The 57,671-nt window shown below is 42.7% G+C and carries 31 protein-coding genes (2 of these 31 only partly in view); 1 reads left to right on the top strand and 30 read right to left on the bottom strand.

Features of this window, described 5'->3' with window-relative positions; genetic code table 11:
* The 14 genes from ACLOAU_RS23205 to ACLOAU_RS23140 form a co-directional block, all read right to left on the bottom strand.
* On the bottom strand, nucleotides 1-1,235 hold the 5' portion of the coding sequence (locus ACLOAU_RS23205) for a DUF5000 domain-containing lipoprotein (RefSeq protein WP_427864297.1). It extends 22 nt beyond the left edge of the window; only the first 1,235 of its 1,257 coding nucleotides appear in the window; it begins with the start codon at nucleotides 1,233-1,235; the stop codon falls past the left edge of the window.
* Between the two features lie 91 nt (nucleotides 1,236-1,326).
* Nucleotides 1,327-3,261 (bottom strand): RagB/SusD family nutrient uptake outer membrane protein, encoded by a 1,935-nt coding sequence (locus tag ACLOAU_RS23200; protein WP_427864296.1) that lies wholly within the window; start codon nucleotides 3,259-3,261, stop codon nucleotides 1,327-1,329.
* 5 nt (nucleotides 3,262-3,266) lie between these two features.
* Complete coding sequence (locus ACLOAU_RS23195; protein ID WP_427864295.1) at nucleotides 3,267-6,746, bottom strand: SusC/RagA family TonB-linked outer membrane protein; 3,480 nt, start codon at nucleotides 6,744-6,746, stop codon at nucleotides 3,267-3,269.
* Between the two features lie 330 nt (nucleotides 6,747-7,076).
* Nucleotides 7,077-8,099 (bottom strand): GntR family transcriptional regulator, encoded by a 1,023-nt coding sequence (locus ACLOAU_RS23190; RefSeq protein WP_427864294.1) that lies wholly within the window; start codon nucleotides 8,097-8,099, stop codon nucleotides 7,077-7,079.
* 256 nt (nucleotides 8,100-8,355) lie between these two features.
* On the bottom strand, nucleotides 8,356-9,354 hold the full coding sequence (locus ACLOAU_RS23185) for a GRP family sugar transporter (protein WP_427864293.1): 999 nt from the start codon (nucleotides 9,352-9,354) through the stop codon (nucleotides 8,356-8,358).
* A gap of 43 nt (nucleotides 9,355-9,397) precedes the next feature.
* The gene (gene rbsK, locus ACLOAU_RS23180; RefSeq protein WP_427864292.1) at nucleotides 9,398-10,300 is read right to left on the bottom strand and encodes a ribokinase; all 903 of its coding nucleotides are present in this window, start codon (nucleotides 10,298-10,300) and stop codon (nucleotides 9,398-9,400) included.
* Between the two features lie 178 nt (nucleotides 10,301-10,478).
* Complete coding sequence (locus tag ACLOAU_RS23175; RefSeq protein WP_427864291.1) at nucleotides 10,479-11,525, bottom strand: LacI family DNA-binding transcriptional regulator; 1,047 nt, start codon at nucleotides 11,523-11,525, stop codon at nucleotides 10,479-10,481.
* Nucleotides 11,526-11,824: 299 nt separating this feature from the next.
* The gene (locus ACLOAU_RS23170; protein ID WP_427864290.1) at nucleotides 11,825-13,243 is read right to left on the bottom strand and encodes an FGGY-family carbohydrate kinase; all 1,419 of its coding nucleotides are present in this window, start codon (nucleotides 13,241-13,243) and stop codon (nucleotides 11,825-11,827) included.
* Between the two features lie 25 nt (nucleotides 13,244-13,268).
* On the bottom strand, nucleotides 13,269-14,327 hold the full coding sequence (gene rhaT / locus ACLOAU_RS23165) for an L-rhamnose/proton symporter RhaT (protein WP_427864289.1): 1,059 nt from the start codon (nucleotides 14,325-14,327) through the stop codon (nucleotides 13,269-13,271).
* Nucleotides 14,328-14,349: 22 nt separating this feature from the next.
* Entirely contained in the window at nucleotides 14,350-17,145 is a 2,796-nt protein-coding gene (locus ACLOAU_RS23160) for an alpha-L-rhamnosidase (protein ID WP_427864288.1), read from the bottom strand.
* Between the two features lie 242 nt (nucleotides 17,146-17,387).
* Entirely contained in the window at nucleotides 17,388-19,178 is a 1,791-nt protein-coding gene (locus tag ACLOAU_RS23155) for a glycoside hydrolase family 71/99 protein (RefSeq protein WP_427864287.1), read from the bottom strand.
* Between the two features lie 4 nt (nucleotides 19,179-19,182).
* A complete protein-coding gene (locus ACLOAU_RS23150) occupies nucleotides 19,183-21,903 on the bottom strand; it encodes an alpha-L-rhamnosidase (RefSeq protein ID WP_427864286.1) in 2,721 nt (906 codons plus the stop codon).
* Nucleotides 21,904-21,928: 25 nt separating this feature from the next.
* Entirely contained in the window at nucleotides 21,929-22,900 is a 972-nt protein-coding gene (locus ACLOAU_RS23145) for a sugar phosphate isomerase/epimerase family protein (protein ID WP_427864285.1), read from the bottom strand.
* A 31-nt stretch (nucleotides 22,901-22,931) separates the two neighbouring features.
* The gene (locus tag ACLOAU_RS23140) at nucleotides 22,932-24,260 is read right to left on the bottom strand and encodes a class II aldolase/adducin family protein (protein WP_427864284.1); all 1,329 of its coding nucleotides are present in this window, start codon (nucleotides 24,258-24,260) and stop codon (nucleotides 22,932-22,934) included.
* Nucleotides 24,261-24,422: 162 nt separating this feature from the next.
* On the opposite strand from ACLOAU_RS23140, the gene ACLOAU_RS23135 reads away from it, so the two are divergent.
* Nucleotides 24,423-25,454, top strand: coding sequence for a GntR family transcriptional regulator (locus ACLOAU_RS23135; protein ID WP_427864283.1), 1,032 nt, complete (start codon nucleotides 24,423-24,425; stop codon nucleotides 25,452-25,454).
* Nucleotides 25,455-25,717: 263 nt separating this feature from the next.
* Here the strand turns inward: ACLOAU_RS23135 and ACLOAU_RS23130 are convergent, their stop codons facing one another.
* The 16 genes from ACLOAU_RS23130 to ACLOAU_RS23055 form a co-directional block, all read right to left on the bottom strand.
* On the bottom strand, nucleotides 25,718-26,680 hold the full coding sequence (locus ACLOAU_RS23130; protein WP_427864282.1) for an alpha/beta hydrolase: 963 nt from the start codon (nucleotides 26,678-26,680) through the stop codon (nucleotides 25,718-25,720).
* A gap of 140 nt (nucleotides 26,681-26,820) precedes the next feature.
* Nucleotides 26,821-29,718: a family 78 glycoside hydrolase catalytic domain gene (locus tag ACLOAU_RS23125; RefSeq protein ID WP_427864281.1), complete on the bottom strand. Its 2,898-nt coding sequence runs from the start codon at nucleotides 29,716-29,718 to the stop codon at nucleotides 26,821-26,823.
* A complete protein-coding gene (locus tag ACLOAU_RS23120; protein ID WP_427864280.1) occupies nucleotides 29,711-31,072 on the bottom strand; it encodes a hypothetical protein in 1,362 nt (453 codons plus the stop codon). Before ACLOAU_RS23120 ends, ACLOAU_RS23125 begins: the two co-directional genes overlap by 8 nt.
* Before the next feature lie 44 nt (nucleotides 31,073-31,116).
* Nucleotides 31,117-32,391, bottom strand: a complete 1,275-nt coding sequence (locus tag ACLOAU_RS23115) for a hypothetical protein (RefSeq protein ID WP_427864279.1) — start codon at nucleotides 32,389-32,391, stop codon at nucleotides 31,117-31,119.
* A 151-nt stretch (nucleotides 32,392-32,542) separates the two neighbouring features.
* Nucleotides 32,543-33,703 carry a DUF4998 domain-containing protein gene (locus ACLOAU_RS23110; RefSeq protein ID WP_427864278.1) on the bottom strand — a complete coding sequence of 387 codons (1,161 nt, stop codon included), beginning with the start codon at nucleotides 33,701-33,703 and terminating at the stop codon, nucleotides 32,543-32,545.
* Between the two features lie 132 nt (nucleotides 33,704-33,835).
* The gene (locus tag ACLOAU_RS23105) at nucleotides 33,836-35,053 is read right to left on the bottom strand and encodes a DUF4959 domain-containing protein (RefSeq protein WP_427864277.1); all 1,218 of its coding nucleotides are present in this window, start codon (nucleotides 35,051-35,053) and stop codon (nucleotides 33,836-33,838) included.
* 73 nt (nucleotides 35,054-35,126) lie between these two features.
* The gene (locus ACLOAU_RS23100) at nucleotides 35,127-37,013 is read right to left on the bottom strand and encodes a RagB/SusD family nutrient uptake outer membrane protein (protein ID WP_427864276.1); all 1,887 of its coding nucleotides are present in this window, start codon (nucleotides 37,011-37,013) and stop codon (nucleotides 35,127-35,129) included.
* A 102-nt stretch (nucleotides 37,014-37,115) separates the two neighbouring features.
* Complete coding sequence (locus ACLOAU_RS23095) at nucleotides 37,116-40,319, bottom strand: SusC/RagA family TonB-linked outer membrane protein (protein WP_427864275.1); 3,204 nt, start codon at nucleotides 40,317-40,319, stop codon at nucleotides 37,116-37,118.
* A gap of 668 nt (nucleotides 40,320-40,987) precedes the next feature.
* Nucleotides 40,988-42,790 carry a glycoside hydrolase family 71/99 protein gene (locus ACLOAU_RS23090; RefSeq protein ID WP_427864274.1) on the bottom strand — a complete coding sequence of 601 codons (1,803 nt, stop codon included), beginning with the start codon at nucleotides 42,788-42,790 and terminating at the stop codon, nucleotides 40,988-40,990.
* Between the two features lie 10 nt (nucleotides 42,791-42,800).
* Complete coding sequence (locus ACLOAU_RS23085) at nucleotides 42,801-44,093, bottom strand: alpha/beta hydrolase (RefSeq protein WP_427864273.1); 1,293 nt, start codon at nucleotides 44,091-44,093, stop codon at nucleotides 42,801-42,803.
* Between the two features lie 267 nt (nucleotides 44,094-44,360).
* Nucleotides 44,361-46,196, bottom strand: a complete 1,836-nt coding sequence (locus tag ACLOAU_RS23080) for a glycoside hydrolase family 71/99 protein (RefSeq protein ID WP_427864272.1) — start codon at nucleotides 46,194-46,196, stop codon at nucleotides 44,361-44,363.
* Nucleotides 46,197-46,352: 156 nt separating this feature from the next.
* Nucleotides 46,353-47,804, bottom strand: a complete 1,452-nt coding sequence (locus ACLOAU_RS23075) for an Ig-like domain-containing protein (RefSeq protein ID WP_427864271.1) — start codon at nucleotides 47,802-47,804, stop codon at nucleotides 46,353-46,355.
* Between the two features lie 40 nt (nucleotides 47,805-47,844).
* Nucleotides 47,845-49,467, bottom strand: a complete 1,623-nt coding sequence (locus ACLOAU_RS23070; protein WP_427864270.1) for a DUF4998 domain-containing protein — start codon at nucleotides 49,465-49,467, stop codon at nucleotides 47,845-47,847.
* A 36-nt stretch (nucleotides 49,468-49,503) separates the two neighbouring features.
* Nucleotides 49,504-51,288, bottom strand: a complete 1,785-nt coding sequence (locus ACLOAU_RS23065) for a RagB/SusD family nutrient uptake outer membrane protein (protein ID WP_427864269.1) — start codon at nucleotides 51,286-51,288, stop codon at nucleotides 49,504-49,506.
* Nucleotides 51,289-51,312: 24 nt separating this feature from the next.
* Nucleotides 51,313-54,336: a SusC/RagA family TonB-linked outer membrane protein gene (locus ACLOAU_RS23060; protein WP_427864268.1), complete on the bottom strand. Its 3,024-nt coding sequence runs from the start codon at nucleotides 54,334-54,336 to the stop codon at nucleotides 51,313-51,315.
* A 386-nt stretch (nucleotides 54,337-54,722) separates the two neighbouring features.
* A protein-coding gene (locus tag ACLOAU_RS23055) for a hybrid sensor histidine kinase/response regulator transcription factor (RefSeq protein WP_427864267.1) crosses the window boundary here: on the bottom strand, nucleotides 54,723-57,671 show its 3' portion. The gene runs 1,134 nt beyond the window's last position; 2,949 of the gene's 4,083 nt are visible here — the last part of the coding sequence; its start codon lies beyond the right edge, outside the window; it ends in the stop codon at nucleotides 54,723-54,725.

The following is a 57,671-nucleotide window of genomic DNA, read 5'->3' as shown; positions in this document are numbered from 1 at the left end:
TCGGCTAAAGTGATGGTAGCGGAATTGGGAATAGGCCGATATAAAGCACCATCCCACATAGCAGTTATTTTTATGCGAAAATACCTATACCTGCCTGCATCCGGCCAATCTATTTCAAAATCTTCACCAGCTTTTGCATACGCAATATCTTCAGCTGTAGGCTCCGCAGGAAATGTGAGCCCGGAAGGACGATTACTATAACCAGTAGTAATATATGTCCAGGAGTCCCAGGATCCATCGGCGGCGGGATTATTGCTGGCATACACTTCAAATTCTTTAATGTGCGTTGCTTTAAATAAATTTTCAGGAGGAGTGGTAATACGAGACCACATTTTTATATTACTCAGCTGAACCGCTTTCCCGGCTCCCAGGTCAAGTGTAAACTGCATAGGCAGCGGCGCATTGAGTCCCCACCATTGTTTTGCTCCAATAGGATTGGCAGCTGTTCCGTCGAAGAATGCTATCTGCATACTTTCCCCGTTAGAAGCGGTACTTCTGACAGTATAATCACCATTTAAATTGGAAGCAGTATCAAAAGCAGCCATAGCAGGAGGCTGCAACACTTTTATACCCGTAAACTCAGTTTCTGCCAAAGGAGTTAATCTTCTTTTTATCGTGTCCGACATATTTTTCCACTGATCTCGCACAACAACCGCATAATCGGTAGTAACAGGCTCCAGACCACGCTGATCTCTTACTCTTATAGTACCCTCCACCGCTTTTGTATATGTTTCATTGATGGTTGCCCAATGATATTGCCCGGTAGTTGAATCTTTTTGCCATTTAAATATCCTGATAACAATATTCTCGGCATCCTCATTTAAATACTTTGCGTTAATACCTCCAAAAGTGGCATAAAAGGCAGCATCACCTTCAAACGATTTTGCAATCGTAATGTAATTAGGCTGACCCGTTGTAATAGTTAGATTCACCGGATCAGAAGATACATCTCCCACACTCACCGCTTTCAGCACCACCTTGTATTGATCAACTTTTGCAAACCCCTGCACCCTTACCTGGTTATCATAAACACTGGCTTTTGATACCATCCTGGTGCCGTTCTCTAATGTATACTCTGCTACCACATATCTAAGATCAGGATCATTGGGCAGGCTATAAGATATGGTTGCACCGCCCGGAATTGATTGAAACTGAAGATTTGTTAGTGGTGATGGTTTAGCTCCAATCCTGGCCGGCTCTATACCTAAATCTTCCTTACATCCAGCATAAAACATAAGCATGAATAAAGAACAGTAAAGAAGCACCAAATTTCGTCTATATATTATTTTCATTTTACAAACTGTTTAATAAAAATTATTAATAAGCTCACCATTCTGCTGCCTGTACCAGGTTCGAGTTCACCCTCCGCTCATTCAGTCCTATTGGCCAGAAATAGTCTCTGTTTATAAAGGACCTGGTATAAAACACTACGGGTCTGTAATAATTGGCATCGGTATATTGATAAATATCCCAACCCCTGATTGGGGCATTTAATTCTTTAATGGCATCCTTCCATCTACGCAGATCGCCAAACCGAATGCCCTCCAATGCAAACTCACAGGTTCTTTCTCTTTTTATTATTTCACGCACCCCTTCTTTTGAAAGCGGCTTCGCCGGGTTATTGGAATAATTTGTCCAGGAACTGAGCATCCCTTCCAAACCGCTGCGAGCTCTCACTTTATCCACATATGCATAAACATCGGCAGTAGGTCCATGTATTTCGTTGAGGGCCTCTGCATAATACAAGTACAGGTTGGCCAACCGAATTATCGGGTAACCATATTGCCGTGCTGAATAGTTATTATCAGTTGCACTGTTTTGATAATTAAAATGCTTTTTTGATGCATACCCTGTAATATTAAAATTGGTAGGGCTTGTTTTACCGGATATGCCTCCGGATCTCATGTCAATATTATATGCATTATCATCCTTTTGATCGGCAACCTGCCTCATATATATTCGCCCGGCATCAAAAGTTAAACTACCATAAAAACGGTTTTCCCTGTCCAAATTCATCCTTGCCGTATTCCTGTTTGCCACTAAATTATACTTATAAACATCTGTATTAGGTACAGTAACCAGGTCATATCTTGTACTATAAGGATAGGTTTTATCCTCCTCTATGGGCACCCCGTTTTTTGAATAGAATTTTTCAACAATATTAAAAGGAACCGACATTTGAGATGAAAGCGTGGTGGTATTTGCAAGTGTTGTGCTACCGGCATATTTACGAAGCATAAATGCACCCTGAATCGCTGTTGTTGCAATGGAACGTGTATCGAGCCATAAAATTTCTGGGTTATTGGACGATTCGTTGAAAGCTTCGCGTATATTCATTTGGTAGATAGTACTCGGCTTTAAATCGGACCGCACAGGCGTCCAGGTATGTAAGCGTTTATTGCGACCTTCCGCAAAATCGATGGCTTCTTTACAAGCAGCTGCTGCACGCTCCCATTTATCTGCCGAATAAGTATGATTAAACAATTCTTTTCCATCTTTATTTTTAACAGATGCCTCTATATCACTATTTCCATTAAATAATGGGCTGGCAGCAAACATTAATATTTTTGCTTTTATTGCTTTTGCAGCCACTTTTGTAACCCGTCCTGTTTCAGTTTGTAAATCCGATACATCATCCATCAGGAAATCCATGTCTTCATTAATCAAACCTACAATGTAAGAGAAACATTCATCGACGGTATTTCTTGCCAGGCGACTTGCAGCCGGATCGCTGGAAACCGGAATATTTTTATCCATAATAGGTACCGGGCCATATTGCTCCACTAAAAGAAAATGATAATAGGCTTTTAAAAATTTAACTTCAGCGGTCCACATTTGCTTTTCGGCTTCATCCATATCAGGCACCTTCATAATATTTTCAAGAAATGTGTTACACTTGCTAATTCCTTCCCAATAACTTTTTCCGCCTCTTGCCCCAATCCAGTTATCTACCAGGGGAGAATCACCGTTTTGACTACCTAATGCTATAAACCAATTATTGTAACCCGAGTACGTGGACGTAGAGCTTAACCAAAATTCATCAGCCGAAAGCCACCCGGAATTTCCCGTTAATGAAAAATTATCAGGCAAACTATTATAACAGGTAGCCAGGTAGCGTTGGGCCATGGTACGCTTGGCAAAAGCCTGGTCTAATACGGGTGTGTTGTCGGGTACTACATCCAAATATTTGTTACAGGACAAAATGATAAAACATAAAGAAAGCCCTATAAAAGATTGATATATTTTTTTATAAATTATCATAACCATTATAAATTAACATTAACACCAATATTAAATACACGTTGTAAAGGATAATTCAATGCATTGCCACCCATTTCCGGATCCCAGGTTTTAAAGGCGCTTATCTTGAACAGATTTGTTGCTGTTGCATATACCCTGAATGTTTTTAACCCTACTCGTCTCAATAAGTTTTTATTTAAAGAATATCCCAGTTCTACTTGCTTTAAACGCATGAAACTGCCATCCCTCATCCAGAAAGTACTTGATACGGTATTATTGGCCAGTGGATTTACACTTAAACGCGGCCACGCAGCATATACATTTTTATCGGTTTCGCTCCAGTAGTCATTAGCCCATGCAGACAACACAGCATTGGGACTTGTTGTACTTCCAAAGGGTGCAACACCTTTACTGGATGATGTATTATCTGAAGTAGGATTTATAAATAATGAAGTTCTTGCTACCCCGCTAAAGAAAAAGGAAAAATCGATTTGCTTATATCGTGTGCTTAGCCCAAAGCCATAGTTAATTTCGGGTGTTGTGGGATAACCAATCGCCATTCGGTCATCGTCATTTATGATGCCGTCCCTGTTTACATCCAGGTACTTGATATCGCCGCCTAAAACAATTGAACCAAATTCCTGTGAAGGATTATTATATACTTCCTTATCATCTATAAATAATCGTTCTGCGACATAACCAAAACGCTGCGCCGCACTGGTTCCTACACGTTTACGGTAATTATTGGCATATTCCGGCTCTTCGTAAAAAACGTACTCGCCGGTGCTGTAAGTAAATGTGCCCCGGCCTTCAAACCAAAGGTTTTTATTTACATTTTTATTGTATGATAATTCACCGTCAAATCCTTTGCTTTTGTAATTACCCACATTCGCATATACGTCTGCTTCAAGTCCCATATTGGATGGAAGTGTTCTTTCCTGTACAATATGATTTCTACGCTGGTCATAAAAATCAGCAACTAAAGTTAAAGCTCCATTAATCATTCCCAGGTCTATACCCAGGTTGGTTTGCTGAGATACTTCCCAACGTATGTCTGCATTTGCATACCTGTTAATAGACACACCGGGCACTGTAAACCTGTTTGATTCGCCAGGCAAGCCAAACGTATAATTATCGCCAGAGCCTAAATTAACATCAGATAAATAAAAGAAGCGCGTATCAAGGATATTGTCATTTCCCAATAGTCCTCTTGTGGCCCTGAATTTCAAATTGCTGACAATTGGTTTCAAGCCTTCAAAAAATTTCTCCTGAGAGACATTCCAGGCAAAACCAAGGGATGGGAAAAATCCCCAACGAAACTTCTCTGAAAATCTTTCAGAACCATTATAACCAAAAGCGAACTTGAGTAAGTACCTGTTATCATAACCATAGTCCACTGAGCCGGAAAAAGAGACATTTCTGTAAGGAAGGGTGTTAATAAGCGAAATAGCATTATCCACGGGGGTACTGATATTGCCGCGAATAGTACTAATCACCATCGCTCCAATATTATGCACATCATTTAATCTACGGTTCCATGATAACTGGTTCTCCATATAAAATACTGCCTGCATGCTGCGCTCGCCAGGCGAAAAACCAAGATACTCGGTACCGCTGGTCGGGTTTATTTCTCTATATACTACCGAGTTGGTTGCACCGTCCCTTCCTATGGGTTCATAGTAGAAAGGATTATAGGTTCTGGCTTGCGCAAAATAGGAGTTGCGGGTAATATTAATTAATCCTCTATACTTTAAACCTTGTGTAAGAATTTTGGAAAAATCCTGATTGAGCTCTAATTGTGCCTGTAAATTGCTGCGTCTTCTCTCCGAATAACCACGCATGATCTGTGCGTATGGGTTGGAGTAATTACCGTCATCAGCATTACCAAACAGGGGGTGTTTTATATAAGACTGAGATGGGCCGGCTTCATACACTGGTAAAAACAACACGGGGTTTGCTCTTAAAGCCAGGTTATAAACTTCTGTGCCGCTTGTTGGCGGACCATTGTAGTTTTGCAGGTTTAAAATTGTCCTGACCATAACCTGGGTACTGGGTGTTAAATTGATCGCAACATTACTTCTTATATTATATACCTTAAAATTCACATTGTTATTGAAGTTATTGAGGCCATTCATTTTCAGCAAACCGTTGTCGTTTGTAAAATTTCCACTTAAATTATATTTAGCCAATTGGCCACCACCAGACACGGATAAATTGTAGTTCTGCGTAGTAGTGGTTGGTTTGGTTAATGTTTTCAACCAATCAACTGATGGGTATTGCAGGGGGTCTGCCCCCTCCTCTGTTTTTTCAATCTTCAGTTGACTATAAGGTTCAATTCCTAATGGATCTCTTGTCAAAACTGCTTCATTATACATTTTCATCCATGTAACAGGATCAGCCAGTTTTACCTTTTGGGTCGGCATGGAAATCCTTTGTTCGGCTCTAAAAGAAATAGATGCAGGCCCCTCCTTTCCAGCTTTGGTTGTAACAAGCACTACACCATTTGCACCGCGCGAACCATACACTGCTGAGGCTGTAGCATCTTTCAGGATAGAAAAGCTCTCAATATCATCTACAGGTATTCTGGCTAAATCATCCGTAGAAACCTCCATATTATCAATCAAAATAAGCGGGCGGTTATTAGTACCGAACGTACCCACACCTCTTACAAAAAAATCGGCATTATCTGCGCCAGGTTCGCCGCTTCTTTGGTAGGAAACAATACCTGCCACCCTGCCCTGAAGTGCAGAGGTTAAATTACTGGAAGGACTTTGCAGGTTCTTAGGATTCACTGAAGTTATAGAACCCACCATATCTATTTTGCGTTGCTTTTGTCCAAACGCAGTAACCACCACTTCATCCATATTTTTTTGTGCAACTGCCATGTGTACATCAAGAATATTTCTACCTGACACAGATATCTCCTGACTTGCATAACCAACCATCGAGAATTCCAAAACAGATAAACTATCCGGCACCGTTAAAACGTACTTCCCATTCATATCTGTTGAAGTTGCCACACCGGATTTATTTTTTACCGCAACTGTAACCCCCGGTAAAGGGGCCTTATTCGGATCAAATACAGCTCCAATAACATTCCAGCCCTCTGATCTGATAGAGGGCTCAGGTCCTTTATCAGAATCGGCGATAAGTTTCTTTTTTGTAATAACCAGATTTTTATTAATAACGGTCCAATCGGCTATTTTCGGGAACAATGTATTAACTACTGTAGCAAAATCGGCTTCTTTAAAATCCGCATCGATTATTTTACCATTTTCGGTGAGCTCGTTATCACAAAGTACACTATAGCCCGTCTGTTTTTTTATAGCATCGAACACAGCCGATTGTGTTACCGATTTTTGAGAAAAGGTAAATACCTGCGCACTACCCTTCAACGAAAAGATAATACTGAGTATGCTAACTAATAAAAACCTAAGCAGTGTTGTTTTTGAAGATGGCATTACACTTTTCCCAACAAGCAATCGCAGAATAAAAGCATTATACATGAGTGAAAAATTATTTTTCTCAAAATTTGGTTGCGCTAAAACAAATAAAAACTGTTTTTCAGACCTGGCAAGCAGCGATATTATCCTATTATTAAACTTTATTGGCCTAAATATATCCCCAGAGTTAAAAACTGTGCATATTTGGAGCAACTTACAGCATTAATTACTCTATGTTCAATAACGTGCTAAATGCCGATATGTATACCGGCATTTAGTTTATAAGAACAAGAAGATAAAGGTTGGTTTTAGTTTAACCAACAACATTAAATGAGGGAAATATTCAAAAGAGACTTATTAGCAAGCCAAAATCTTTTAATACAAGTATAACAGCTACACCGTCTTTCTTTTAATAAAGTCAAATGGCACTTTGGTTCTTTGAGGATGTTTATTTAAAAGACTTGCAGCCGCGGCTTCACCCATTTTATCGAAATTGGTAGTAACAACGGTTACCTGCAATAAGTCCTTTAGAACCGTTTCATTAAAGGATATAATACCTATATCTTTTGACAGCCTGAAACGTAGTTCTTTTGCTTTTTTCATCAGGTATGCCAGATCCGATTCGGAAGTCTCAATGTACAAAGTAGCCGGCTGTAGTTCCAGCTCTTCTGCACCCGAAGCTACCGTGAAGCCTTTTTTGTACTTCCTGCAAAATCGTCTGATCCCTTTTATAATTTCCCTGGGATGAAATTCATCACTACGCAGGATCACCACCAGGTTGTTATATTTTTCTATCAACTCCGATTGTGACACCAGGGCTTCATAGATATCATTTTCAAAATCCTGGTACACTTCAGCAGGATTGTCCAGCCCTGTTATTCTCTTATCAAGAATGGTGAGTTTTCCTGAAGGAATACTTCTCAATAATGCAAGAACCTTCCTGGGATCTGTATCATGTGTAAAATGCGGCATGATCACAAAATGGTCGTATTGACTTATCCTGCTCTCAACAATATCTTTCAGGATATCCAGGCGGTAATGGTGTATCTGGAGATCAACCACAGCCTTATTTCCCAGGGCTTTAACAAAGCTATTATAAACGATCTTTTTGTAGGCGCTAATCTTGTTCATAACCAATAGCACCCTGAGCTTTTTTGCCGGCACTCCCTTTACAAAATATCCGCGTCCCTTTACAGAAACAATATAGCGTTCATCTTTTAGTATCTGGTAAGCTTTCTCAACTGTATCACGGGCAACACTATAAGTTCTGCTAAAATCATTTATAGACGGAAGCTGATCATCTTTCTTCAAACCCCCTTTTACGATTTCTTTCTTAACAGTATCGGCTACCTGCTGTACTTTAGACAAATGCCAATCTTTTGTTAGGCTTAAAGTTTTTTCGGTTCTGGTTCTCATAAATATTTCATTTGCTGACAATCGCTTTGTTAGCGGCAAAATTAATAGTATTGATCGATCCTTAAATGTTTAAGCAGGGAAGATTATCCATCCCTTAACATTAATACAAAAAAACGCTTTCTGAAAATGGATGGCCATATGGTTATTCGAAAAAACCTGGGCACTCAGTTTTAGGTACATGAAAATAATGCAAAGCAATTGCTATTACTTTCATACGAAATATTTTAATGGTGATTATATAAACCCGTAGATGAAACTAGCGCCCGGAAATAATGATACATGCCAGTCCAACAATGAATAGCAGGAACATCCACCTTAGTTTGATACCGACATTTGGGGGACTGTCTTTGAACTCTTTCCAGATAAATACTCCCCAGAATGCAGCAACCATGGTAGCCCCCTGACCCAGGCCATAGGAAACGGCGGCTCCAGCTTTACCGGCGGCTATAAGGTTTAAAGAATTACCCAGCCCCCAGATCAACCCTCCCAATATACCGGTGAAATGGGTAGCTAATCCGCCCCGGAAATAGTCGCGATAACTTACAGGAGCTCCGGTAAAAGGCTTCCGCATGAGCAGGGTATTAAACAGGAAATTACTGATGAATATACCGGTTGAAAAAATAAATACTGCCGTATACGGCGTCATTTTACCGGCCTGTGGCGTGTAAAAATTATCGAGATCCATAGAAGCGGCAATAAACCTGTAAAAGAAAGCCATCAATACACCTGCTATCAACGATATAATAATGCCCCTGGCTGAGCTCTTCTGATTTTTATCTTTTGCTTTATACGCCAGGGCGTTCAATATAATAGCAACCACTACCAGCGCTACGCCCAGGAATAACAATGTTGAATTTCCTTTTTGGGAGGCGGCATAATTAACGATCACTCCCAATACCAGGGCTATACCCACACCCAATGGAAAAGCTACGGACATACCGGCAATGGCAATAGCTGCAGACAGCAAAATATTGGATGCGTTAAAAACAACACCACCGATAAAAGCGCTCATGATGTTTTTGGTATCGGCCTGCAGCAGGTCGGCTACAAAACTACGGCCACCGGTGCCGATGCTTCCTAATGTAAAGGCTGATAAAACAGAGAAGAGCAGGACCCCGATTACATAATCCCAATAAAACAATTCATATCTCCAGGAGCGGCCCGCCAGCTTTTGGGTATTTCCCCAGGAGCCCCAGCAGAGCATGGTAACAAAACATAGCAGCACGGCAAGCGAATAACTATCTACAATAAACATGGCAGTACAATTTTATATGGCAAAAAAATAAAAGCAATACGGGTTAAGAGAGTTCGTTTCGGTAAGGAACCGAGCTTTGTGCACCTCGGCGGGTAACTGATATGGCCGATGCATTGCAGGCAAAAGAGACGGCATCCGCCAGGTCTTTCCCTTCGCTCAATGCCACTACCAGTGCACCGTTGAATACATCGCCTGCAGCGGTGGTATCTATGGCGTCAACCACCGGCGTTGCAATATGCGTAAATAAGGTGCCATCATACAATAAAGCGCCACGACTACCCATTGTAATGATAATGATGGCAACTCCTTTATCAGCCAAAATTTTCGCAGCCCTTCTCGCACTCACTTCATCTTCTACTTCTACCCCGGTAAGCAACGTAGCTTCCTTTTCATTGGGCGTTATAATAGATATCCACTGGTACAGTTCGTCTGGTAAAACCCGCGCCGGGGCCGGGTTTAGTACAATAGGCACTTTATGATCAAAACCCATTTTTGCTGCATGCATAACGGTATCCAGAGGTATCTCCAGTTGCATCAGCAGGTAAGCAGCAGATTGTATCTTTTCCGATGCATCATCTACCTGGGCAATATCCAGAAGCGCATTGGCTCCGGGCGCTACTACTATTGTGTTTTCAGCCGCATCATTTACGGTGATGATCGCAATACCCGAAGGCGCGGCGGGATCGCGGGAAATATAAGTTGTATCAATACCTTCTTTTTGAAAAAGCCCGAGGGCGTTATCACCAAAAAGGTCATTACCAACACGGCATATAAAACTGGCATTGCCTGCAAGCCGTGCTACTGTAACCGCCTGGTTGGCTCCTTTTCCGCCGGCATTCATTAAAAAATCGGCTCCGATAATAGTTTCACCCCTGGCCGGGAAGTAAGGCGCCCTGATCACCATGTCTGTGTTGGAACTACCAATAATAACAATCGTCTTATTCATATTTTAAGCATTTAGAAATCGTTCAGGTTATTTTTGCGATAACGTTAGCGCAAATTATGCATTTTTCCCTATTTATGTGTAACGACTTTGGCCTAAAAGAGATAAATATTTATAAAAAGCTGAATACCAACTGCTTTAAAAGCAAAAGATGATAACAAAGTTTACAGAGATTACATTTTTATGCAAGCTTACCCGGGCGCTCTTTGCCTATTTTCTTAACCGATTTCCGGTAAACGACTGAGGGGCTGATCAGGAGCTTCATCTGTTGCACTTCCTTACCTTTTAAATGAGCTTCTATCTGTTCCAATAAAAGCTTGATCGAAATGTTGGCAATATCGGTTACCGGTTGTGCCACACTGGTGATGGGACAGGCCAGAAAATCAAGATAAGAAGAGTTATCGAATGTTACCACAGACATATCTTCCGGAACGCGCATATCATCCTCTTCCAATGCTTTTAATGCCCCCAGCAGTATGGTATCACTTAACGCGAAAATTGCGGTGGGCCGGTCTTTTTTTTGTAATAGAAGCTTGGTTTCTATGTACCCGCTTTCGCTGGTAAAACTGTTACCTGCAATGCTAAAAAGAGGACAACCCGCAGCTTTCATGGCGTCTGTGTACCCCTTCACCCTTAGATTGTTCGATACTACGGAGTTACTCCCCTGCAGGCATGCAATTCGTTTATGGCCTGCCTGTAACAGGTACTGCGTTATGTCATAAGCCCCCTCATAATGATGGGTGGCCACATACGATACCGGTATATCTTCGTGATAACGGTCAATGCTGATTACCGGTATCTTTCTCTTAAGCAGTGTATCTATATGGGCACTTTCTGACCCTGATGGAATAATGATAACACCTTCTATGTTTTGGGCAGCTAATAACCTTACCGCTTCTACCTCTGATTTCTCATCTTCATCACAGTCCATCAATACCACCGAATAACCTTTGGATCTTAAGGCATGACTAACCATGCTGGCAACATCTGCAAAATAGGGATTAGAAAGCGTGGGTACGACCAGCCCTACCGCAAAGCTTCGATTCAGCCGGAGGCTCACTGCTGCACGGTTAGGTGCATAGTTAAGTTTGGCTGCCGCCTTCAGCACCAGTTTTTGCGTTTCTTCGCTGATCCTGTATTTTTTTGCTGAGCCATTTAATACCCTCGATACCGTGGTAAGCGATAAACTGGTTGCTTCGGCGATCGTTTTAATGGTTGTATTTTTCAAAATTGCGATATCGTTTGTGCAAAAGTACGGGTAAACTCAATAATGCCCTAAATCCCGCCCTGGTGGTGTATTTTCAAAAAAGTATACAATCCTGTGCAGACTGCGACAGGCTTGCGGCTTTATCCTGACCAGGGCACAGGCTCCAACATAAAGGACTGCCCTTTATCGGACAGTCCTTTGTTGAAAGTTCAATGAGTTTACTCTCATACTAAAAATGTAATTGCAGTGCTACATAGACTGTTGTATTTAAAGATATAGGAATGCCTGAATTATACGCTCATCACTTTAGCTCCCTGCTCCTAGCGGGTCACTAAACTGTCCTGGTCTGCAATCCATCTTTTCAGGCTTATCAGGCTTTCAGGCAACTGCCCCTTATTCCAACTATTGTGTATTGCCAGAGCGGCGCCTAAGGCAGTACCCTGCGTCATGGATGTGCCAAATACATTTTTTGTCGAAAAGGCGTTGGCCAGTAATTGCATATAAATTTTGTTCTTACAAAAACCTCCGTCCACATATATATTATCAATTTCACTATTTTGCAGAACCATGTCAGCTGAAGCTTTTTGCTGTATTACCAGGTCGATAAGCAGCTGATGATAGGCCTGCTCCGGAGAATCGAAGGACGATAAATCCCTCGAATGAAACCGGCAGGGCGTTGTTGTCGTTTCCGGGCCCGCTTCTGCAGACTTTAAATCCCGGAGCATCTCCTTATTCCGCAGCTGCTCTATAATTCCGGCGTTATATACCGTCGACTTCAGGTATGCCTCATTAATGGCAAAATACTGCGTTATTCTTTTTACCTGCTGATCATGATCATTTCCTGCAAATAACATAGTGGTTTTAATGGGTGCTCCCTGGTAGGTAAGGTAGCTCAGGCATCCTTTTTCCAGTTCTTTGGAACCAGGTAGTTCGCTGTTAAAAGGATTCATGCAAATAACCCAGGTGCCGGTTGATATGATCATGAAAGGATCTGTAAACCTGATCAAATAGGGATTAACGGCAGCTGAACTATCATGCAAACCGGTTCCTACCCATATCTCCTCTCCTGTAAATTCATTGGAGCATCTAACCACTTCACTACCTTTTGTTACCCTAGCAAGCCGGGTATGTAATCCCTCCTCCTGAAGCCAGCTGTGGTAGTTCATTTTGTAAAAATCCCACATTACTGAATGACAGCCCAGACTGGTTAATTCGGCCCTGCGTTGGCCGGTTATTAAAAAACTCAGGTATTGCGGTAAATGAAGCGCTGTAGCTACATTATTAAATAGTTCAGCTTTGTGGTGCTTTAGCCAGTATAATTGCAGCCCGGCATTTAAGTGTCCCATTACCGGGGAACTGGTATCTTCAGCAAAACGTGCGATTCCTCCTTTGCTTGCCAGAAAACGATCCATCAGCTCCCGCGGGTAGGGCTTTAAATAATTGTATAAGTAACCCACCCTTTCCCCCTTATGATTAACATATACCAGCGAAGCACCATAGGTGGAGAAATTCACTGCCTTTAATTGAAACTTTTCAGAACGCTTTAATTGTTCAAACTCCCAAAGTATCCATGCGGCAAGGGCATCTATATTTTCACAGGCAAAGCCGTCATCATCTGCTATCTCATCAAAACAGGTAACCTCTTCTTTTAGCACATTATAATCTGCATCGAAAACCAGTAATTTTTTGTTCGTTTTACCGATATCAAAAACAGCAATAACAGGAATTCTCTTTTCCATACTTACACTTTTTTATAGCAGGCGATCAATTATTAAGGGAGTTTCCATATCCTACAATAACAACAGACAGAATGATCGCCGCAATGCCGGCTATGATAATATAGTTTGTTTTTTTACTTACTCCTTTCCATTCTTTCAAAGCAAATCCCCATGCATTGGCTACTAATATAATGAAAGCCATATGTAAAATCCATGAACTGGCTCCATTGCCCAGCTTGCTTTCTCCCATCCCGTAAAAGAAATATTGTAAAAACCAGGTGGTGCCTGCAAGGGCTGAAAAGATATAGTTTCCTGCCAGCGGCTTCTTTTTATTGGTATAGTCTGTAAACGTTTTGTTTCTTGCATTCAGAATCATGCACCATATAAAATTGGTAGTAAGCCCGCCCAACATCACCACTACAAAAATTACATTATTCCGGAAAAGCGGGTTAGCCCCTGCAGCTTCCGCTACAACGGCCATATCTTTACCGGCAGTAATGGCAAAACTCATACAGGCACTTAGAATTCCCGAAAAAACAGCCACCAATAATCCTTTCTTAATATCAAATTCCTGAATGGCATCCTGCTTCTGGTCGGTTGATAATTCCTTTTCTTTACGCATACCTGCTTTTCCACAGATAGCAATTCCCAATAAGCACACCACTACTCCCAGCAATACGATTAACCCACCTGTGCTACCCAACATAGCGGAGAAAGAACCGGTTTCTTCAGCCGAAGTCAGATCCAGGTAAATAGGAGGAATCAATGCACCAAAGGCAGAACAGAAACCCAGAGCCACCGACATACCCAATGAAACACCCAGGTAACGCATAGCAAGGCCAAATGTTAATCCACCAATACCCCATAATGCTCCAAGAAAATAGGTCCAGAATAAAGTGGTGCCCGGCGTATTTAAAATAATACTTATAAATCCTGGCACTGTTAGATAAGCAGCGATCAACGGTACTATGAGCCATGAAAACATACCACCGGTAATCCAGTACGACTCCCAGGCCCACCCTTTAACCCTTTTATAAGGAATGTAAAAACTTCCCGAGGCGAAACTACCTAAAAAATGAAATACGACTCCTAAAATTGCTTGCATATCAATACCAGTTAATTTAATTTTATTTGTTTACAACAAACCTATAGGTTCCTGAACCTAATGTAAGAACTGTTTTTCCAGTTGCTACTTCTTTCGCTTTCTCTAACATGGACCCTGATAAAACCTTTCCCGATTCTGTAATAGCTTCTGTATTTCCAGGTAGTGTTATTTCGGCCGTTGTATTTGCAGGAACTGTAATCTTCCACTCCAGGGCACCGGTAGTTTTCCTCCAGTGACTTTTCACTTCGCCATACTTTGTATTCAGGGAGGCGTTTACAAAATCAAGGCCTTCGGGAAACACGGGGTTCATGATAATTTTTTTGAAAGCTATTTCTTTGTCGTCTGCTTTAATACCCGCCAGATATTCATAGTACCATACTATAAGATCCCCCAATAGCATCTGGTGATTACCTGAATTCATCATAGGGTTGGCTGCATCGCCATTCCATAACTCCCAGATGGTTGTAGCCCCTTGCTTTACCATATATCCCCAACTGGGATAAGTGGTATTGGTAGCCAGCTTGTAAGCCAGATCAGCAGCCCCATTGTCACTAAGACCTCTCATGAGCCACATACCTCCAATGATACCGGAATTAATATGATCATTAAAATCTTTAAGACGTGCGCGGATATTGGCGAAGACGGCTGCCTTGTCTTCTTTAGGAACCATTCCAAAACTTAAAGGCAGGAGGTTGGCTGTAACCGTATTATTAGCATAGGATTTGGAACCGGCATTATAAAACTTTTTATTAAAGGCTGTCAACACTCTTTGCGCTATGCTTTCGAAGTTTCGTACATCTGATGTATAACCCAGTCTTTCTGCATACTGCTTCATCAAACCCAGGCAGTGATAGTAATACGCCGAGGCTAGCAGCCCTCCATCTGTAATGCGGCTGGGGTCCTTGGTCCATATCATATCCAATGATTCAGGAGGTACACACCAGTCCCCGTAGTTATCTTTCAAAACAAGATCGTTATCACGATAAGTATCCCACATATATAACATCCATTTTTTCATTGCGGGATATAGTTTCACAAAGCTCTGTTCATCCCCAAACTGTCTTCGCAGCATTTCAGGTATCAATATAAAAGCACTCGGATAAGTGACATTATCTGCGTAGCGGTCCCAGAAACTGGGAGCAATATCGGGGATGCTGCCGGATTCTTTTTGAGCATCCTTTATATCTTCCAGCCATTTGGCATATAAACGGGAGTTGTCGAATATAAAGCTTTCTCCATAAGAACTGATCACCCTGTCACCCAGCCACGCAACCCGTTCATCACGCTGCGGACAATCGGTAGGCATGCCCCTGTAATTACCACGGATGGTCCAGTACGCATTTTTAAAAACAGCATTGATGGTCGCATTAGAGGTTTCAAGGGTTCCGATAGTAGGTATATCATCATATATAACTTTCCCCGAAAAATCTTTTACATCGGGCTGTGTTCGAAGGCCTGATATTTCAACAAAGCGGAAACCATGATAGATAAACCGCGGCTCCCAGCTTTCTATCCCACCGCCTTTTAGTATATAGGTGTCGGTAGCTTTGGCATCCCTTAGATTATCTACATACAGCGAGTCCTCCCCCTTCATCGTTTCGGCAAACCGAAGGCGAACGACATCACCCTTCTCCCCTTTCACATTTATCTCGAGCCAGCCCACCATATTTTGTCCCATATCCAGGATATAGGTTCCTTTCGGCGTTTTGTGTATCGAAACCGGATGTAACACTTCCTTTATCCTTATGTTTTCATTAGGCTGCGCCATTAAACGCACATTCGTACCGGGAGACATTAAATCTGCAGGCTTCCATGCCTGATCGTTATACCCTTGGCTACTCCATTCCGTCAGCTCTTTATTCGCATCATAATCTTCCCCGTCAAATTCATTATTAGCGAGTACCGGCCCGTTGTCGGTAACCTTCCAGCTCTTATCAGAATGCACCCATGCAATAGAGCCATCTTCATACTGAATGCGCATCTGAAGCAGCAGTTGTGGCAATCCATACTGAGACTGGGGTATCTGGGTAAGCGGATTAGGCTTCCCGTGAAAATTACGTACTGCAAAAAAGCGCCCGTTGCCGAGGGTAACACCCAGACAGTTGATTCCCTTTGTTACCAATGGCGTTACATCATAAGTATTGTAAAATATTTTCTTATTGTATTCAGATACCGTGGGAGCTAAAACATCATTACCCACTTTTTTGCCATTCAGAAAAAGCTCATATAAACCCATTCCGCTTATATAAATGGCAGCAGTCTTTATTTTTTTCTCCGACCTAAATTCTTTGCGCAGATAACGTGCAGCCAGCCGGGTTAATGTACTGTCGGGCTGATCATTTTTATTGTAGCTATTCAAGCCAATCCATTGAGCCTGCCAGTCGGTCTGCCGCAATAAACCCATTGTCCAGAATGAAGGCGCGCTGGATATTTCTTCATTATGATTCGTCCACACTTTAACTTTCCAGTATAGCGATTGAAAGGATTGAAGCGGTTTACCTTTATAAACAACATTCAATGATGAGTCCGCTTCTACTTTACCGCTATTCCAGATGTCTGCGTTATCCTTCTCCAGCGCTTCTTTTGAGCTAGCTACTAATAGCTGATACGCCGATTGTTTCACATCCTGTTTACCGGATTGAATTTTCCAGCTAAACCGCGGAGCCAGAACGTCAGCTCCCAGCAAAGTGTCGCGGCCTTCTACCGACAACCTGTTTACCTGCAAGCTTGCCGGCCCTGATGCACATCCGTGGAAAAGCGCAACACAGGCCAGTAATGCCCAGGCAGGAAAAAGTTGAAATAAGTTTCTATTATTCATGTCAACATTAATTTTTAATTATCATTAAGAAAACTTCTATCCTCTATTGTACGCCCTTTTCTACGAAGCCGAGAGCGGACCTATTCACTGTATTTTAATCTTGCCATAATCATTACCTGTCTTTTTGATAATGCCTGGGTACAGTAACCTTATCAGGGTGCTGACTGCGAAATGAGCCGCATGTTGCGCCGGTTTTTTTATAATAGTTAGAGAGACCCGCTGCCTGTACAAATTACTATTGCTTACTGGTTTGGTTTGTATACAAAACTCAATCTTCCCAGTGGCATTACGCTTCCCATAACATAGTATTCCATTATATCGGAAGGTTTTGCCACACCAGCTGCAACCTTGAAGTAGATTTGCGTAAGTTTATTGTTGGTCGCGATTAGCTTCCCTGGAACCTCTATTTGTAATATATTTTGTTGTAACGACCATCTAATATTACCTTCTATTATTTTCTTACGACTTTTATCAAGCCTGCTTAACTGTGCCTTCCCCGTACTCCAGTCTGGTTCGATCACATACTCGTAACCGTTCCAGCCTTTGATAGCCGGCGCATCTGTTCCTATCAACAATTGAAATAATCCGGCGCTGTCCTGCACTTGCACAAAAGGCTTATCAGCCCTGATCAAAAAATAAAAGTTATGAGTATCATGTGCTACCCTTACCTCCTGCAGATTGTTGGCAGGGGCAGGTGCAGCATAAGCTATTTTCTTTGACGCTCCATAATGATCCCTTGCACCCGCTTTTATATTTATATTTCTATAGATAGCTTTAGCTGCTGCCCACTGAGCAGTAGCGCCAAATATATCGATGGTAAAAGGCGCATAGCCAGGATGACTATCTGTTATTCCTTTATAGGCCCTGATATTTTTTATTAATTGTATGTAAAAAGCATCTCCATATCCTCCACGCATTGGCTCTATATCTCTTGAGAACTCTATATCAGCGGCGTCGCAGAGCATATACTCATCGCCATAGGGCTGTTTATAGGCAATCCACTCATTCCATCCTCCCACAAAAATGGTATCGGGGTTTACCTCTAATGCATGGTCCCATTGTTTTTGAAAAAAGCCACCTGTGAGAATATCCTCTTTTATATTTTTTTGAGTACCCGGATCCCAACCACGTCCCCAGTTGATCCAGCCTGATGTTATAGATCGCGACATAGGTACTTTAGGATGGCTGGCCACAGAAACACTCATCGTGTTACCATGTAACGGCTGCGGATATTTCCATTCGATCCATGGAAAGCCATCCTGGTAAATGGAGTCCCCGGGCCATTGCGGCTTTTTAAAATAAAAGAAATCTTTTATCGCCCTCGAATAAGCAACCGGGCGATAGCTGGAATCATTCCGGGACATTGCTTCTGCGATATCATCGGATTCATTGGTGTAGGCAATGATCATGGGTTTTCCGCCTACTCTATACCAGGCTTCGGGATAAAGGTTCGGCTTATACAAATCATTGTATAGCTGCCACGTGGTTTCAAAGGACTTAGAATGGGTGTAAAATACTGCTTTAGGAACTACCCAGCCATCTGACTGTAATTCGGTGATGATACGTAGTACTTTTTCGTATACTGATTTATAGGTAACCCTGTTGGTTAAATCAAAAACAATAAAGTCGACACCTGCTGTAGCAAGCATAGCCATCTGCCGTCGGATTACCCACTCATCGGCCGAATTATAGTACCCCCACAAAGGTTGGCCCCAAAAATGTGCCTGACCGGTGGGGCTAATGGAATCATTTAAATGTTTAAAATCGTACAGGAGTTTAAGCCCGTTGGGCATGGCACTGATAACCGTTGCATCGTATATTCCCGTTGCATAAGGTTGTCCTATCCAGGGCCAGTAAAATATGCCCACCTGTTTGCCCGGCCGGTAGCCTCCAATGGCTGCAAAGCTTCTGCCGAACTGGTCTACTGCCACTACATCGTTTGATGTATGGGGTTGACGGGCAGAGGACGCATGCTGTGCGTGGACAGACGGCACGATCATCAATATCGAAAAGCATATCAGCCAACTTCTCATCGTATTACCATTTTGATCTGAATGCATAGTTACCTGATCCTACTTCATAAACGGCTGAGGCTCCTTCCACCCTAACAAAGCGAATATCTTCTGTTTTGCTTACCGGGCGACCATTCTCTGTTACAGACTTTACATCCTTCGTGGGTATATAAACCGTTGCCACAGCATTAGGCGGTATCGTCACCTGGTATTCGATCGCCCCTTTTGTTTTTTTCCAGGCTGAACTCACTTCGCCTTTTACGGACTGATAGGTTGCCCGGGCGTTCTGCAAATCGTTGGGGATATAAGGGCGTAATACCAATTTGCCAAAGCCGGGTGCCTCTATATTCGGCAGAATACCTGCGATATATTTATACAACCAGGATCCGACGGAGCCCATCATGGGATGATTATGAGAGTTCATGGATCCACCGGTTTCATACTCCCAACGTTCCCATAAAGTGGTAGCACCGTTGGCTAACATATAACCCCAGCTTGGGTAGGTAGTTTGTGTTGCAATTTTGTATGCTGTCTCCAGCTCCCCATGCTCTGTAAGCGCCTCCAGCAAATATTTGGTACATAGATTACCGGTTGTAAGGTGATAGCCTCTTTCTTTTACATCTCTTACGAGATTTGTCACAACACGGGGAAGCCGCTCCTTGGCTGGAGCTCCCAGGAAGATAGCAAAGGAATTGCAGGATTGATTATTCGTCCCGTATCCCCCTTTTGATTCATCCCAGAACTTCGTATTAAAAGCATTCATGGTGTTTGTAGCCAGCTGCTCATACTTATGTTGATCGTCTACATTGCCTAATACTTCCGCCAGTTTCGACATAACCCGTGCACTATAGTAGAGATACCCTGTAGACATTAAATCGCCAGGCGTATTTACAGACAGGGCGCCGTAACTATGGCCTTTGGCTCCAAACTCTGCCGGCGGCGACCAGTCACCATAATAACTGTATTCGAGAATTCCCGCCTTGTTGGTGCGGGTAGTTAAATAATCTACCCAGGCTTTCATGTATGAGTAATTCTTACGAATAATTTCTGTGTTGCCGTAATACTCATAACTCTTCAGGGCCAGTAATAAAAAGCTGACGGAGACAGGGTCGGCAGGTTTTCCCCCAACTTTATAGGGTGCTGTGTCAGTGATCTCACCGTTTTCCGTTTGCGTATCGCAGATATCCTGTATATACTTTGCATAAAAACGATGGAGATTGAAATTGTACATGGCCTGCTCTATCCTTACGGTCAGATCATTCAGCCATCCCATTCTTTCATCGCGTTGGGGGCAATCGGTTGGTATGCTATGCAAATTGGCTGCTTCGGTTCTTTTTACCATCTGGTAAATCCGGTTCAGCAGGTCGTTGCTGCTGCTGAATTGGCCGGCTTCTTCCACATCTGAGCGAACTTTTCTTACTGTCAGATCATCGACAGAAGGCGTACCCGGCCAGCCTTCTATTTGCATATAGCGAAATCCATGATAGGTAAACCGGGGTTCCCATTGTTCTGTTACGCCGCCCTTCAAAATATAGGTATCGGTAGCCCATGCTGTACGCAGGTTTTCCTGGTTTACGGTGCCATCTGGGTACAAAGTTTCGGCAAACTTCAAAGTAATCTTTTGACCTCTTTCGCCTTTTACTTTCAAAGCCACCCAGCCTGCCATATTCTGACCGGCATCCATGATAAATATTCCAGGTTTTATTTCTTTTATTGAAACGGGCTTAAACGATTCTACTACTCTTATTGGCTCCAACTGCTGGGAGGCCATTTTGCCACCCGGCGCCTCTAATACCGGAGCTACGCCCCAGTGTTGGCTGGGCAGCCCTTTAATGATGGTATCAGAAGGCAGATTCCACTCGGGTTTTTCCTGCCGGGCATCGTATACCTCTCCATCTAAAACGCCTGCAGACTGCACCGGGCCCAGGGTTACATTTCTTATAGAGGATGAATTAATTACTTCCATGGTTCCATCTGTAAAATAGAACTCCATTTGCATGCGTAGCTTAGGCATTCCATACCACCCGGGGGCCACAGCAATCACCACTACATTATCTTTTTTTAAGTACTCTTTAATATCATAAGTACTATAGTAGATGGTTTTTGCAAAATCGCTGGTGGCAGGATCCAGCACGTGATCGTTTACCTTTTTACCATTGATCTCCATTTCGCTGTAGCCAATACCCGCCACATAGGCCCTGGCCCTGGCTATTTCTTTTTGAAATGAAAACACACGGCGGAAATAATGTACCCTGCCTATCCAGCCCGATGGAAAGCCTACCCAGTCACCACTCCAGTCAGATTGATGAAGCAAGCCCGTTTCAAAGTACTCCGTGGTGCTTTCGACTTTTGTGTTGTCCAATCCCCACCAGATAACTTTCCAGTAATATCTTTTGCGACTTTCCAAAGTCCTACCCCGATATAGCACGCCTGCCGATTCAGCAGACCGTACCTTTCCGCTATTCCAGATATTTCCGTCGTTGGCTGCCAGCTGCTCCGGACTCTCTGCTACCAATAGCTGATAGGCCGTTTGCTTTACATTACGCCTGGAAGTCTTAAGCTCCCAGCTAAATTGTGGCGTTCTGGAATCCACCCCTATAAAACGAACGGCATTATCCACTTTTAAAGCGGTAAGACTTATTTCATTGGTTGTATTCAGGTTTTTAGCCGTCAGCTGTGATGCAAATGACAACAGGAATAACATAACAAGAAACCATATCCGGTTCCGGAAGATACAATCGTTCATAAAAATATTGTTTAAGGGCCGTGTACTAAGCAAACAGTTTGCGAAGAAACCGGGAGGTTTTTACTGCGTCATTTTGTTGAATCAACGCTTCTATTTCGTCATAATAGCTATCTACGATCTGTTCATATTTTTTCACCCATAAAATGCTTTCTGAAATGGCGTCAATGGCATCTTCTCTGTACGGATACTGATCCATTGATATCCAACCCTGGTAACCGGTTTTTCGTAACCAAAACAGTAACTCCACATAAGTCGTGAAATGCACACTACTTACGATCATATCGTCGTCCCAGGTACCATGATTATCATTAAAGTGCATATGGTATAAAAGATCACCGGCACGCTTGGCAAGCACTACTGCTTCAGACACATTCTCCCCCGCATAAAAGCTATGGCCTGTATCAATTGTAACGCCAACGTTAGCACATCCTGTTTCTTTTGCCGCTAAAATAGTATCCGCCATTCTTGCGTGATAAGAAAAATTACGGGGCTCTTTTGGTTTGTACTCCAAAGCAAAACGGAGTGTAGGAAATTCAGTTGCAACGGCCCTGGTACATTCAGTCAGCCAATCCCGCTCCTGGTTATAATCCGTTGCCAGCAAATAATCATATCCATCTTGTCCCAACCAAAGATTTACAATATCACAATTCATAGCCAGAGCTACTTCGCTCATCTGCCGCAGATAGTCGAGCGCTTGCTGTCTAACCCTGGCATCAATACTGGTAATACTGCCTTTTCCATAAACAGGATTCCCAAAGGTATCAGGAATGATACTGGCGCAGGCTACCCCGGCATCCTCCAACCTCCTGGTCATGTCTCCCACATTATCCGGCCGGATATCCCAGGTACCCACCAATTCTATACCCTGAATATGCGGCATTTTTTCAAGCGCCATTTTCAGCATTTCTTCTGAGCTTGGATTATTTTTATATCCCTGGCAAAAGCGGTCTCTGGTGTTTCCAAGATTACCTAAAATAATTGCGTACTTATTACTCATGGCTACAATTTTGTTATTACGTTAGTATATGCTACATTTTCCATTCATAGTTCTTCCAACGGCTCATTACTTTTCCCAACTCTTCTATCTCGTTATCACTGATGGGAATCATCTCTCCCAAAGATGCTGATAATATTAATGATTTGGCGCTAAACTCAGCAACCTCAAGATAGTCAAAGGCCTGTAATAGTTTATTACCGGTGACTATAGTACATTCATTTCTTAAAATAATTACCGGGGAATCAGTTGATATCATGGATGAAAGGCCCTTTTCATGATCAAACTGACAACCAAAATCGCCTGTTTGCACATCCTGCAGGTATATCCAGGTTTCGGGTATCGTTCTTACATTGAATTTAGCACCGGTTATGGCAAAAGATGTGAGATAAGTGGGCTGTGTGATAATAATGGCATTAATATCCGGATGTTGCTCATAAATAGCCTGGTGCAGGAGCACCGAATGATCAGGTTGTTTCGCGGGATCCTTTTTCCCATTGCTTATTTGTACAATATCCTTCAGCGTAAGATCCCATTTGGAAATTGCATCGGGCGTTATTAAAAACTCCTGTTCATTAACCCTCGTTGACACAGATCCATAAGCGCCTAACATCAATCCCTGCTTACAAGCCCTGTTCACTATTTTAAGTATCTCCGTTCGCTTCTCCCTGCTGACAGATGATAATTCAGTATTTCTTTCCTCCGCATCAGGAAGCTTATTGGAATACTGTTTTAACTGGGCGTCTATTTGTACGTCGTCTAAAGTTGTAACCTGCCCTAATTTATTCCCATATAAAATGGACTTGGCTGTTACCTCAAGCAGTTCAAATTTCTGATAGGCATCTGATATATCAGCCCCTCCTATTACTGTACCGTGATTTTCCATGATCACAATATGTACTCCCTCATGAAATTGATTGGCTATACTATGTCCCAGAGCTTCGGTACCAGGCATTGCATAAGGTGCATAGCCAATTTTTCCACAAAAAGAACGTACCTGAGGGAGCACTTTTGTGTCAGGAACCTGCCTTGCTATGCTGAATGCTACAATTCCGGGAGGGTGCGCATGTACAACGGCCTTTATATCGGGTCGCTTATTATAAATGGCCAGGTGAAATGGATATTCTGAAGAAGGATTGTGATCGCCAATAATGGTTCCGTCTTTTTTTACACATATAATATCCGAGGGTTTTAGCAATCCTTTATCAACGCCGGATGGCGTAATCCAAACGTTATCATCCTCATCTTTTATAGATAAATTTCCACCGGAAGTTGTGGTAAGAACCCTGTCATAAATTCTTTTCATAACCAGCGTAATCTGGTCTCTTGGGTGCATCGTTTTTGTATTCAGCAAGCTCGTCATAATCGAAAAATTATCTTTGTTGACAACAAACTTAAATAACCTGATACTGTTTTCTATCCTGTGTTGACCCGACAAAACAATAAAAAAAATAATTTTTTTTTTGCTGATCAAATTCATGCTTAAGTCTTAAATTGGTGTTTTTTAAACGATGGGTTGTACACGATGAAAAAACAACAACTACTGGATCTGATCCAGATTGACCCCTACTCCAGCACCTCTAAATATCTTCAAATAGTAAACTCTATTCTGAAGGAAATTGAGAAAGGAAACATAAAAGCCGGAGATAGCATGCCTTCTATAAACGAAGCCAGCATAATGCTGGATATAGCGCGGGACACGGTAGAACGGGGATATAAACAGCTAAGAGAACTGGGAGTAATCAAGGCGGTTCCCAGGCGAGGTTATTTTATAGAACATACAGAGTTTAAAAGGCAGCTACGTGTATTTTTACTCTTTAACAAGCTGAGTGCTCCTAAAAAAACCGTATACGATGCGCTGGTCAACGAACTGGGAGATACTGCCAGCATTGATTTCTACATCTACAATAATGATTTCCATTTGTTCAAAAGATTATTGTCCGGTAACAAAGATCATTATACCCATTATGTAATCATACCCCATTTCATTGACGGCGGTGAACGGGCGTATGAAGTAATTGATACTATTCCCAAAGACAAACTGGTATTACTGGACAAATCATTACCCGAAGTAAAAGGTCAGTATAGCTCTATTTATATTGATTATGAAAATGACATTTACGATGCTTTAACTGAAGCCCTGCCAGGCCTTGCCCGCTATCATACAATCAAGCTCATCTTCCCCGACAATAGCTACTTTCCAAAGGAGATCAGGAAAGGCTTCAGGCATTTTTGCCAGGACAATGCCTATAATTACAAAATTATCGGTAGCATAGAAAATGAGCCTGTGAAAGAAGGCGATGTATTTATTAATATGCTTGAAGATGACCTGGTAACATTGATCGAAAAGATAAAACCCACTTCACTCAAAATAGGAGAACAGGTAGGTATCATCTCCTACAATGAAACGCCGGCTAAAAGAGTAATTTTAAATGGCATTACCACGATTTCATCAGATTTTTATGAAATGGGTGTAATGACTGCTCAAACTATTTTATCGGGCTCCTTGCAAAGGCAAAAAGTTCCGTTTAAATTAACCCTTAGGCCATCGCTGTAACTCCCATGGGCTCCTGGCCTGTTTTGTGACCGCCTCATTGACCTGAAACGGGAATTAAAGCAGGTTATTCCTAAACATAATTTTAATGCAGGCAACAGTCGTCAGATCCTCGGGAGCAGCGGGACACAACGGTTATTTACAAAGTGCGCCATAAAAACAAACCGGCTGACAATATCCTGTTTGTGATACGCCAGTAAAGTTTCTAACATTAGTCAACCATCATTTATTACCAATGGTTATGCAATAGCAAAACAATGTCTTGATTAGTTGAGCCATCCCATACTCTTCATCCAGTAAAGACAACTACCCATCCATTCATCCCGCGGGGGCGTATTTTCCAGAAATCCATGATCGCCTTTCGCATAAATATGTATTTCAGCAGCCACACCCTCACTTCTTAATGCATTAAAAAGATCCAATGCATTTTCTACTTTAACCACCTTATCATTTAGTGCATGTGCCAAAAAAACCGCCGGCATTCCCTTGCGTACATTTTTCTCTCCAGAAAAGAAATCGATAATTTGTCCCGTGTAATTTTTGCTCAAAAGATTATCGCGGGACCCTCTATGCCCTGTACTGTCGGAAAAGCTGACTACGGGATTTACCAGGATTAAAAAATCAGGTTTAAGATGATTAGATGGCACGGAAGGAATAAAACTGGTATCATAATGAGTGCCCGCCATCAAAGCCAGGTGTCCGCCGGCAGAAAATCCCATTAACCCAATGGCTTCGGGATTTACAGCCCATTTAGCAGCATTTTTTCTCACCAGGTAAATGGCCTGCTGAAGATCCATGAGTGGCACTATTGACCTGTCATCGAAATAATCTGCCGAGGGCAGTCTATACTTTAGCACAAAAGCTGTTATTCCTTTTTCATTAAGTGTCTTCGCTATTTTTCTTCCCTCGCGCTCGATGAGCAATGTATGATACCCGCCGCCAGGAATAATAATAACAGCCGGAGCACCTTGTTTTACCTTACCCGGCCTGAATATAGAAATCGTAGGAACCGTAACCCTGCTAACCAGGCTGTCTACAACCAGATCATATCTTTTTTCCTCTTCTATCTTTTGGACCTTTGTGCCCGGCGGGCGTCCCTCAAACAAAGGAATTTCCTGAAATAATGGCTGGCTGCAACATATATTTCCTATCAGAAGCGATAGCAGGAAAAATAGACTTCTTCTTTTGACAGAGAACATACCTGCAGTTATCTTCAATAATTTAATCATCCTTCAAATTTACAATTCAACGCGAATGGTGGCCATGCCCCAGGGAAGCATTTTTATGGCTCCGGCAACATGCCTGGTTCATTGAAATCATACTTTCAATAGTAAAACTGATCAGCTTTAGATGAGGCCAACCCTATTTTTTAACCGGACTTGAATTGATAGTCTCCTGACCCTACCCGAACAATAGTATATCCATCCGCCGGTGGCAGCATTTCAACATTCTTGATCGTTCTTACATCTTTTCCCGATTCTGTGACTACCGAACTGCCAGCTGACCATATCCATACATCAGCAGTTGTATTGGGAGGAATGGAAACATTTAAGCTATACACACCAGCTTCCAACTTCCAGGAACTTTTAATTTCACCAGCTACAGAAAGATAACTGCCACGCGCAAAACGAAGATCGCCTGCAGGCTGGGGTTTGATGATTATTTTTTTAAACCCGGGGGCAGCAGCATTGATACCCAGAAGAGACCGGTAAAACCATTCATTAATTGAACCAAACATCGGGTGATTGTGTGAATAGGTATTATCTGAGTACTTCCAGGTTTCCCAAAGAGTGGTAGCTCCACTCCCGATCATATGTCCCCACCCCGGGTAGTCTCTTTGGTTAGCTATCCGGTACGCAAGGTCATTCAGGTTGTTACTTCGTAAAACATCAAACAACATTTTCGTACCGAAAATACCTGTAGATAGATGATGATCTTTTTTTGCAACGGCCTGCTTCATGGCGCTTAATGCGTTATCCTTTGCCGACCTGTCAGCCAGGTTATGCCACAGTCCAAAGAACTGCGCGGATTGTGTACCATTCGCGAAGACGCCACTGGCAGGATTATAAAACTTCCGGATGATGGCCGCTTCTATCAATTTAGATATTTGCTCATACTTTGCAGCATCTTCTTTTCTATCCAAAATCACTGCAAATTCATTCATCAGTTTTACATGTGATAAGTAAAAGCAGGAAGCGGTAAAAGCTACCGGCTTTTCATCCAATGATTCATGATCACTCAGGTCAATATCATATAGATTATCCCTGGCACTATCTATTAAAAAACGCATCTGCTTTTGGAGCGCGGGGTAGTGTTTTTCTATTACTCTTTTATCGCCATAAAAATCAAATACCTGTTTGATAGCATAGGCAAACCCGATTTGAAAACCCAGGGGACCCGATTGATCTCCAGGCCCCGCATCAGCAATACCCATATAGGGGGCTGTTTCAGTAATACCGCCCAAAGGGCGCTGGGCGTCTTCGTGGTCCTGGATTATCTTTTTATAAAAATTGGCCATATTAAAATTATAGCAAAAAGCTTCTGTGGTACAAAACATATCGCCGCCATAGCCAAATTTCTCACGTGCCGGACAATCAGATTGAACGCTGAACAGATTGCTTAAAAAAGTCCATCTTATATTTTCTGCCAGCTGATTGAACATGCGATTCGAGCATTCAAATTTTCCTGTTTGTTCTACGGCAGCGCTCATTCTCAGGCCCTCTATATCGGAAAGCTGCGGAACTCCGGGCCAGCCTTTTATTTCAACGTAACGAAAACCATGAAAGGTAAAACGGGGATTCCAGATTTCGATACCGTTGCCTGATGCTATATAGCTATCTTCCTGCCAGGCAATTTGCGGAGCGCCCGGCCCACCATTACCGTTTTTTACCTGCCCTGCTACTGAAGTCATGCCGTTAAGGCTACCGTCTTTATATACCTCTTCTCCATACCGCAATACCACCCTGGTACCTGCCGCTGCCTTAAGCCTGATACGGGCCACCCCGGCAAAATTTTGTCCCATATCCGCGAGATACACTCCTGGCTTTATTTCCGCTATTTTAACGGGTCTCACTATCTTAGTAACTTCAACACCCGGTTGCAATTGTGCTTTTAATTTTCCTAACGTGCCGTTTACTATAACCGCTGGTTTGGCTGTTGCCCATACCCCCTGATTCCCCTGCCAGTTATCGATTTGTTTTCTTGCATCATAATACTCTCCTAAAAAAACATTATTTCTTAGCACAGGACCACCTACTGTTTGCCAGCTCTGATCCGTACTAATTTCTTCCTTAGAACCATCTGAATAAGCGATCCGGATCATGGCTTTTAAACAGGGTTCTCCAATGGCCAGGCGTTCCCTTAAATTATGTACGCCCCACATGCGTAGCGGAAGCGGGTTGTACCAACCATTGCCTAACATAACCCCTGCTGCATTAATACCCTCTTTCAGCATAGATGTAATATCCATCGACCGGTACAAAACCGTTTTGTCAAAACTGGTCCAGCCCGGCGCCAGCATCTCCCTTCCGACTTTATTTCCGTTAATTAAAGCTTCGTAATATCCCAGCCCCGCAATATACAAGCGGGCGGCAGTAACTTTCTTATGAAGTGCAAAGGTTTTCCTGAACACCGGTGCTGCCCGGTCTTTATAAAAATCAGCGTCCTGCTCCGGCGCTTTTCTGCCATCGCCGATCCAACTACCCTTCCAATGGCTTGCAGATAGCGCAGCAGTTTCAAACCAGACAGTTTTGCTCCAGGGAGAAGGTTTTCCATCCTGGTCGTAAACACGTACCTTCCAGTAATAGCGGGTAAAAGATGAAAGCGGTTTGCCAGAATACAAAATCAAATTGCTTTTTGATGATTCTGTTTTACCCGAAACCCACATGCTGTTTGCTGAACTATAAACACTGTCCCTGCTTACTCTTACCTCATAGAAACGCTGCTTCCTGTTTTGCCCCTCTGCTCTAAAACCCCAACTAAGTGAAGGCTTATCAATATCAATTCCCAGTGGATTCTCAATTAACTCGCACCGCAGATTATCAGGAAATAAAGTTTGTGCTCTTACATTAAATCCGCCCAAAACAATAAAAAGCGTACAAGCCAAATAAATGCCCGGCTTAGTAGTTGCCTTTACACGCGCCTGGCTGGCACCTTTTGGGTTCAACCCTATGCGGCGGACCCCAGCAGCAAAAGAAACATGTCTTCTCAAAAAAAACAGGATACTTCTATCTTTAAAAAAACTGCTAACAATTCTTCTGCTATTCATTTATCATCATTTTATTAAAAACTATATAAGGGCAGGATACCGATGTAAGATAAACGGGGCCGCGGGTATAGGAAGGTGGATGAAAGCATTCCAGCGGTCCTGCAAAGCCACTACCTCTGCGATAATCTGTTAGCCTCAACTCTGTAATGTAGTCCTGCGCCAACTTACGGGCACTTGCCTTATCGGTTTTTGAAATGGCATACGCCACCCAACCCGTTGCAGTGAACCAATATGCGCCGTTTTGATAACTATTTAAGGTGGTTTCGGGTATAGCTCCCTCCCATGATGTAGTGCTGCTGAAATCATCCGTTTTCATTACATGACGGATGGCTCCTTTATAAGCCAGATTGCCGGTTTTATAAGCAATAGCCAATACCTGCGATGCCTTGTTTGCAAGGGAAGATGGTAGTAGGTTCATGTATACGGCCAGTGCCGTACCCCAAACATCCCTTTGAGCACTCTTGCCTGTTGAAGCACGTAGCATACCGTCCTCATCAGCAAACTTCGGGGCAATAGCCGCCTTGATAGCGGTTGCTATATCTTTATATTTTAAGGCTTTCTTCGTATTTCCACTTTTCTTAAATAGTTCCGAGAGTTCTAAAGCAGCTTCGTATTTCAGCAGGGATGGATACAGCAAATCACCGGTAATATGTATGGCATCCCGGAAGCCGAAATCTACGGCCCTGTAGTTTTCAATACTATGTACAATATGTAATTTCCGGTCTGATGGTGGCACATGAAAAGCTGTTTCCAGTCTGCTGATTAGTGAAATCCCGTTAATTTCTGTATTAAGCATTTTCAGGTCGGCCGTGCTTTTCACGTAATGATAAGCCATCTTAATAAAATAAAACTGGTCGCAGTAAGGAGGGAACATTCCAAATGCATGCGTACCCTGTTGCTCCAATTCATAAGTACCTGCGAAATAAACCGGCATGCTATTATCAACAAGTATATGATCTGCGATGGCGCCATAAGGAACCATACTTCCCCCTTTGGTGATCCAGGTTTGGTCACACTGTGTGGCTGCTGTAAGCTTTAGCATATGTCGTTGTTCTTCTGCTGACACCATACCGGTTTCGAGGCTCATAGCATAATCCCGGATCCAAAAAGCCGGGTAAGTTGCTCTGCCTCCCGGCCTGATCAAGGTTCCTCCGGTATTGTTCATCCCAAAACCAGGAGGCATCAACTGTGCCGGACGGATGCGTGAGCTATCCAACACCGCTCTCGTAATGCCCTTTAAATAAACAAGATCTTCTTTTGAAATAATATTGCTATTTTGTGCGATAGCCTCCGCCTTCCAAATGAGTAAAATCAAAAAGAAGACAATGCCGGGTTGTTTACTGTTGAATACCATTTAAAAAGTCTTTTTAATCAGATGAACAGTGGAAGGAGTCAAATTCAATAAGTGCCTCCTTCAATTGCGTACAATTTCCCCTCACCCGGCAGCAGATCAGCTGTAAATGCCTTGCCCGGCTTATAAAAAACCCGGTGCTGCTTCCCATCAAGGGTTGATACATAACGTAATTTCTTAACGCTGTTACCGATTGTAAATAAAATAGATTCTGATGTTTTCAGAGACTTGTTCACTACCATCACAAATGATTGTTGGGTTTGGGGATTTTTAAAATGTGTAATAATAAACCGTTTGTTTTTGTCAACCGGTTGCCAGAAAAAAGACTCCGGAACTGTTAATCCGTCCGTTCCGTCAGTTGCATCAGAATGATATACCTCAATAGCATCCAGCTTACCGATGGTTTTGCCTAACTGCCGGAGCGAAGCGTTAAGTTGTTTAAAGGGTATGTACAGATCGGTTTTATGACCCATACTATCAATAATGGCATTCATAAAACGTTCTACCGGCTGCCGCACCGGCGTGTTATAAGTAAACCATACCAGGTTTTTTATACCATAGGCCAGGCCTGTGTAGGCGCTATAACGCAGCTCACTACTGTCCGGGCGGCGATATGCATGGATGATCCCCATTGATTGGGGGTACATAGAAGTTTTGATACCATGCTTCAGCCCGGCTCGCCTGATTATATCCAGGTTTTTAAAATATGCACCACCAAAGCTTCCGTTGGCTAACAAAGGATAATGATCAAAAGAAAGAAGCTTTAGATTCTCCTTACCAACTGTTTTGATCCATGCTTCTACATAGTTTTCTTCGTAATCGGGATAAACAGGACTTGGAAATAAATTTACTGAAGGTGTACGTTCCGGATCATATTTCAGAATGGCCTTATAAGCTTTAGCGGGCCATTCCAGGTCATCCTTTCCCGGTTCGTCTACTATAAAATACCCGGCAACCCCAGGGTGTTGCTTGTAAGCTTTTACCATTGCAGCGATATCCGTTTCGTTACCTCTAACCCGCGGGTCTCTGACAAAATAGCGAACCCCGTTCCTGGCGGCCAGGTCCAATATTGCAAGATTTCGCCGCTCAGCAGTCGCTACATCCTTATTGAAGTCCATAACAGGGTCGCCTATAAATTGGATAAAATCTACATTAGCCTCTTTAATCCAGCGGAACTGCTCGTCGTTGGCGAGGTTCTGAGTGGGTCCGTAAAAAATACCGATAGAAAAAGCATTGGGTGTAGCCGTTTTCGATCTCTGTGCATTTGCAGTAAAAAAAGAACTACAGGTTACTGCAATACAGGCTAAAATTTTAATGTTCATTGCTTTTGAAAAAAGAAAGGTTTGGTAAATCATTTTGCTGAGCCATTTCAATCGGCTCCTGGCACTCTGTATACAAATTGTTTACGATTATATGCATCTACAACATGGTACTAAGCCTTAGCACTGACTTATGCGATCACAGCTGTTCCTGTCAGGGTGTGCCGAGATTAGCCATCAGCTCAATTTCCATGACATGAAATGCCCCAACGGTTTTTCGATCCCATGCTTCCTGTACCTGTATCCTCATATACCTGTAAGCTTTGGCTCCCTTAGGAATCATAAATAGTTCGCCCTGTGTGAAATTATGCGTGCCGGAAGTAAAATCTCCCAGTTTTGTCCAATTGCTCCATTCGGATGCCAGGGTGTTAGACCCCCATAAAGAAAACCTTCTCATATTACCTCCCAGGTACTGTTGTCCCTGTCGTTGCCAGGTTCTGAAAGAATACAAAGAACGATTAGTTACTCCCAAATCGAAAGTAATATGCTGAGGCATGGGTGCATCTGCCGTATGAAATCCCGGCTCGGCATTCGTTTTACCATCCCACATATTACGCATGGCCCATCCCCAGGCTTCGTTCGCATCGCCTGTAAGCTTTAGAGGAGCAAATTTTGTTCTGTCAAGCCGGTACACTACATTCCCGGGTTCAATAAGCACCTGTGCGGTTTTCAACGTATCAATAGAAGTAGTATCAGCCAGATATAATGTTGTATAGGTTATGCCAGTCCCTTCTTTGTAATCATCGACAGCGGTTTCAGTGGCAGCAGGATTAACAAATAGCTTTTTCTCGCTGCCCTGCTTGCTGGTATAGCTTAGCTGAAGACCAATGCTGCCATTATAGGTATCAGCACCACCCCATGTAAACTTGAGGATGCCGTTTGCATCATCAATAAAACTGTTGATCAACGGACGGTTAAACATATTTGACAAAAAAGTTTGTCCTACCGATCTCCCCTGCACTTCTACCGGAACCGATCGGTTACCCAGATCATCAAAAGTTCGTATGATAAAAGAGTAATTGCCTTCAGGTATACTTAAAAAATAAGATACCGAATCAATACCGGCGGGTATCTTCAACTCAACAGAATCTGCATAATTATTCCAGTAAATACGGGCTTTCGTAACGTTAGGATCAACGGGGGCTGACCATACAAATTTAACACGGCTTAATCCCGTGAAAGTTGCTACATTTTTAGCACGCTCTACATAAGTCACTCCACCTGGAATCACATATTCTTTATATGTATCATCCATTTTTTTGCAACCGGCAACTAATACCAGTGCGACAATAAAATAGTATATGCTTATTTTCATTCTTAGATGATTTATATTTCTTGATCGAATTCACCATTAGGATTTCGTTTGCCGTAGTGAGTTTCCGAATGCCCATTGTTTGAAATCCGGCTCCTACGGTTTTTGTTCATTTACCTTATTTACTATATATAATTATTTCCCTTCCTGTCCCCATAAAGTAAGCTCCTGTATTACTACCTGCACCTGACCACTGGAGATACCCCAGGTATTCAAGGTTTTAAAACGAATATATCTTACCGTTGGAATACCTGCTTCGAAGTCAAATTCTTCCCCCTTGTTCAGCGCATAATCCCTGTCTTCAGCAGTTACCGGGCCTTCCCCCGACGGCTTAAAAGATTTGAAAGTCCCCAATTTCTGCCAGTTATCGCGGTAGATCCTGTTAGGTAAATCCACGTAATCTCCGTCGGGATTGACGGTGTTCGCTCCCCATATTTCGAAATCTTTGGGATGCGAACCACCATAGGCCGCTTCGGGATGCAACCAGGTTCTCATACGGCTAATCGCTACAGGCCTGCCGAGGTCAATTGTGAAAGTGTGGGGTAACTGGTAGTTCCTGGTGGCAAAAAGACAGCAATAGCCAAAACCGCCGTCAAATATTTTACGGAGAGGATAGCTTTCCACATACTCGTAAGTGTCGCCGGGCAACTCCAACGCCCTCCAACTTCCTTTGTCTATCAGTTTTTCAAACCAGGGTTTTATATTAGATTTTTTCTGTACCGTTTTGTTGTTCCACCGATCTCTTAATAATACTGCGATCTTTTTTTCAGTGGTATCCATCCCCCTGACTGAAAAATTAATGTTATCGGCTGCGGTGTAGTACGTAGTCAATTCTGTATAATTACCATTGTTAAGCGTATCCTGCATAATCACTACCGCCAGATTGGAACGCTCGGGATTTTGTAGTTTTATATTGATTCCTCCAAAAGTTCCGGCAATTTGCAGGGTTTCGTAAGCAGACTGGATAACGGGTTGAAGGGGCTTCACCTTTACAATAAGCGGTTCGGATTCTTTTTCATTCTTACCCACGCTATACAACTTCACATCGTACTCATTAGTATCTCCAAATCCTTCCACCTTTAGAGTGTCTGTATAATAAGAGGCTTTTACCTCCCACCTGGAGCCTGATGTGGTTTCATATACAGCCTTAATATATCTTAGATTGGGATCTTTAGGGATTTTATACACCAGGTGTGCTCCCCCACTTTTAGGTATTACCAACACATTGCTCACCTGCTCTGGTGCCGGTGCGTTGGCATCTGTATAGTTCACGTATTCTTCATTGCGGTTGCAGTTAAAGGCCAGCATTGAAAGAAGTACCAAAAACAATATCTGATATTTTTTTTCCATCATTTAGAAAATTTTTTTGTTATAAAAGCGCTGTGGTCTGATATACTCTTGCTCCTACCCGGTATCGAAATAGTACCTACCATCCCAGATTCTGAACCAGGTTAGAGTTTACATTCAGATTACCCTCTGAAATTGGCCAGAAATAGTCTTTTGCTCCAAAGCGTTGCTGAAAGATATTAGTGGGCCTGTAATAGGTTTCTGTTGTTGATCCATAAATATTCCATCCGGTAATGGCCTTATTCATTTCGGTAGCAGCCATTTTCCAGCGACGCAGATCCCAGAAACGCTGTTGTTCAAAAGCCAGCTCATTTAATCGCTCCCTTTGAATAATTTCCCGAACACCGTTCTTAGTAGTTACTTTCGCCGGATTGGTAGAAAAATCAGACCATGCTTTAAGCACTGCAGGTATGCCGGCGCGTTCTCTAACCTTATCGAGGTATAGAAACACTTCCGCATCGGGGCCTTTTACTTCGTTAATACACTCACTATACAAAAGATAAAGATCGGCCAGGCGCATGAGTGGCCAGGGATACTGGATGGTAGTATAGCTGGATGGACTTCTTACATTATCCGGATGTATCCATTTTTTAATGGGATACCCTGTAACAGGGCCATTGTTGGCAGAGCTCTTTCCAATAGGATCCCCCAATTTGAACTGAAGCCAGTACAGATCAGATTCCAGCTTATCGTTAAATTTACCCTGCCCGTACCATATCCCGCCATCAAAGCCCAGGTAGGCATAAAAGCGAGGTTCCCGGTTAAAATTAAGCGATGCTGTAGCAAATCCGTTTCGTAAATAAAGACGGTGAGAGGATGTTGGCAGCCTGGTGGTGTATCGCTCTCCGTAGTTCCAGGTTTTGTCTTCGTTAATAGGAAGGCCATTGTTAGTATAGAACTGTTCTGCGACTTTCAAAGGCGCATTATACCGGTTATCCATCCATACTCTTGCCTGTGTGCTGGGGGCCCAATCCGGGGAAGCCAATATCTGTACCCTGTTGATCCAGCTTTGTGTGTTAGCCCATATAATTTCGGAATTCCATTTTTCTGAAAAAGCCATCCGGAGACTTAACTCGGTTTGTGTAGTATCACTAATTAAAAATGCTGCTTTTACAGTTGGATGTTCATATAGCTTGATACCTGCTTTTTCGCATACAGCAATGGCTTCCCGACAGGCGTCAGCAGCCTGCTGCCATTTGGCCTCGGAATAAGTTGTGTTGAATAACAGAGTACCATCCGGGCTTTTAAGAGCTGCCTGCTCCGCATTACCATTGAAAAGCGGACTGGCGGCAAAAGTCAATACCTTCGCCTTGAGGCTATAAGCTACCGGCTTCGTTATTTTACCGTAGTACTGCGGATCCACAATAATTTCCAGCAATTCTTCTTTGGCTTCATCCAGCAATTGCGCTATGTAGTTAAAACAAGAGTCTACGGGTTCACGAAATACTTTCACGTCTTTTACACCAGCAGAAACCGGGAGATTGACTCTTACAACCGGTATGGGGCCATACATACGTACCAGCAGGAAGTGATAAAAGGCTTTTAATACTTTTACCTCTGCGATCCACTGGCGTTTTTCCTGCATTTCCATATCCGGCACGCTCTCAATATTTTCCAGGAAAATATTACAGTCGCGGATGGCGCGGTACATATCAGTCCAATAACCATTACCAATAGGATCAATAACATTTTGGTTTCCTTCTGCGAGGCGCCGGTACACGCTGGTTTCACTTATATCAGGAAGCTCCCATACTTCGTCGCCGCCAAATAAAGCCGGGCTTCCATTCATATCTGCGTCTTTTGGCATATAAGAATAACAGGTGAACAGGTATTTTTCAGCCTCGCCGCGCATTGCAAAGGCATTTTCAAGCGTAGCTACATTGTCGGGAACAATATCCAGGTATTTCTTACAGGAAGAAAGGCAGGCTACGAACATTACCGCTAACGCAATTATTTTTATTCGCATATCTTTTACTTTAGAGCTTTGTTTTGCCGAGACCCTGGAGAATCTATTTCCGGTGATGAAAGAAAAGTTTATCATACTTCGTTTCATTTTATATATTATAGGTTAGTTGAAATTAAAATGCACACCCAGGTTATATACTTTTTGTACCGGGTAGGCTAAGCCATTACCGGCCATCTCTACATCCCAGAGTTTAAACTTGCTAAACGTTAGCAGGTTATTGCCACTGAAGTAGATCCTGATTGCAGAGGATCGTATCTTATTGGTTAACCGCTTGGGAAGCGTATAACCCAACTCTACGGTCTTGAGGCGGAGAAAAGCACCGTTTCTCATAAACCAGGTGCTGGTTTGTTCATTGTTTGGATGAACGAAATTGCTGAGGCGGGGCCATAACGCATAGATATTCTGATTTTGCTCATTCCAGAAATCATCAGCGATTACCTTTAATACCTGACGATCGTTTACAAAAGGAGTTATAGCTCCGTAATTGATCCAGAAAGATTCATTGGCCAGGCCCTGGAAAAACAGGGACAGATCGAATCCCCGGTAAGACGCCGAAGGTCCGAACCCATAAGTTATTTCCGGCACTGTAGGATAACCGATAGGCACCTGATCCGCTGCAGTGATCCGTCCATCGCCATTTACATCCAGGAATTTGATATCACCGCCCAATACCGGGCGACCAAAGTTCTGGGCAGGAGCGTTAAGCGCATCTTCATCATCAACAAAAAGGCGCTCAGAAATGTAACCATAAGCCTGGTTGATATTTTGGCCCAGCCTGGAACGCCAGGGCTCTTTGTAATCAGGCTCTTCATTTACCAGGAATTTGTTAGTGGCGTAGGTGAAGTTGCTCATGGCAGACAAAAACAAACCGTTGTCGAAGGTTTGACTTACCGTCAATGCGGCATCAATACCCTGAGATGAAGCTTCTCCTACGTTGGCACGTATAGGAGCCGACAATCCCATAGTAGTTGGAATAAAGGCACGTGTCATCAGGATGTTGGTACGATGCTGTTTGAAAAAATCAACATTCAGTGTAATAGCCCGAAACAGCCCTAATTCCAGCCCTAAATTCTGCTGATAGGACTTTTCCCAGGTAATATCTTCATTGGCATACCTGTTAACAGACACACCCGGCAAATACCTGGCAGCACCCGCCAGATCCCTTCCAAAAGTAGCGCCCCTTGCGGTTGCACTCATGTTTACTTCCGAAAGGTAAAAGAAGCGATCATCAGCAGATCCAATAGCATCGTTACCGATAATCCCGTAGGTATAACGAAGTTTTAAGGTGTTTACGGTATTCTTTAGCTTTTCGAAAAACCTTTCATTGTGAATGGTCCAGGCAATTCCACCGGAAGGAAAAAATCCAAAACGCTTTTCCTGGTAAAATCGTTCAGAGCCATTATAACCAAAATTAAACTCGGCATGATAGCGGGTATCAAAACCATAGGTGAACCTTCCTGATAATCCTGTATTTCTCAGTGGAAGAGAATTCAACAGGGTATTAGCGGCAGAATTAAGCCGTTGCTGCATGATACCCACCAGCATACCGCTTATATTATGTACTTTGTTAAGTACGTTATCATAATTCAATACCCCCTGGGCATAAAAATTAGAATTAACTTCTCTGCTGTTTGGATTGCCATTAAAATCCAAATATTCCCTTCCTACAGGACCAACCGGTTGCGGATTGGCTGATGAATTGATAACGTTATAAGAATACTGCTGCGTTAGTGGATCATAATTAGATACTTCATAATAAAACGGATTATACGAACGGGTGACCGTGTTATACGCATAACGCTCTATATTGAACATACCCCTGAAATTTAGCCCCTTGATCACTGTTCCAAGGTTCTGGGCTATTTCCATCTGCGCCATCATTTTAGAGCGATTCCAGTCGCGGTATCCTCTCACCATCTCCGCATACGGATTAAGGTATAAAGAACCACGGTTGCTGCGGGTTACATTGTTACCGAAAATGATATGTTTCACAAATGAATGATCTTCATCTTTTGGAAAAGTGGCAGGGAACTGAACCGGGTTAGAGCGCATTACCATTCCGTACATTTCTTCGCCGTTATAGATCGGGCCCCGGTAATCATCAAAATTACCGTACAGTCTTACTGTCAGCATAGTGGACTTAGTGAGATCGATATCTATATTAGAACGCAGCGAATAACTTTTCAAATTGATATTGCTGTTGAAATTATTTACCGGGTCTACCTTTAATACTCCATTATCCTGGTTTAAAGCTCCCGAAATGAAATAGCGAGCCACACCTCCACCGCCGCTCACGTTTAATGCATAACGCTGGTTGCTGGTATAATCTTTAAACAGGATATCCCTCCAGTCGTTAGCCGGATAAATATGCGGATCTGAGCCGGGCTGCCCGGTACGATTGATCTTATCCTCAGAATAAAGGATGCTACCCAGCCGATCCCTCGTCAATACGGCTTCATTGGCCATCTTCATATAAGTAACAGGATCGGCCAATTCAACATCAGTAGTTGGCATGGAAAACGCCTGGTCTACACGCAGCGATATTTTAGCACTTCCTGCCTTTCCTTTCTTTGTATTAACAAGGATAACACCATTGGCTCCCCTCGCACCGTACACAGCTGTAGACGTGGCATCTTTTAAAATAGAAAAGGCTGCTATATCATCTACGGTTAAGCGGGCCAGGTCGGTTGTTGTCGATTCGATCCCGTCTATTAAAATAAGGGGACCGTTCTTATAACCAAAGGTGGTGACACCTCTTACAAAAAACTCAGCATTATCCCTGCCGGGTTCGCCACTTCGCTGATAGCCAATAACACCCGCTACTCTTCCTGCTAAAGCTGTTGTAAGATTACTGGAAGGAATTCTCAATTCTTCCGGATCGATAGAAGTTACAGAGCCTACTACCTGCTCTTTCCTGCGTGCTTCAAATCCTACCTGCACTACTACCTGGCTAAGACTTTGTGCAGCATCATCCGATTCCAGTACGATGACCAGCTCTTTTCCCGTACTGGCCAGGAGGGTTTTTGCCTTGTAATTGATTGCAGATACCTGTACAGAATCTTTACCGGAAGATGCCGTAATAAAGAAATTACCATTGGGATCGGTTGCCGTACCTCTTGCTGTTCCTTTTATACCTACCGTAGCGTTTTCAATAGCTGCACCATCCTGGTTGATTACCTTACCAAACACCCTGACCGTATCCTGTGCCCGGGCAGAGCCCGCAATACACAGCAGGCCAAACAGCAACAGGAGTTGGTGCAAGGTTAGTTTCATTTTAAAAGAATGCAGCAGAGGTTTTATTTTCATTTTGACTCGTTTATATTTAATGCGTTAATACTACATACCGGTAGACACAAGCCTGCTTTCCGCTAAAAGAAAGCCTGTTGCGGCAGGGAAATTTATGCGCCTTCACCTGTGACAATAATATTGCCTGAGTTACCTGTTATGAAAAGTAAGCAGCTATGGGGCTCTTATACGGCTTTCATGTAGTAAAGTTTTGAATAAACATTAGTATAAAAAAAATGTTACAGACAGGCATTGCGATCATCTATACCTCACCTGATTTTTCAACTACATTTCGTTCAAACACTAAAAAAATTGTCAGTTAAAAACGCCCGCCAACATAAAAAATCCAGTCTCCTATGGTTTATCAGTTATTATGCTCCAATTTATTACTTCCCTACGGCGTATTGTATTAAGCTTTCCAGATTACATTAATCATACTTATCCTCAAAAAAGTTTACCCGCCGAAGGGTAGCAAGTTGTACAATCGTTATTCCTGTACTAAAATAATATTAGTTTAACAAGATCCTGTCCTGACTTGTCCTGCATACAGCAGAATACGTCAGGCATTCATGCAAAATTGGTTTGAAATATACAAAGATGTCACCAATTGGTGTATAAACACCAGGCTTTCATTGGTAGCAAAGCTGGTCATTTCTGGTATTCAGGGAATCATGTTGTTTGAGCCATATTTAATAAGCATAATTCATTCTGCCTATTGGTGCACTATCTCCGGTAATATAATAATCCATTATATCATCATACTTCGTTACATGATCGGCTACTTTGAATTCAAAAGAAACATTATTGGGGGTAAGTCCTACTGCATCAAGCGGAACAGCTACCTGCATGATATTATGTTTTATAGTATAGCCGGCACTGTCTGAGCTTTCCCAGTTATAGCCTCCTGACGATTTTTCTACAGAGGTTGTTTTGGTTGTAATAGGTTTACGGTTAACAATATATTGATAGCCAGCAAAATTACTTCCCGTTTTTTTGGTATGAATGAGAATATTCATCCAGTTGACATCCCTTTGATTATAAGCAGTAACAGGTGCTGCTGTTGTTACCCGGAAGTATAGAAATTGTTTATCGTGGGCTACCTTTATTTCAATGATGTCGTTACGATTGCTGCTATCCCTGTAGACCTGGGTACCTGTTGCATTAGAAAAATTACGGCTCATAGCATCTCCTGCCACATCTGTGTATACTGCTCTCACATCTTTCCATTGGTTGTCGGTTCCTTTAGATATATCTATAGTCTTTTCTATGTAACCCAATGGCGGGTTTCCTTTCAGCTTAAAACGTCGTATGTTTCTTGCAAGCTGCAGATAGAAATTATCCTGATAGCCACCACGCATCATTTCTATATCCCTGGAAAACTCATGATTATAGACATCCACAAAAAACACTTTATCGTGTCCATGTGCGTTAGCGTACTTAATCGCCATCCATTCATTGAACGAGGTTACCAAAACATGATTGATCTCAGCTTTGCTTTGAAACACAGCATCCCACATCGTCTGAAAATTAGCACCTGCGTTCCAGTCTTTTTCTATTTGTTTGGTTGCATTATTATATCCCCTGCTGCTTTCGGGGTGCATGGCACTTGCTGCTATAACCGAGTGACTGTGTTGTGCCACAGGAACAGCAACTGTTCCATTATGATTCCATTGGGGGTACTGCCAGCTCATCCAGGGAATTGATGCCGGGTTATAGTCTCCATTGGGCCATTGCGACTCTCTTACATCAAAGTATTGCTGCATTGCTGGTTTTACAAAATCAGTAAAGCCGTTATACTTGGTCATGTCGGAGGCTTTGCCATTTTTTTCGGTAATACCAATGATCATCGGTTTACCTCCGGGGCTAAACCATAAATGATCATAAGTTCCTGACTTATAAAACCGGTTATAGAGATCGTCTACTGTTGTACCAGAAAAGCTATTGGTATAAAAAACTATTTTAGGCGCTTTAAACCCTTGCTCCATAAACATTGTCAACACCCTTAGCAGGTTCTTTACCGGTTCTTCATAAAGCACCCGGTTGGTGGCATCAATGCACAGATAATCTACACCGGCATTAGTGAGTAACTCTACATGTCGTGTTACTACCCAGGGATCGCTCATGTTATAATAACCGTAAAGTGGCTCTCCCCAGAAATGGAATTCATTAAGCGGGCTTTCCGGTCTACCCTTTACATCATTTAAGGCTTCAGGATTAGTCTCTGATAATTTTTGAATGTCATACACATTTTTTTGTCCGCTTTGGTGTTGCCCCAGCCATAAAGAATAAAAAATACCAACCGTTTTTTCTTTTGCCTGTTTCCCCCCGGCAGGACCGAAACTTCTGCTTAATGCATCGGTTGCAGCAAGCCGAAACATAGATTGTTCTGTCTTTAACTGTAAATAACCTTTTTTGTTTTGCCCGCTAACAGGTAAAAGCATAGCAGCAGTTCCGGCCAGCAACAAAGACAGGCAGTATTTGAGTAGAAACATATAGAATGATTTAGGGCAATTCTGTTTTTGCAGATTCTAAGCCAAAGTGATTAACCGTACTAATCGATATTTTTCCAGAGTCATTCCAGGGTAAACTAATATCGGTGCGTAATTCAGGCAATGAAAGTGGATAAGCATCATCTCCGTTGGTATCGAAACCCTGGTACACTCCAGAAGAAGGAAAACGGCCCACTAAATGCCCCCCTTTATAAATATTAAAATGGCTGATGCCTGATTCGATATCTGCATCAGCTTTCCAGCTCAGCTCAACAGTCATATTATGTCTACGAAATAATTGAAGCTCGTACGGTGCCGGCGGAGCTGTACGATCCACAATAGTTCCGGACACTATAAATTCTCTCCATTTCACTGCGGTTAATGAATCCGGAAGCCAGGACGCGCCAAGCATTTTACCTGGATAGCTTTTTTCGGAATATATGTTTAATGAGGCCGTATCGCCTAACCAGGCTTTGGACCTGTCTATTTTGCGCATTGCCATAAATCCGGCACCCGGCTTTTCAGGCATTCGTTGTTGCATCACTGATTCAAAAAACGGGATGGCCATATAACGGACAAAACTATAATTGTGATTCTGGTACCTGGTAAGCGCAATGCTTACCATACCATCGCTTTTTCTTAATTCTTCGAAAGTCCGAACTGCAGATTCCCAGCAGCAGGCATCTCCCTCCGGACCAGCATACCTGATCATTACCGGAACCTGCATAGCTTCTTTAGGATAATTAAAGCTGGCATCTAAACCTGGGGAATAACTAAAAAGCGCCATCACTCTTTCGGGATAGGCGGCCATCATTGCCTGTGACCAGTATCCTCCGCCCGAATGCCCCCACAACAGCCAGGGCACATTTTTCAGAGACGGGATCTTTGCCAGTATACTGATTTGACTGAGGGTTGTTAATAAGGCGTCAGCCGATCCCGAGGCGGGAGTCTTCCAGTCATGGCAGTTGTTTTTGGCAAACAGATCGGGGCCCACAATTGCCAGTTGAAATTTTTTCGCGAATGCCTGATACTGTACATCATAAGCCGTTGCCATACCGCGTCCCTCCATGGTACAACCATGCTGATGAATCAATATTCCATTAATACTCGTTACTCCCTCAGGTATAAAAACGGCATAGCGTGCCGAATCTATTTTATACTCAGCTTTTTTTTGTGTGATGATATATACCTTTCCATTTGCAGTCATATCCACTTTATAATTGGTCAGCTCCCTTTGCTGTCCCCTAGCCGTAAGGTTGCTTACCTGCAGTATCAAATAGATAAAAAAGATGCTATACCTGTTCATTGTTTTAATAAGTGCTTTCTTTATTGATTATTCATGCATCATTAGAATGCATGAAAATATTGTCTATTATTTGCCAGATTGTTCCCCAAAATTGTAAAATAGTACCTTTAGCGAACTTTTCATTGCCAACCTTCCTGTATATCTGCTTCTTCCATTATGTTGTCACCGGCATTTTCGTTCCGGCCCATTATCCGGTTCGCTAAAAAATCTAATGTTAATCTTTAAGTGTTCTATAAATGGAGGTATATTTTGAGCTGTATTTAAAATTTAATTTCCCATGGCGTAAGTATAACTTAACCGGCCCAGGGGAAGCGAGCTGCCCGAAGTGTAATAAGACATAATATCCTGAGGTTCGGCTACATCTGCCGCTACTTTAAAGTAGAACGTTCCCGATGCGCTCAACCCAACTGCGGCCTTTGGACAACTAATCTGAAGCACATTTCCACTGATTGTATACTTAGCTGCACCGCTGGCTATTGTTTTAAAATCAGGCTGTAATTTTCCTACCGAAACCGTCCCCGAAGCATAACTATTGCCAATCAAATAATCATAGCTCTCCCAGTTCTTCAGTGAAGGAGCTCCGGTACCTATCAGTATATTCACCCAATTAGTTTTGCTACCCGGGTTATTAAAGTTATTTCTTCCCCGTATAAAGAAATAGATTTGTTGATCATCATGTGTCACTTTTATTTCCTGTATATGATTTTCCGGCGCGGGCTGTGTGTATCGTATAATAGTAGCAGCGCCCTGCGAGTTGCGCTCATGCCTGTTTTTACTAATATTAATTGCAGTATAAGGGATGCTCTTCCATTGTTTTTCCCCGGCAGTGATATCTATAACTGCTTTTTTTGAGGCCGTAACATCATTACTCAGACCTTTATATCTCCTGATGTTACGGATCATCTGGATATAAAACGCATCCTGGTAACCGCCTCTCATAGGTTCTATGTCTCTTGAATATTCTTTGTTGACCGCATCTACCAGAACATATTCATTCCAATAAGGTTGTTTATACGCAATCCACTCGTTCCATCCCCCAATTGAAATTATATCCGGATTAGCGGCAAGGGCATAATCCCATTGTGTTTGAAAAAAAGTTCCCTTATCTACGTTTTCAGTATTATTATGCTTAGATAGTGGATCCCATCCCCTGCCCCAATTAGTCATTTCGTTCGGCCTGGTTAATGAAAAGGACATGGGAACATTGGGATGACTGGCTACAGTTACATTCATTACTCCATTATGCATCGGCTGTGGGTGAATCCATTCTACCCAGGGGAACCCATCTGCATAAACCGGATCACCAGGCCACTGAGGCCGGTAGAAATGAAAGAAGTTTAGAATATCAGCGTTTAGAACGCCAGGAGCATAATCATTGTCGCCCCTGGATCTCGCCTCATTCAAGTCATCCTGCACGTTGGTATAGGAAATGATCATCGGTTTGCCATTAACCCTATACCAGGTGTCTGAAAACAAGCCTGGCTGATAAAGCTCCCTGTAAAGCTCCCGCGTGGTTTGAAAGGACCTGGAGTGGGTATAAAAAGCTACTTTGGGAGGACTGAAGCCGTTCTTTTGATATTCATCTATAATGGCCAGCAACTTCATGAAAACATTTTTATAGATAAATGCATTGGTTGCGTCAAAGTAAATAAAATCGATACCTGCCATGGTCAACATCTCTACCTGTTTTCTCAATACCCATTCGTCTTCAGAATTATAGTAACCCCAAATAGGCTCTCCCCAGAAATGTGCCTGACCATTCGGACTGATTGTTTCATCCTGGTGTTGAAAGTCAGTCAGCAATTTTAACCCGTTGGGCATTGCTAATATTTTAGATGCATCATAAATATTACCGGCATGCGGCTGGCCGATCCATAACCAAAAGAACAACCCAACCTGTTTATCTGCCTTCATGGAAGAAACACTTTCGAATATCCGTCCAAAATGATCAACTCCGACAATATTGTTAAAGTTATTTAACCGCTCTGCATCAGGACCTGCCTCTTTTTCTTCGTCGGATCTGTCAGGCGTTTTTTTACAGGCGCATAAAAGCAGTATAGCAAATACACCTGAGAAAATGACTGTAAATATTTTTATGTTCATCGTATAATTTTATATCAATGATTGACATCTATTATTTGGGTCAGGATCTATCACTTCATTTAACGCGATAATGTTTACAACAACCCGGATCGCTCTATCGGACGACCTGTATAGCTAATACGCTAAACTACAGTTGCAACAACTTCTTCCAGCGTATCAGCGATACAAGTCCGGTAAATCAAGTAAAGTTTGCTGAAACATTTTAACGCCGCCGCCTTCGTTAGGATGATGATAAACCTGCCACCCATAGCTGCCACTATAATCTTCCCAATACATAGAAGATTTATCAACGGTTTTACCATCGCCATCCACCGATGTTGGCAAATCAAACCGGCATCCTTTGATATTCAAATCGGCCCTCACCTTAGCTACCAGATCGTTTACCGCTACCTGTGTTCCACTTTCATTACTGGGAATATTATTAAGAATGGGTATTGATCCGTTGGATTTGATATAGCCGACTAACTCCTTTAGTTTAGCTTCTGTATTGCCTCCATTAGTGCCAATAGTAACCATTACATATTCTGTCTTGATAAAGGGTAGTTCATTCTTAATATAGTTCATCACCATATCGATCTGCGCGCCGCCACGTCCGCTGGACATAGCATTGCCACCCAATCGGCTTATTACCTGTTGTGTCCAGGCCAGGTGAAAATCTTTTGCCGGAAAGTATCCTTCGGGTTGCGTAATAGAATCTCCATACAGTAACAGTTTCACTTTCTTCTTTAAAGCACTGACAGTAATGCGCTTTACCAGCATGGATGTACCACTTGAAAGACCAAAGCAATAATAGTCCCATTGCATCCCCACGCCAAAACCGGGTTGCAATGCTCCTTTGCCAACTCCTCCCTGTCCGTCATTCACCGCAGAGATCTCAGTAGTTTGACGCGTTTGAACATCGGTTATCCGTAGCTTTGCCTGCTGGTAAACGTGGTATATTTCGACTATATACTCGCGATCGCCTTTTAAAAAATCAACTTTTTTTTCTGTTACAGGGTTCGTAGCGATACTTATTTTTTTGTTAGGAATATCTACAAATGCGTTAAAATCCTTTTCACTGCTGTGAAATACGGCTTTAGCATCGGCAGACAACTTTATATGATACTGAATTTTTCGTTCGGCAAGCGCGTAAAACTTATCCAGTTTAACGGTGTTTGTTGTCCCGGTAATTGTTAAACCCTGCGATGTATAGCGCGCTACATCATTTAATATCAATTCCGGCTGCTGTATATTCGACAAACGCTTATCAAAAAGAACAGCCAGGGTTTTATCTACTTCCGGAGCCACTACTTTAATTGCTACTGTTTTACGAATAGTCTTATAGCTTACAGTAACTGTTGTTTCACCTTCAGCTATTGCTGTTACCATTCCATTATCAACAATGGCTACGTTTTCATCGGAAGAGCTCCATTGAAAGCCAGGCTGGTTTGCAGTTGCAGGTACAGCACTGACAGAAATCTTTTCTGACTGACCGGTTTCCATAACCAGTGATTGCGTGCCCAGTTGCAGATCAGTTAATCCGTAACTATCAGCGCTTGTATTTTTCACGCAACTGGTAGCCGCATTTACAGATAATAAAGCCGATACAACTATTATTAAAATCATCATTTTATTTTGCATTTATTGTAGCTATTATATTCTATTGCTGCTATAAGACAACACGAGCCAGTTCAAAACCATTTATGGTGAATGTTGACCAGGGTTTCTGATTAGTACTGTACTGACTCCTGATATTGTATACCACTCCAATGCTGAATGTTCCTGCGGCAGATACATTAAACGGTAGTTCTACTATTTTATTCTGGTAGGCTATCAAATCTACATAGCGCATTACTGATGAAGCGGCTGTTACGGTAGTATAATCCGGAAGTGCAGCTCCGCTCACAACTACACCATAAATATCTACCGGCCCATCTGCATCGGCTACATCAATTTTTAAGACATAGTTACCCGGCTGCAGGGTTAAGGTTTGATGTAACTTGCCATTTGTCACCAGTGGCAAGCCCCATACAGAAGCTGTGAACAGGGACAACTTTGTGTTATCATAAGTTGCGATAGCATTTGCACTATGTGTCCAGCCCAGTACCTTCTGCAAGCGATAATCTCCAAGCGCAGGAAAAGGGTTGGATCCGTCTCCTACAAATGGATTTTTAGCATTTGTTAGAGCTACAGCAGTGCTGGATGAATAACTGGTAAGACCATTATCCCCGCTGGTAGTTTGCGCATTATAAACATCAATTTCAGAAAACACCAGTCCCGGTGTATTGGCGTCGTACATTTCAACTGCAGTGATCCTGAAGTACCGGGCATTCACCGATTTTTGCAGGGGCAATGTCTGCTTTAAAAAGCTTACATTAAGGGTACCCTCCAGAACGGTTGTCCAGTTCGTATTATCCAGGCTTACATCAATACGTATTTTTTTTGCTGATTTTTCGTTAGTATAAGAATGCAATAAATTGAAACCATCAATAACCTTAGAGGTCCCCATATCAATCTTAATCCAGTGCTGGTCGGCAGGTTTAGAACCTGAAGCAGAAGACTGCCAAAGTGTTGCAGCGTTGTTATCAATTGCCATAGCCGCGCTACGTCCCGCAACCTCGTCAGATACACCGGCTATTTCCCACCCGATTTTCTGGAAGTTAAATAACAAAGCGCTCTTTGCATCTACGTTTGAAGAAAGAAAATGGTCAATTGCCGAAGCCTCCGGCTTATAACGTGAATAGAAATAATACGGCTGGTTAACATCGATACTGTTTAATACAACTGAGTTTTGGGTTGCCGGCATAGCCACGCTATCCTTTTTACCGGCTGTATTCGTAAAGGAAACAATCACATCTGTCTCATTCTCAAATGCCTGCTCAAACATGATCTCAATAGAAGTTGAAGAGTGATCTACCTGATCCTTCCACCGTCTCGGCTTTAGACCACCTTCATAACCTGCACCGTAAACTTTGGCCTTAACTGCTTTGGGGTTAGAAACTGCGCCTTCAGCATTCATAGTAACTACCTTCAGGATGTGCTCCTGTTCAGAGAGATCGTCTACCACAACTGACTGAACCGGTCCGGTAACTTCAAACTCTTTAAAGCTGCCATTGTTATAAAACACTTTTCCCCTGACAGCTCCAGCAGGCACTGAAAATTCTACCCTGGCCCGGTTTTTACCGGGATAGGCAGCCAGATCATCTACTGCAACCGGTACAGCAGCTTCTTCTTTTTTGCATGAAGCAGCAAGCACAAAAAGCAACAAGGGTGTGAAAAGAAAATTCTTCATACTTTCTATTTTTAGTAGTTTTAGTTTAAACATGTATTACCGCCAGGCTTCAGGTTGTAACATGCCTGTCATTTTTTTTGCGTCCTCAAGTGGTATCGGCATTACCAGGTACTTGTCCGTATAAGATTGGTAATCTCTTATTTTCCTTCTTTCATAACTAAATTTTCCGTCACTCCCTTTCGTAATTCTCATCCCGGTAACAAACCTGTTGGTTGGATTTAGAATTTTCCAGCGCCGCTGATCAACAAAACGGTACTGGCCTTCCAGGCAATATTCTACCCGGCGTTCGTTCCTGATGCGGGTTCTCAGGAAATCCTGGGATGCCGCGAAACCTGGAACGGATTGAATATCGGGCTGACCGGCACGTGTTCTTATTACATTTAATGCCGTCATCGCGCCCGGGAGGTCGCCGGCTTCACATAAGGCTTCTGCCTTTTGAAGGTAAAATTCAGCCAGGCGGAAAAACACCCAATGCGTAGGCTCGTTCCCTTTCGCAGTTCCGGGTCCCCAATAAGTAATTTGTTTATCTTTCCTGCTGTAATAACCTGTGCAGGAATTTTGTGTTTCCCGGGATATAACATCGTTGTAACCATTTCTGCCGCCAACAAAGGTTTCAATAATGTAGGGCTGGGTTCCATTAAATGGCACTCCATAGTCTGCCATATTATACAATATATTTACATAAAACCTTGCGTCTCTGTTGGCATAAGGGTTTCCACCCACTTCCTCACTATAGCCCTGGGTTGCAGCAGCCGGGTTTACCGTTATTTTTGTCCTGGTAGCATCATTATAGGTAACAGGAAGAGCACCATTCTTCATTTCGAAGCAATCGACCAATTCCTGGGTAGGCGACTCCCCGCAGTTCCATATATTATTGATGGATGCAAAAGGATAAGGCCCTACATTAACACCATTGGTGTTATTGATATGAGAATTGTCAGACCAGGCACGCCATATAATTTCTGAAGCAGGATTGGCATAAGCTCCAATAAACAGTCGCTTATAATTCTCCATTGGAACGAGGCTATAACCTGGCAGATTAATTACATCCTGAGCAGCATTGGCGGCACGAGTCCATTTAGCTGCGTCATTCTCAGGGTTATTAAGCGGACTTGCATTATACAGAAGCACTCTTGCTCTTATAGCATATGCAATGGCATTATCTACATAACGTACATCGCTTTGAGCGGGGTTTCCCTTTGCCGGTAACACGCCCGACTGTATAACGGCAAGCAGCTCTTCTTCGATTTTACCCGATATTTCATTAAAAGACGGGCGTTTAAGCTCGTTCCACCCCATAAAATTGGGATCAAAAGGTTCATCTACCCAGGGAACAGCCCCATAAAACTCCAGCAGGTTCATGTAAAACCAGCACCGAAGCACACGTGATTCCGCTATCCATAAAGTGCGTTGATTTTCATTGATTGCAGTTGATTGTGGCAAATATTTGATAGCATTATTAGCCAGCCGTATGCCTCTCCAGAAGTCGGGCCAGAGCTGCTCGGCGGGAGAAGACCAATCCCAGGTTATTACCGGATCAGTTAAGGAAAGTGATCCATTGTGCCATCTATATGCATTATAGGTAGCAGCCCAAAATGCATTGTCCGTGAGGGCTTCAATGGGGTTATGAACAAATGATATCATATCGCGGGCCTGGTATATTTCCCCGTATACTGCGTCTCTCAAACCCTTGCTTCGATCGAAATCATTAAGTACTTTGTCTATTGTTATTTGCCCGTCGGGTGTTTTTTCCAAAACTTTCTGGCAACCCATCATTGCAAGTGTTACCCCAAAAAGCAGTAAAAAGAATTCATTTTTCATAATATTATTTTTTAGCATCGAATCTTAGAATGTTACGTTTAATCCAATATTGTAAGCTTTGAAAACAGGATACAGCAGACCACCGTTTTGCTCGGGATCCTGGTACTTTACAGGATACCTGTCAAAAGTGAGTAAGTTTAAACCGTTGGCATAAATCCTCACGGCTGAAGAGCCAATCTTTCCTGACAGCTTTTTGTTAAGCGTATAACCTACTTCGAGGTTGCGCAACCTGATATAGCTCCCATCAGCGTTCCAGAAGTCTGATGGTAATTTACTCGCGCTGCTTCCCGGATCCAGACGTGGATAGGTTATAGGTAGTCCGGCTTCATATCGCTGCTGGCTCCATGCTTCTTTATGCCATTCATTAAAATTGTAGGTTTCAAAAAACCTTTGTCCTGTTATCAGGTAACTTCTTTCAGCTACGCCCTGCCACATCATACTAAAATCAAATCCTTTAAACTGTATGCTGGTTGCTGCCCCAAAAGTCCAGGCCGGGAATTCGGGACTACCCAATGGCACCATATCCGCATCGGTTATAACACCGTCGCCATTCATATCCATATATTTCAAATCTCCGGGCTTGGGAGTTGCCCCTATACCCGATTGATCATACCAGTCGAGAATATCCTGTTCGGAATTAAAAAAGCCGGCTGTTTTATATCCGAAATATTGTCCCAGGGGAAGGCCTGTACTGCGGGTTCTGTATGCATATTCTTCAGGCAGCATCACCTCGCTCAGGTACAACACTTTGTTTTTATTATAGGCACCGTTTAGTCTCACATCAAAGCGAAAATCATTACCGATCAGTTTCTTGTATGCTGCACTCACTTCAAAGCCTCTGTTCTCAATTTCACCTGCGTTGATCTTCGGAAGTATACCAGATACAAACACACCACCAGTACCAAACATACCTGTTGGTACCAGGCCGTCTGCAGGTATCAGTATATTATTACGTCTTTCATAGAAAACATCCGCCTCCAGGCTAAAGTCCCTGAACAAACGGGTTTCCAATCCAAGGTTCAGCTTGTTGGCTTTTTCCCAAACCAATTGCTCATTTCCGATCTGGCTCTCGAGGCTTCCGTTCCATAAAGTAAGGAAAGCAAAGCGGGCTCCATTCATATTATCATTACCTACCTGCCCATAAGAAGCGCGAATTTTTGCAAACGTCAACCAGGGAGCCGCGTCCTTTAAAAAATTTTCCTGTGAAGCGACCCACCCTACCGAAAGAGAAGGGAAAAAACCCATTTTATGACCGGGAGCAAACTGTTCCGAACCGTTATAGCCGAAGTTGGCTTCCGCCAGGTATTTATCTTTAAAACCATAGGTTATACGGCCCACATATCCAATGTAGTTAAAGGGAAGCTGGATATTAATAACCCGTTGATACCGGTTGAACAAGGCCATTGCTGTAATGTCGTGATCACCAAATGAACGTGCATAATTAATAGATGCATCTATATTAAGCAGATTCCATTGCGATTGTGCCTGGGCATCCGATAAGGTACTATTAGGGTTGGTTCCGGTTCTTTCATAAATAACTGAATCGGGATTGGTAGGGTGTCTTTTAGCTTCGTATAACTGAAATGTTCTCTGGCGTACCTGTTGGTTCACCGCAGTGTTATCATAAGAAGCTATCACCCTTGCCGAAAGTCCCTTTGTAATAAAACCTAAAGACTGTGTTGCTCCCAGTGTTGCTGTAACCTGGTTGGTAAGGGTATTACGAAAACCCGACCTGTTCAGCATACCGTAGGGAACATTATTAATATTTCCCCCTTTTAAATAGGTTGACAATACTTCTCCGTCGGGAGTAACATCATTATGATAGTTATTCGGAGTTTGCAGTAAGGAGCCTATCACCGTAGAATAGGCATTGATATCATTCAAATAAGCGCCATTATTAGGAACAACAACCGGGTCATTTTTCTTTTGCATATAACCGCTGATATTCAGAAACATCTTCAGCGACTTGTTGATATCTATATCAAAGTTCGACCGGAAGTTGACGCGATTAGCTTTGGAGGTAGGATCGTAATCATATTCAGGGAACTTCTCTATACGAAAAACACCTTCCTGGAATAAATAGCCTACAGTAGTAAAGTACCGCATTTTTTCGTTGCCCCCACTTACGTTGACATTCATTCTTCTCATGGGAAAAAGATCTCTCATAAATTCTCCTACAAAATCCCTTACCGGATATAACTCCTTAAAGTCACCGGTTCTGTAATGCTCCAACTCTTCATCGGAATATATAGGCTGTCGTCCATCCTGTAATTCAACCTGGTTACGTAATACAGCATAGTCGTAAGCGCTGGTCATTTTGGGTAGCCGCGTTGGAGCCTGCCATGTTTGTTCGAAAGTGACATCTATTTTTGGCTTGCCTGAATGTCCCCTCCTGGTGGTAACCATAATCACTCCATTAGCACCTCTGACCCCATAAACTGCTGTTGCAGAAGCATCTTTAAGTATGGATATGGTTTCAACCTCCCTAGGATCCAATGCCGTAAAATCTCTTTCAACACCATCTACCAATATTAAAGGTTGCTGGCCATTAACGGTACTACGTCCGCGTATATAAAACTCCATTTGCTCCCCTCCCGGAACGCCCGAACGTTGCAGCACGCTTAAACCCGGCAGTCGTCCGGCAAGAGCTATTCCAAGGTTTGCTGCCGGTGTTTGCTTCAGCGCCGTTGCATTAATGGAAGATATAGCCGCAACGACACTTGCCTTTCGTTGCTGACCGTAACCAACCACCACAATATCAGACAAATCTTCAGAGGTAGTCACCATCTCTATCAAAAGAGAGTCCGCATCAACGGGCCGCGTCTGCGTCTTGTAACCGATATGCGTAATCTCTAAAACCTGTCCAACAGAAGCGCTTATAACAAAAGCTCCCGACTCATTACTCCTGGTTGTGTGGGTGGTGCCGCTAACAGTTACCGAAGCGCCGATGACCGGAGACCGGCTGACGGAATCTATTATCCGACCCGCAACCAGTTTAGTATCCTGGGCGGCAACTACGACAGAAGCCAAAAGCATCACGATTATCATTGGCAATGATAAGACAGGGCGGATGCAGCCCTTACAATCGTTATTCATACAAAATAGTTTTAGTCAATTCTGACGTGAATTTAGAAGGATATTTTTCTATCGGTGACCTGCTTTGTACTGATCGGCACAAAAAAAAATTATTCAGCGGAAATCATCTTTTAATAGCTGCGCAGCTTTAGGAATTATAGTTAACAACGGTTTTAACGCCCTGAAACCAAACCTTCCATCAGAAAATTATATAAGTAAAATATTGCAATTTCAAACAAGAATTACATGCGTGATCACATTTAACAGCACTTAGATGGCTTAAGTCTGCTTTTCTTTTTGGTAAAAACCAGGAGGCACTAGTTATGCCGGCCCATCTTTTAACTTTAAAAAAATAATGGCTAATCGGTGTTATGTAAACCTTCCGAAGTAGCATGTTTTCTGAATTCAGAAGGGCTCATTTCAAATTGCTTTTTAAAACAAATACTGAAATACTTCGCATTATTAAAACCTGTCTGATAGGCTATTTCAGCTATTGTGGCGTCTGCATGCTGAAGCAGGTAGGCGCTTCGCTTTAACCTGATATTCATGATAAACTCTTTGATTGACATACCCACTATATCATTGATCTTTTGATAAAGGATGGTTCTGCCCACATTCATGTCTGAAACAAATCGTTCAACCGAATAATCAGGATTATCGATGTTTCCCTCAATAAACTTCATGGCTTTGGTAAGTAACTCTTCATCCATCGATGAAATCGTTACATTAGAGGGATCTACCAAAAACCTTTTGCTGTATTTCTCTTTTAATTCCTGCTGGCTCTTTAGTATAGTTTCTGTTTGCTGTAACAGGTAGTTTACCTCGAAAGGCTTATCTATAAACACAGTTGCACCCATTTCGAGTGCTCTTACTTTATTCTGGTTATCGTCTCCTTTACCAGAAATCATAACGATCGGTATATGACTGGTTTTAAAATTTTGTCGCAGGCGACGGCACAGTTCAAAGCCATTAAAGCCAGGCATCATCAGGTCAGTAATGATCAGTTGCGGATAGATCTTCTCTGCTTTGGTGAGTCCTTCGGTTCCATCGCTTGCAGTATAAACATTGTACTTTTCGGAGAGTCTTTGCTCAAGATAGGACCTCAGGGAAGGATCGTCTTCTATCAGCAAAACACTATTCGCCTTCCTGGCATTTTTGCTGGTAGTATCAGGTTCCACTGTTTCCAGCATCATATCGTCTAGCTCTGATATCGTATAATCATAAACCGTTCCACCCACTTGCCCCGGATTTGCTTCTCTTTTAAAAGGCAGCAACATAGTAAACGATATCTTATTCATTTTATTCACCATCCAGATAGCTCCACCCAGCGCATCTACCAGTTCCTTTACAATAGCAAGTCCGAGGCCGGAGCTTTCTTCAAAGGTGGGACGCCGCGCCGACAAACGGTTGAATGAGGTAAACAGTGTAGCGATCTGTTCTTCCGAAAAATTATCGCCGGTATTTAACACTTCTACGGAAACATATTCTTTCTCCCCAGGATCCACTTCTCCGGACAAGCGGTTCAGTTCCTCCGGCGTAGACTCGTACACACGAACACCTACATAACCTTTGTTGGGTGTATATTTCAAAGCATTAGAAAAAAGATTCGTCAGTATCTTTTCGATGATATCAAAATCAAAAGCCACCAACAACTGCGATTGATGGGCAGCCATATCTGTTTCAATTTCCTTGCGGTTAGCATACAGCTCAAATAAACCAAACACATCTTTTACAAAACCTATAAAGTCTGCCACCTGTGGATTTAAGGTAATCTTCTGACTTTCAATTTCTCTAAACCGGAGCAGCTGGCTGATCATCCTTTGTATGCGGGTTACATTCTTTTCAATCACCTGCATATACGAAGCCGTTTTATCATTGACACCCAGGGTTTCTTTTAATTGTTTCAAAGGATCGAGCACCAGTGTCAACGGTGTCTTTAAATCGTGAGAGATATTAGTAAAGAAATTGGTACGCGCCTGGTTAAGCTCTCTCATATTTTGCTCCTTAATAGCCTCCAAAGCCAGCCTTTCCTTAAACACTTTTTTATTAGTGTAGTAACGGATCATGAAAAAAAGCAGGACGACAGCTATAAGGCTATATAAAAGATAAGCCCACCAGGAGAGGAAAAACGGAGGATCGACATGTATATAAAGCCTCGACACTTCCTGTCCCCATAATCCATCGTTGTTGGATGCTTTTACTTCGAAAACATAATCACCGGCTGGCAGGTCAAAAAACTGCACTGCGTTTTGTTTACGGTTGAGTAGCTGCCATTCATCTGAAAGGCCCCGCATCCTGTAGCTAAATTGATTCTTTTCTGCTTCCAGGTAACTATTTGAAGAAAAGCGGATCTCTATATTAGACTGGCTACTGGTAAGATTGATGCGTTCATCTTTTTTGTTGGAAAGACTGGAAATATCTTTTGACAAGGGTGAATGCTCTGAGCCTGCTGTGACTTTTAAATTGTTAACAAGAAAGCCGGTGAAGAATACTTTGGGGCGTTGCCTGTTGTCTGACATACTCGTGGGATCGAAAATCACGAACCCATTGGTACCACCAAAAAGCATTTCCCCTTTTGAGGTTTTATAAGCCGAACGGATGTAGAAAGAACCGCAACTATTGTCTTCATAAAATCTTGCTTTACTAAACTTTCCGTTCGACGGTTCATAATAATAAATGCCTTCACTGGTACTCAACCAGATATTTTTCGATCCGCTGTCTTCGAGAATACCAAATACCAATTTGGGTGGAAAGCCATTGGAGCTATTAAAATTGAGATAGGTGCCATCCGCTTTCAACAGGTTTATACCGCCACCTAGTGTACCCAGCCAAAGGTCACCGTTGGATGCTTCCCTGTAACAACATAAGCTATTCACTGCATAGGGCTGGTTTTTCAAATAATAGTGCCTGATCACCTTCCGGGTTACCGGGTTCACAATGAACAACCCGTCATGTGTGATAAACCGGAGCATTTTCTGCGCATCCTGGTACAGCGATTCAATTTCAAGTCTGATGGGCTTATTATCTGTTCCCAGTAGCGAAACCACTCCCACAGCGGCTTCTGCCGGCGCTTTATAAAACAGTACATTGTCAGGATCGGTCATCCACCAGGCCAATTGATGATCCTGTATAAAGTCGTAAATGGTGAGTGGCTGCTGGCTGTAGGGATTGCGAAAATCAAGACTGCTGAACCGATGGCTCAACGCGTCGTAATGAGTAATACCACCGCTAAAAGCGGCTATATAAAGTTTTTTTTTCTCCTGATCAAAGCGAAGACTTTTGATCATATTGGAATTAGGAGCGTTAGT

The organism is Paraniabella aurantiaca, assembly GCF_050309965.1.
In the GTDB taxonomy this organism is placed as follows: domain Bacteria; phylum Bacteroidota; class Bacteroidia; order Chitinophagales; family Chitinophagaceae; genus Niabella.
The sequence above is the reverse complement of the archived record's forward strand: the minus strand, read 5'-3'. Positions and strand labels throughout refer to the sequence as shown.

Bases quoted from the DNA above. Each gene is read 5' to 3' on its own strand.
- ACLOAU_RS23085 (WP_427864273.1), bottom strand. From the start codon at position 44,093: ATGAACAGGTATAGCATCTTTTTTATCTATTTGATACTGCAGGTAAGC.
- ACLOAU_RS23095 (WP_427864275.1), bottom strand. From the start codon at position 40,319: ATGAAAATAAAACCTCTGCTGCATTCTTTTAAAATGAAACTAACCTTG.
- ACLOAU_RS23155 (WP_427864287.1), bottom strand. From the start codon at position 19,178: ATGAGAAGTTGGCTGATATGCTTTTCGATATTGATGATCGTGCCGTCT.
- ACLOAU_RS23150 (WP_427864286.1), bottom strand. From the start codon at position 21,903: ATGAACGATTGTATCTTCCGGAACCGGATATGGTTTCTTGTTATGTTA.
- ACLOAU_RS23115 (WP_427864279.1), bottom strand. From the start codon at position 32,391: ATGAACATTAAAATTTTAGCCTGTATTGCAGTAACCTGTAGTTCTTTT.
- ACLOAU_RS23170 (WP_427864290.1), bottom strand. From the start codon at position 13,243: ATGGAAAAGAGAATTCCTGTTATTGCTGTTTTTGATATCGGTAAAACG.
- ACLOAU_RS23065 (WP_427864269.1), bottom strand. From the start codon at position 51,288: ATGAAAAATGAATTCTTTTTACTGCTTTTTGGGGTAACACTTGCAATG.
- ACLOAU_RS23105 (WP_427864277.1), bottom strand. From the start codon at position 35,053: ATGATGGAAAAAAAATATCAGATATTGTTTTTGGTACTTCTTTCAATG.
- ACLOAU_RS23060 (WP_427864268.1), bottom strand. From the start codon at position 54,336: ATGATAATCGTGATGCTTTTGGCTTCTGTCGTAGTTGCCGCCCAGGAT.
- ACLOAU_RS23100 (WP_427864276.1), bottom strand. From the start codon at position 37,013: ATGCGAATAAAAATAATTGCGTTAGCGGTAATGTTCGTAGCCTGCCTT.
- ACLOAU_RS23140 (WP_427864284.1), bottom strand. From the start codon at position 24,260: ATGACGAGCTTGCTGAATACAAAAACGATGCACCCAAGAGACCAGATT.
- ACLOAU_RS23125 (WP_427864281.1), bottom strand. From the start codon at position 29,718: ATGAATAGCAGAAGAATTGTTAGCAGTTTTTTTAAAGATAGAAGTATC.
- ACLOAU_RS23160 (WP_427864288.1), bottom strand. From the start codon at position 17,145: ATGAATAATAGAAACTTATTTCAACTTTTTCCTGCCTGGGCATTACTG.
- ACLOAU_RS23120 (WP_427864280.1), bottom strand. From the start codon at position 31,072: ATGGTATTCAACAGTAAACAACCCGGCATTGTCTTCTTTTTGATTTTA.
- ACLOAU_RS23070 (WP_427864270.1), bottom strand. From the start codon at position 49,467: ATGAAGAATTTTCTTTTCACACCCTTGTTGCTTTTTGTGCTTGCTGCT.
- rhaT (WP_427864289.1), bottom strand. From the start codon at position 14,327: ATGCAAGCAATTTTAGGAGTCGTATTTCATTTTTTAGGTAGTTTCGCC.
- ACLOAU_RS23110 (WP_427864278.1), bottom strand. From the start codon at position 33,703: ATGAAAATAAGCATATACTATTTTATTGTCGCACTGGTATTAGTTGCC.
- ACLOAU_RS23130 (WP_427864282.1), bottom strand. From the start codon at position 26,680: ATGATTAAATTATTGAAGATAACTGCAGGTATGTTCTCTGTCAAAAGA.
- ACLOAU_RS23135 (WP_427864283.1), top strand. From the start codon at position 24,423: ATGAAAAAACAACAACTACTGGATCTGATCCAGATTGACCCCTACTCC.
- ACLOAU_RS23145 (WP_427864285.1), bottom strand. From the start codon at position 22,900: ATGAGTAATAAGTACGCAATTATTTTAGGTAATCTTGGAAACACCAGA.
- ACLOAU_RS23080 (WP_427864272.1), bottom strand. From the start codon at position 46,196: ATGAACATAAAAATATTTACAGTCATTTTCTCAGGTGTATTTGCTATA.
- ACLOAU_RS23090 (WP_427864274.1), bottom strand. From the start codon at position 42,790: ATGTTTCTACTCAAATACTGCCTGTCTTTGTTGCTGGCCGGAACTGCT.
- ACLOAU_RS23075 (WP_427864271.1), bottom strand. From the start codon at position 47,804: ATGATGATTTTAATAATAGTTGTATCGGCTTTATTATCTGTAAATGCG.
- rbsK (WP_427864292.1), bottom strand. From the start codon at position 10,300: ATGAATAAGACGATTGTTATTATTGGTAGTTCCAACACAGACATGGTG.
- ACLOAU_RS23185 (WP_427864293.1), bottom strand. From the start codon at position 9,354: ATGTTTATTGTAGATAGTTATTCGCTTGCCGTGCTGCTATGTTTTGTT.
- ACLOAU_RS23195 (WP_427864295.1), bottom strand. From the start codon at position 6,746: ATGTATAATGCTTTTATTCTGCGATTGCTTGTTGGGAAAAGTGTAATG.
- ACLOAU_RS23200 (WP_427864296.1), bottom strand. From the start codon at position 3,261: ATGATAATTTATAAAAAAATATATCAATCTTTTATAGGGCTTTCTTTA.
- ACLOAU_RS23190 (WP_427864294.1), bottom strand. From the start codon at position 8,099: ATGAGAACCAGAACCGAAAAAACTTTAAGCCTAACAAAAGATTGGCAT.